Here is a 56,321-nt window from a genome sequence, read left to right as displayed (position 1 = left end):
TCAGCTTGATCTTGCCGTAATAGCTCTTTTGCAGCAGCTTGAGGACTTCGAGGTTGTCGCCCTCTATGATTACGTTCTTCGTCGTAACCCAATCGACCGATTCGCCGGGCATGGGTTCAAGAGTTGCAGTCGACTGTTTTTGCGCCAGGCGGATGGCGTCGCGTTTACCTGGCCAAGTCAGTCCATATCGTTCCTGCGAATCTTCAACTTGTTCGCCAAGAAGCAGCCGAAGCTTCTCAACGTCGATCCTGCCGTCCGTCATCGCCTCAGGGAACAGTTGGGCCAGTTCACTCACCCTGTCCGGCATGTGTTCCGCAGCGAGTTGATTGATCTTTAAGGCATGGTCGGACACAGTTGAAACCCCCGAAAACGTTACGGCGACGCACGTCACCCACAATGACATATATACATGTCATTAAGGGATATGGATGCCGCTTGAGTCAAATGGTGACCGCCCGACGCACCCTCCACCCCGACGCCGCCAGGGCCCTCGGCCGCCTCTTGTCCACCCAACGCGACAAACTCGGCAAGACACAACAAGAAATCGCCGACTTCATTGGTATCTCCAGAGGTCACTACCGCACACTCGAGCGCGGCTCGGATGATTTTGGCAGCCACCGTGTTTCCAATCCAACTATCGCGTTGGTCATCGATCTGGCCCAAGTGCTGCAACTCGACCCTGCAGTGCTGATTGAGATCGTGCTGGACAACCACGGAACCATGGAGAAGCGGGACACTATACCAGCTCCCACTGAACCGTCAGAACATCCTCCACGCTGAGCTCCGCCGCCAGCTTCTCCTCAACGCCTGAGAGGAGTTCGTCTCGCTTGGCATCTATGGCATCCTCCTGCTCTTCAAGTTCCCGACGTTTGGACTTGCGCTTGCGTTCCAGTGTCTGCTTTCCGCGTTCGGCGGCGAGCCTTTCGGCCAGGCCCATCCCGGCTGTCTGCCGCGCCAACTTCTGGGCTTCCTTGAGTTCCTTGTTGATTTCGACAATCTCAAGTTCCAAGCCGGCCTTCAGATCGTCAGCCCACCTGTCCAACTTGTCCGACTCTTGGGTAAATATCTCCTCGAGTCGCGCGTGCTGTTCAGCCTCGAATCGCCTGGTTTCCGCAGCCAGTGCATCGGCAAGCCGTGGAGCAGCCACGAAGGCCGCTGGCAGCGCCTTGGCCTGGGTCAGCGCAAACATCCTCCTGACCTGTTCGGGCTCCAGCGTGCCACCGTCGTCCATGGTGCCGGTCAACAGCAACTCGACCACACTGTCCGCAGAGTCAAAGCAAGCCCGCCGGATTCCGATAGTGCCGGACTTCCCTTTCAACCCCTCCAGGGCACCGACTGTCACTGGGCTTGAACTGTAGTCGAATTGCAGCCGGGAAGGCACCAGATGCCTGTTCCCGGCCTTATCTATCAGCGCGGCCGCCAGCGGCGTTCCGTGATTGTAAAATTCGGCGTTGTGCGACTGTGCCAAGCCCCATTCCAAGGCGTGGCTGCCATGGGCCGGCACGACAGTTTCCCCGACCAACAGTTGTTCCGAAACGTGGAATAGGAAGTCCTTGGTACTGAACTCAACTCCGTTGGTGTCAGAGAGCTCATGCAAGGTCAGGTGCCACAGTGCCGACTGAATGGCGTTCAGGGAACCCCTCCGCCCATCGAACTCGACCTTGAGCCGCTCCAGCACTTCGTCGTCAAACCCTTCCAGCAAGGCAACCCTGGTGGAGTCCATCTTTGCCTCGATCTCCGCTTCAAGATCCTTCCGAAGTGCTGCAAATTCGTGTTCGATCTGTTCCGTTGTGCGGCACCGTTGGTAAACGTCCCCGATCCGCTTTTCCAGGTCGAAACCAGAGGCGAGAGCGCCCAGCACCTCATCGCTGGCGCCGAATACGCCGCTGAACAACTTGAACTTCTCATCCAGCAGCTCGTATACACGCTGGTCCGCCGCGTTGGCGCTGTTCAGGAAGTTGAGGACCACCACGTCGTGCTTTTGGCCGTAGCGGTGGCAGCGGCCAATGCGCTGCTCAATGCGTTGCGGATTCCATGGCAAGTCAAAATTCACCACCAGGGAGCAGAATTGCAAGTTCAGGCCTTCGGCTGCTGCTTCAGTGGCGACAAGGATTGAATAGTCAGTCCGAAATGCTTCAACAATGGCCGACTTCGTGTCCGAGGCGCGGGTTCCAACCGTGTGCCCTTCAGCAAGCCGCCCGTCTCGCCATTTCGAATACAGTGCCTTGGACAGCGGCTCTGTGTTCACACCATTGATCGTCAGTACTTGTCCGGCGTAGCCGCCCGCTTCCAGCAACTGCACCAATTGGGCCTGTGTCTGGCGTGATTCGGTGAAGATGACCGCTTTGCGTTGGGCACCGTTCTCTTCTGACTTCCCGAACGCCTGTGGGAGTGCCTTGAGCAGTGCCGCCGACTTGGAATCATTGCGAATGCCCAAGGCAAGGTCGGAGAAATGTCGCAGCTCGTCCGCCTCAGCCTTACGCTCCTTCAGTTCGCTCGAGTGTGCCGGGTCTTGCCAGACTTGGCCCCGCCGAACGCCATCCGTCCCAGGCCCGGCGGTACTGCCGAAACCGCCCGACTCAAGTCCGCCGTCGTAATCTTCATCAATCTCCAGCTCCTGCGCGAGAGCGGGGGCACTGTCTTCCGGCGGGAGCCCGCCATCCAGCCTGTCCGCCATCCGGCCCAGCGTTATGCCAATGGCGTAGGGGGAAGACGCCATGATCTTTCGAAGGATCAAGGTCATCAGGGCGCGCTGGGCGGCGGGCAGCGCATAGGAATCTTCCCGAGCCAGGTATTCGCTGACCAGCTCATACAGCGCCTCCTCGTCCGGCGTGGGCGTGAAATCCTGTGTGATTGGTACGCGCGAGGTGAACTTCACATACTCCCGAACCTGCCGTCGCAGCGTCCGCTTGACCACGGGTTGAAGGCGCTCCTTCAATTCCATCATGGCCGCTGGCTGGATGCCGGCCCCGGAATACTTCGCCCGAAAGGACTTCTCGTCTCCAAACAAGTGCGGATCAATGACGGAAGCCAATCCGTAGAGCTCCATCAGCGAGTTCTGCAAGGGCGTGGCCGTCAAAAGCAGCGTTGGGGCATCTCGGGTTGCCTCTGCCAGTTGTTTGGCCCGAAGGTTGCCCTTCTTCCAGACATTCCTGAGCTGGTGCGCTTCGTCAAAGACCACCCGGTCCCATGTCACGGCACGGACGTCTGCCCGGTGTGCGGCAGCAAAATGATAAGAACAAATCAGGACATGCGACGGGTCCTCGAACGGGTTCCCGCCCAATGTGTATGCGTCCTTTTCCAATACCTTGGCGGGAAGTCCGAACTTCTCCTCCAGTTCGCTGGCCCACTGGCGGCGGAGGGTGGCCGGGGCGACGATGAGTTGACGGCGCTTGCGCCGTGACCACAGCTGCAGCAGGACCAGCCCCGCTTCGATGGTCTTTCCCAGACCCACCTCGTCAGCCAGGACCACACCTTGGCTCAAGGGCGAAGCCAGTGCAAATGCAGCCGCCTCCACTTGATGGGGGTTCAAGTCAACCTTCGCCTGCGCCATGGCGGTGGTGATGTCCCCCGTGGTGCCGTCCTGGGCCATCAGAATATGGGCCCAGTACTTGGCATGGAAATCGGTGGTCACAGCGCTCCCCTCAAAAGCATATATACATGCTTTCTACCATGCGGAGTACGCTTTCACCCTTTCAGGCGGGCCGCACGCTCACCGGCACCGGGCCACGACGGCGTCGATCTCCTGCTCGGTGACACCGTTCGCCAGCAGGAACGCACGCACGTCGAGGCCGCCGACAAAGCCTGCCAGCGCCTGCCTGCGGTCGGCAACGATCGGCGCCATCTCCTCCTCCGCCAGGTACCGTTCATAGGGGTGCTTGACGGGTGCCACCAAATGCCAGCTGTTGATCCCCCGGGACGCCAGCTCGTCCTGCCCTGCCGCCTGGTCCGCCTGCCCGGCGAGCGCCAGCAGCAGCGACGCCACCAGCCCCGTCCTGTCCCGCCCGGCCGAACAATGGATCACCACCTTGCCCCGCGCGGCCGCCAGCACCTTGAACACCGCGGCCACGCGCCCGGGAAACAGCCGCAGGATTTCCGCGTACAGCCGCGGGTGGTTCATATAGGGCTGGACCATCGCCTGGTATTCGGCGTTGTCCGGGTCCTCCGTGGGGGCATTGACGACGTCGAACCCGGCCAGTGCGCCGTCCCCCACTACCGGGTCGCTGGGCCGGCGCTTCCTCTCGCCGGGGTTCCGCAGGTCGATCACCGTGCGGACGCCGTCCTGGTATACCTGCTGCCATCCCCGCTCGGTGAGCCACTCGCTGCGGCCCATCCGGTAGATGTCGCCGATGAGCAGCCGGGCGTTGACGGCGCCCTCCCAGTGCGGCCCGGGCAGCATCAGCGGTTCTTGGCGATCCGCAGGTCCAGGCCGTTGCGGACCTGCGGCCATTCGTTGGCCAGGATCGAGAAGACCACGGTGTCGCGCAGGGAGCCGTCGGGCATGGCCCGGTGCGAGCGCAGCACGCCGTCCTGCTTGGCCCCGAGGCGGGCAATGGCCGCGCGGGACTGCATGTTCATCCAGTGCGTGTTGAATTCGACCGCAACACAGCCGAGCGTTTCAAAGGCGTGGCCCAGCAGCAGGCGCTTGCTGTCCGGGTTGGTGCCCGTGCCCTGGACGCTGGCCGCATTCCACGTATAGCCGATTTCCAGGCGCGGCAGCTCGGGAACAATGTTGCAATAGGTGGTCATGCCGATGACCTTGCCCGGTTCCCCCGTTGCGGGATCGTTCAGGCGCGTGGTGAACGGCACCATCATGCCGGATTCCTGCAGTGCCAGCCGGCGCCCGATCTCCGCCGCCATGGCCTCGGGTCGCGGGACGGAGGTGTACCAGAGGTTCCACAGCTCGCCGTCGGAGGCCGCAGCCACCAGCCCGTCGTGGTGGTCCGGGCTCAGCGGCTCGAGGGTCACGTACTTTCCGTGCAGGGTTACAGGGGCAATGGTCGTCATGGCAAAACACTATCGCGCCGGGGATGGGTTCAGCCCGGGTTGCGCCCCTGGTGCACCAGGGGCACAACCCGCCCCGGGTTCTACCCCGGCGGATGCTGGACGGCCCATCCGCGGCACGGCAGACTAATTGCATGGCCTATTCACTGCAGATCGTTGTCGACGCCCTCAGGCCCCACGACCTGGCCGATTGGTGGGCGGAAACCATGGGGTGGGACGTGGAGCCCTCCGATGAGGCCTTCATCCGCACCATGGTGCAACAGGGCTATGCCACTGCCGGGCAGACCATGGAGCACAACGGAGTCCTGGTCTGGAAGGACGGCCAGGCCATCACCGCCGGCCCGGCTGCCGGCAGCGGCCAGCCGCGGATCCTGTTCCAGTCCGGGGGCCGTGACAAGTCCGGCAAGAACCGCATCCACTGGGACGTGCGGCTCGGCGGCGGGGACAAGGCGGAGGTGCGGGCGCGCCTTGAGGCCCGCGGCGCCACCTTCCTGTGGGAGGCCAGCCAGGGCCCGCACTCCTGGATCACCATGGCCGACCCCGAAGGCAATGAATTCTGCATCAGCTGACCTCCGCCGGGCCGCTAAGATCGTGAGGGTGAGCGCAGACAATCTCCCCGAGCAGGTTTCCGACATCTTTGACCCCAGCCGCTGGCGCGTGGTGGAGGGCTTCAACTTCACCGACATGACCTACCACCGCCAGGTGGAACGGGACGCGGCAGGCGGCATCATCAGGGACCTGCCCACCGTCCGCATCGCCTTCAACCGCCCCGAGGTGCGCAACGCCTTCCGTCCCGGCACCGTGGACGAGCTCTACCGCGCCATGGACCACGCGCGCATGACGCCGGACGTGGCCACCGTGCTGCTCACCGGCAACGGCCCCTCCCCCAAGGACGGCGGGCACAGCTTCTGCTCCGGCGGCGACCAGCGCATCCGCGGCCGCGACGGCTACCGGTACGCCGACGGCGAGACGAAGGAAACCATCGACCCCGCCCGCGCCGGCCGCCTCCACATCCTGGAAGTCCAGCGGCTCATGCGCACCATGCCCAAGGTGGTCATCGCCGTCGTCAACGGCTGGGCCGCGGGCGGCGGGCACTCCCTGCATGTGGTCTCCGACCTCACCATCGCCTCCCGCCAGCACGGGAAATTCAAGCAGACCGACGCCACCGTGGGAAGTTTCGACGCCGGCTACGGCTCCGCGCTGCTGGCCCGCCAGGTCGGCCAAAAGGCGGCCCGGGAGATCTTCTTCCTGGCCCGTGAATACTCCGCCGAGGACATGGTCGGCATGGGCGCCGTCAACGAGGCCGTGGACCACGCAGACCTGGAAAACACCGCACTGGAGTACGCCGCGGACATTGCCCGCCAGTCCCCGCAGGCCATCCGCATGCTCAAGTTCGCCTTCAACCTGGCCGACGACGGCCTGGCCGGCCAGCAGGTCTTCGCCGGCGAGGCCACCCGGCTCGCCTACATGACCGACGAGGCCGTGGAGGGCAAGGAGGCCTTCCTGGAAAAGCGCGACCCCGACTGGTCCAACTTCCCCTACTACTTTTAGGCGGGGCCGCAACCATGGACATCGAGCCCCTGCTCAAGGCACTCGCCGCGGCCCTTTCCGGCGAGGGCCCCGCCGTGGAAATCGCCGCCGACGGCAGCTTCGCCCCCATCCCCCCGGGCGAGCTGGGACTGCCGGCCGGCAGCGAAACGGACATTGCCGCCGTCGTGCGCACCTCGGGAAGCACCGGCACGCCCAAGCGCACCATGCTCAGTGTGGACGCCCTCGCCGCGTCGTCGGTGGGCACGGCCATGGCGCTGCGCGGTGAAGGGCAGTGGCTGCTGGCCCTGCCCGTGCACTACGTGGCGGGCCTGCAGGTGCTGGTGCGCAGCCTCTTTGCCGGCACCCGCCCGTGGTCCATGGACCTCTCCGGCGGCTTCACGGCGGAGGCGTTCACGGCGGCGGCCCTGGAGCTGACCGACACGGTGCGCTACACCTCCCTGGTCCCCACCCAGCTCACGCGCCTGCTCAGCAACCCCTCCGCTGCGACGCTCACGGTGCTGCGCCGCTTCAACGCCATCCTGCTGGGCGGCGCCCCCGCCAGCCCCGTGCTGCTGGAAGCCGCGCGCGCCGCCGGCGTCAACGTGGTCACCACCTACGGCATGAGCGAAACCTGCGGCGGCTGCGTGTACGACGGCGTCCCGCTCGACGGCGTGGAGCTCGCCCTCCGCGACGGCCGGGTCCGGCTGGGCGGGCCGGTCCTGGCCACCGGGTACCTGGGCGACCCTGCGCTGACGGCGGCCGCCTTCACCGAGTCCGATGACGGCGTGCGCTGGTATGAAACCGGCGACCTCGGCGAGCTGGACGGCGCGGGACGCCTGCGCGTGCTGGGCCGCGTGGATGACGTCATCATCTCCGGCGGGCTGAAGATTTCCGCGGCGGCCGTGGCCGACGGGCTGCACCGGGTGCAGGGCGTCCGCGAGGCCTTTGTGGGGCCGGTGGACTCCGTGGAGTGGGGCCAGCAGGTGGCCGCCATGGTGGTTGGCGCCTGCTCCCGTGAGGAGCTGCGGGCCGGTGCGGCGGCGGTTTTGGAGCCGCACCTGGTGCCCAAGACTGTGGTGTTCGTCTCCGAGCTGCCCGTGCTGGCCACGGGAAAACCGGACAGGACCGCCATTTTGGCGCTTTTGGCGGACGCGGCGGCGGCCGGGAGCTGACACCCACCCGGCACAATGGAAGCTGACACGTTTTTGCCGCCCCGTGCATAAGGAGTAGCTGTGGCCACTGTTGGTCAATGGATTGAAGGCGCGCGCCTGCGGACGCTGCCGATGGCTGTTGCCCCCGTGATCATCGGCACCGCCGCCGCGTACGACCTGGGCGGCCTGCACTGGGGCCGGGCTCTGCTCGCCGCGCTTGTGTCCCTGCTGCTGCAGGTGGGCGTCAACTATGCCAACGACTATTCCGACGGCATCCGAGGCACCGACGAGGTGCGGGTGGGCCCGCTGCGCCTGGTCGGCTCCGGCGCCGCCGCGCCCCGGCAGGTGAAGATGGCCGCCTTTGGCGCCCTTGGCCTGGCCATGGTGGCCGGACTGGTCCTGGTGATCCTGTCCCAGGCGTGGTGGCTGCTGCTGGTGGGTGCCGGGGCCGTCATTGCCGCATGGGGCTACACCGGCGGCAAGAACCCCTACGGCTACATGGGCCTGGGCGACGTGTTCGTGTTCTTCTTCTTCGGCCCGGTGGCCACCCTCGGCACCACCTTCACCCAGGCCGGGGCCGTGAGCACGGCGGCGGTTCTCGGGTCCGTCGCAACCGGGCTCATCGCCGTCGCACTTTTGATGGCCAACAATGTCCGCGACATCCCCACGGACCGTGAGGTGGGCAAGCGCACGCTGGCCGTGCGGCTCGGGGACCGGCCTGCGCGGCTGAGCTACGTGGTGATGCTGGGGGTGTCGGTGGCCATCATGATGGTGCTGGTGCCGGCCAAGCCCTGGCTGCTGCTGGTGCTGCTGCTGGTGCCGTTCATGCTCATGCCCAGCTGGCTGATGCTCAAGGGCAAGAAGCGCAAGAGCCTGATCCCGGTGCTCAAACAGACCGGGCTGCTCAACCTGGGATTCAGTGTCCTGTTTGCCGTGGCGATGGTCCTGACGGGCCTGTAGCCCCAGGGCCGGGCGGCTACGTTTCCCGTGCCGACCATTCCAGGAACGCGTCCAGGGCCGCGCCGCTGCCCGTGACATCCACGTCCGCGGCGCGCTGGCGCCCGGAAATGTACAGCGCCACCTCCACCGGGTCACCGCTGACAAGGACCCTGCCGGAGCCTTTGTGCACGGGAACGGCGGGATGGTTCTTGGCGGCGATCGTGACGGCGGTGGGGCTGCGCCGGTAGGCCATCCTCGCCATCAGCGGCAGCCTGGCCCACAGCGCGTCGAGCTGTCCCGGCGGCAGGGACCGGGGCTGGTGGTTGCCGCCGCCGCGGCGGACGTCCTCGTGGTGGATCACGTATTCCACGAGCTGGACCGAATCGCCCAGCCAGGTCATGGGGTTGGCCGTCCCGGTGCCGGCCGCGAACCGGGCCAGGAGCCCGCCATAGCCGGCGGGGGTGAGGGCAGCCGCCGCGACGTCGCCGAGCCGCCTTTCACTGCCCGGCACCGGCCGGGACGCCGCGTCGAGCAGCTGCTTCAGTGGCGCATGCTCCCGCATCACCAGATGGGCCAGCAGGCGCCGGCCGTTCCACCCCTCGCACAGCGTCGGGGCCTCAGGATCGGCACCACGGAACGTTTCGACCATGGCCAGCCGCTCAGTCTCCATCCAGCGCATAGGCCTGTCCTTTCCACCATCGGTGCTGTGGGGTGCCGCCTGTTGCTGCCTGGCGGGTCAGCCCTCGGGCTGGGTGCGCGGCTTCCTGCCGGGCCGGTCCGCGTCGACCCAGACGTCCGGGTTGGCGTCCACGAGTGCGTCCTCGGCGTCGGCATCGGCCACGGCGGCTGCAGACTGGGTGGTGCCCGCCGTCGGTGCGAAGCGGTCGGCAATGACAGCCGTGGCGCCGTCGCGCTGCTTGCGCAGGAGGAAGAAGCTCACCACGAACGCACACAGGGCCGCCGCCAGGGCCGATGTCAACGGGCTCAGCTGCAGGGCAAGGTGCGCCACCAGGAAGAACGCCAGAAACAGCAGGCCGCGGATCAGGGAGTATTTGAAGAATGCCACGGGTGCAAGTTTAGCCGGTGATTCTGGACGATGGCCCGGAGCCCAATTTGCCTCTCGACGATAGAATGAAGCATGCGCTATATCCCAGTGATCTTTGGTGTGGTCCTCTTCATTTACGGGCTCATCGACTGCATCCGCAGCGAGTCCACAGATGTCCGGAGCCTGCCCAAGCCCGTCTGGATCCTGGTGATCGTGCTGCTGCCGCTGGTCGGCGTCATCCTGTGGCTTTTTCTGGGCCGCCCGCACTACGCTGCCGCCGGCGAACCCGCCACCCGCCGCCCCTTGCGTTCCGGGACCGCACGGTTCACGGCGCCGGACGACGATCCGGCCTTCCTCCGCAACCTTGAGGTGGCCCGGGCCCACAAGGCGGAGGCGGACCGCCTCCGCAAGCTTCGGGCCGAACTCGACGCCCGCGAGGCAAAGCTTCGCGAGCAGCACCCGAAAGACGAAACCCAGCACTGACGCATCGGGGCGGGCCCTATCCACAGATTCCGCGATCCCGCAGTAGAACCCACCTTTGGCGCAGCAGTTTCAGCGCTAATGGAGCCATGACAAATCCGGCTCCGCTCCCCCCTGGCCTAGCTGGACGCCCGTTCACCGTGGAGAAGGCGCGCCAGCTGGGGCCCCGTTCACGCACCCGTGCCGCGGACCTGTGGACGCCCAGCCGTGGCATTCGCGTCCACAAGGATGCACCGCTTGACTTGTTGGACGCGTGCCGGCCCTACACGGAAGGCACGGACGCCGGCGTGGCCAGCCATGTGACGGCCGCCAAAATCCACGGCCTGTACCTGCCCTGCCGGTGGATGGAAGACCAGCCCGTGCACCTGGCCCGGCCCACGGGTGCCGGCGTGCCCCGCCGGCGCCATGTGGCGGGGCACCGGCTGGAACTTGCGGATGGCGACGTCGTCGTGATTGGAGGGGTTCCCGTGACCTCGGTACAGCGCACCTTCGTGGACTTGGCGCCGCTGCTGTCGCTGGACGAACTGGTGGCCGTGGGGGACCAGGTGGTGTGCGAACACAGACGCCCCTTCGGGCCGCCCAAAACCGCCATGGTCATACTCGATCCCCTGAACGCCTACCTTGCCGGCCGCGGGGGCGCACGGCGCATTCTCCGTTTGCGCGAGGCCATGGAACTGGTCCGCGTTGGCGCGGACCCGCCCCCGGAGACCAGGCTGCGGCTGCTTTTCGCACGCTCGGGACTGCCACGGCTCGAGCCCAACATCGACCTCCTCGATGCGGACGGAAACACACTGGTCTCCCCTGACCTTTGCTGTGAGGAATACCGGACCTGTGCGGAGTACGAGGGCGGCCACAACTTCACGCCCGAACAACAGGGCAAGGACCACGACCGGAACTTCATCACGAAATCACTCGGCTGGCACCAGGTGCTGATCAACAAGGATGACATGCTGGCCGGCGGGCGGGCCGCCATCACCAAGACCACCCGGATGTTGGTCCAGGGAGGCTGGAACGACCCCGGGAACGTGGCCGGACAATCCCTGCGCGGCTTTTTGGCGACCAGCAAGGACATTGCCTGGGCAAAGTCCCATCGCGCGCTCCGCCGCAGTGTCCGGCTGTACAGAAATGGCGACCTGGCCGGTGTTCCCCGCCGTCGAAAGTACAGCTGTGGCGGGTCCCAACGGAGCAGACCCGCCACAGCTGTACACCCGGCCCGCGGGCGGGCCGGAAGCTGCCTAGCTGCTTCCCACGCCGGCGTAGGAGTGCAGGCCGGCGAAGTACACATTCACGATCGTGAAGTTGAAGACCACGCACAGGTAGCCCACGATGGACAGCCAGGCGGCGCGTGTGCCGGTCCAGCCGCGGGTGGCGCGGGCGTGCAGGTAGCCGGCGTAGGCCACCCAGATGACGAACGTCCACACTTCCTTCGGGTCCCAGCCCCAGAAGCGGCCCCATGCCTTCTCGGCCCAGATGGAACCGAACATCAGCGTCAGGGTCCAGCCCACAAAGGCGATGCCGTTGATGCGGTAGGACATGTTTTCCAGGCTCAGCGCGTTCGGTACCAGCCGCATGGCCGGGAACTTGTCCGGCTTCCCGGAAGAAATGGAGGCCTCGCGGCGGGACTGCAGCAGCTGCAGCACCGACATCGCGAAGGTCAAGGTGAACAGCGAGGAGGACATGACCGCGATGGAGACGTGGATGATCAGCCAGTAGCTCTGCAGCGCCGGCACCAGATGCCCGGCGGGCGTCCAGAAGGCGACCGAGGCGGCCGTGATCATCACCAGCACCAGGCCGATGACGAAGGTGCCCAGGAAGCGCAGGTCGCGGCGGGTCAGCACGAGCAGGAAGATCAGCGCCACGGTGAACCCGCCGGTGGTGCAGAATTCGTACATGTTGCCCCACGGCACCCGCCCGGCAGCCAGGCCGCGGAACAGCACCGCCAGGCCCTGGACGACGGCGGCCACGATGGTGATGGCCACGGCGACCCTCGCTGCGCGCCGCTTTTCCTTGCCGTAGCGCATGGAATCGCCGGCGGTGATGCCGTCCGAACCGGCGTGCGTCTTGCTGCTGGGGCGCACGCCGCGGTCCAGGGGCCCCGCGCCGAGGTCCTGGCCGATGCTTCCTGCGGCGCCAACGCCCACGAGCCGGTCGGCCTGGGCGGGCACGGAGCGGGCATTCCCGGCCTCGTCCGCCACGGCCAGGCCGCGGCGGACAGCCTTGCTGTAGGTCACCAGGTCCCAGGCGTAGGCACAAAACGCAACGGCGTAGGCCAGCCCGGCCATGAGCATGAACTGCTCACTGAGCAGGGCGAGGCCATCATTGATTGTTGGCATTAGTGGTCCTTACTTGACACGGTACTTGACACGGCGGCATCGGTTCCGGTGTCGCCTTGATGGCTGGACGGCTGTTTTCCATCTTCCCCCTGCGGGGCTTGTGGCACCACCCACTTCACGTGGAGTGCCTTGTGGATGGCCGCTGCTTCCCCGGCCAAACGGTGGTCCTCGCCGCGGGCCAGCAGGCCGAATTCCACCATGGTGCGTCCGTCCGGGTGGTTGCCGGTGCGGATCCACACGCGGCGGCGGTTGAGGAAGAGTGAGGCCATGAGCCCGGCCAGGGCCAGGACGGCAAACACCAGCACGTAGACCTGTCCCGGGTCGTGGCGGATGTCCAGCGCGGCGAAGCGCTTGATGCCGTCGAAACTGATGGTGCCGTTGCCCTCCGGCAGTTTGTAGCTCTGCCCGGGCGCCAGCACGATGCCACCGGCCTTCAGGTCGCGGCCGTTGATCTGCTTCATCTTGGACGTGTCCAGGGTGTAGACGTTGCGGGGCACGCCGTTGTCCAGGCCCAGGTCGCCGGTGTAGGCATTGAGGTTCAGCTGCGGGTTGAACGGGTCGGGGTCGGAGCCGTACGCCACACCCTTGCTGTCGATAAGGGCCGTGGGCAGGAAAAAGCCGACGAAGCCCAGTTCCTTGGGCTTGGCGTCAGGAACTTTAATGACCATCAATGAGGTGTAGGCGCCGTCCGTGGGGATGGTGACCACCGGCCCCTGGAAGGCGATGTTGCCCTTGCCGTCCTTGACGGTCACCACCGGGGCGTAGCCGTTGCCGACCAGGTAGATGTTGGTGCCGCCGATGGAGACGGGATCGTTGACCTTCAGGATCTGTTGCTTGGCGGGGGCGCCGGCGCCGTCCTTGGTGGTCAGCGAGGCCGTGAAGTCGATGGGCTGGCCGTAGTGGCCCGGCGATTCCCTGTCGTACTTGACCACGAGCTTGTCCAGTTTGACGGAGTAGGGGCTCAGGCGGTCGCTGTTGAAGTAGGCGCCGGGAGTGAAGGTGTCATAGCCCACCAGGGTGTTGACGAAGGTATCGCCTTCCACCACCACGCGCTGGCCGCTGTACCCTGCCAGCCCGCTGAAGCCCACGGATGCGAGGACGCCCAGAATGGAGATGTGGAAGACCAGGTTTCCCACTTCCTTCAGGAAGCCCACTTCCGCGCCCACGGACGGCCGGTCCGAGCCAAGGTCGCGCACGTCCACCCGGTAGCGCCGGGATTTCAGGACCGCTGCGGCATCCTTGATGGCCTGGTCTGCGTCAACGCCGCTGCCGGCCGGAATTTCCACGGTGCCGTATTCGGCCAGCCTGGACAGCCGCTTGGGCGTGCGCGGGGGCACCGAGCGCATGGCCTTCCAGTGGATCTTGGCCCGGGGCAGCACGCATCCCACGAGGGAGGTGAAGAGCAGCAGGTAAATGGCGGCAAACCACGGCGAGGAGTACACGTCGAAAAGCTTGAACCAGTCCATGATGGGCCCGGAAGTGGGGTGGTCCGACAAATATTGCGTGACCGTGGACGGGTTGGAGGCGCGCTGGGGGAAAATAGACCCCGGAACAGCCGCCACGGCGAGCAGAAGCAGCAGGAACAACGCGGTCCGCATGCTCGTCAGCTGCCGCCAGGCCCAGCGGAGCATGCCGAAGAAGCCCAGCCGGGGCAGCTCGACATCGTTCTTGGCCGGCTTCTTGCTTTGCACGTCTTGCACCGAATTTTCCCTCATCAGATTGGCAGTCTCACTTCTCCGGCAAACCAGAATTGCAGCTCGTTGATCCACGTGCCCCACAGGCCCGTCACCATCAGTCCGCCCAGCGCCACCAGCATCCCGCCGCCAAACCACTGCAGGCCGCGGCGGTGCTTGCGGAAGAACGCCAGGGCGCCCAGGCCGCGCCGGACACCCAGGGCGATCAGCAGGAACGGCACCCCGAGCCCCAGGCAGTACACAAACGTCAAGAACGCGCCCTTGGCCGCCGTGCTGCCGTCAAAGTAGGTCAGGGCCAGGACCGCGCTCAACGTGGGGCCGATGCACGGCGCCCAGCCCAGCCCGAAGGTGATGCCAAGCACGGGTGCGCCCCACAGGCCCGCCGGCGGCTTGGCATGGATCTTCACGTCCCGCTGGAACCACCCCAGTCCCCCGAGAAACACTACGCCCAACAGGATGACCACGGCGCCCAGGACCTGTGTCACCCAGGCGGCATCGGGCGTGCGCAGCCACGCACCCAGCTGGCCGAACATGGCGCCGATCAGCACGAAGACGGCGGAAAACCCCAGGACAAACAGCCCAATGCCCAGCAGCATGCGCCCCCTGCGCTGCTTTTGCAGGTCGGCCCCGGTCAGTCCGCTGACGTAGCCGAGGTAGCCGGGAACCAGCGGCAGAACGCAGGGCGACAGAAATGACACAATCCCGGCCAGCAAGGCAACCGGGATGGCCAGCAGCATGGAGCCGCTGCTAATGATTTCGGCAAATGGGTTGGTGGACACCGGCCCTACTTCTCGGCCAGTGCAGAGATGATCAGCGCCTTGAGCGTGCCCTTGTCCGCGGTGCCCAGGAGCCGGGCGGAGACACGCCCCTGCTTATCCAGCACCAAGGTGGTGGGCACGGCGGAGGGTTTGACCAGGTCGCGCTGGGAGAGCGCCAGCAGCACGCCGCCGTCCTTGTCCATGATGCTCGGGTACGTCAGCTTGAAGGTGCGCTCGAACGCCTCGGCGGTGGGCGCCTCGTCGCGGATGTTCACGCCGAGGAACTCCACGCCCTTGGGTTCGAACTCAACGTGCAGGGCCTGCAGGTCAGGCGCCTCCAGCCGGCACGGGGAACACGCCGCGTACCAAAAGTTCAGGACCGTGACCTTGCCGCGCAGCTGGGCGGCGCTGACGGTGCCGCCCTTGAAGAGCGTCCCGGAAAAGTCCACGGGTGCGCTGCGCTTGTTCGCGGCGTATTCGGTGACCGAACCGTCGCCGGCCACGAAGCCCTTGTTGTCCCCGGCCACGGCTTGTTTTGCCAGGGGGTCGTTGGCCGTGCACGCGGCGAGGCCAACGGCCAGCACGGCGCCGGTGGCGGCGAACAGTGAACGGCGGCTCATCGAGGAAGTCACTCTAGTTGTCTTTCATCTTGCGCTTTTCCAGTGCCGTGGCACGGCGGATTTTTCCATCGGAATTTCTACATTACGTCGAAAAGGTGGCTTTCGCCTAGCCCGGACGGCACATTCAGGCTCCGGGCGTGGTCGCTGCGCCGGGCAAAAGCACCGCTGCGGGTTCGCTGTACTGCACGCCAACGACGTCGTCGCCCTCAAAGATGAGGGAAGTCAGCGAGGCCAGCGTGCATTCGCGATGGCGCGGGTCGTGCCACAGCCGCTTGCCCTCGGCGCTGCGCCGAGTGGCCCAGATGGGCAGCTGGTGGCTGACCATGATGGCCTGCGCGCCTTCCCCGCCCAACTCGAAGGCACGACGCCGGGCGTCCCGTGCCGCTTCGAGCATGCGTTTCGCCTGGGCTGCGTAGGGCTCACCCCAGGACGGGCGCAGCGGGTTGGCAAAGTAGCGCCAGTGCCGCGGCTTCAGGAGCTCGGCCTTGTTGACCTTCATGCCTTCAAAGTGGTTTTCCGCCTCGATGATGCGCGGGTCCGTGACGATGTCCAGGCCCAGGGCGGCTGCCGTGGGCTGCGCTGTTTCCTGCGCACGGTCCAGCGGCGAGGCCACCAGGTGGACGGGGGCGGCGCCCCGCTCTGCCAGGTCCTTGAAGTGCCCGGCCACCATGTCCGCCATGGCACGGCCACGGTCGGAGAGGTGGAATTCGGGAAGCCTGCCGTACAGGACGCCGTCGGGGTTAAATACCTCGCCATGGCGCAGAAGGTGAACAGTGACTCGGGGCATGTGTCCAAGTTTCTCAAAGTTACGGGGATGGGGGTTAATCAGGGAATTCCCAGACTCGGGCGCCACAGTGGCAACGGGCCGGTTGAAAACTTTTTAAAAAAAATGTCCCGCCTGGGGAATATTAGATGCAAACGCATGCTTATACCCGGTGAAGGATTCGGCCCCCGGGTCCTGAACGCCGTATCCAACGTATTTCCCAAGTACATTCCCCAAGGAGAAACCATGACTGCAACAGCTGTTGAAACCGTAGGCCTGAGCCAGGGCACGTGGAACTTTGACGCCGCCCACAGCGCGGTGGGCTTCACCGTCCGCCACGCCGGCATCTCCAAGGTCCGCGGGAAGTTCACCGACGTGGCCGCCACCCTGACGCTGGGTGAAACCGTGGCCGACGCCAACGTCACCGCCACGATCCAGGCCGCCAGCTTCAACTCCGGCGACGAGAACCGCGACGGCCACGTCCGCAGCGCGGACTTCTTCGACGTCGAGCAGTTCCCCACCCTTTCATTCACCTCCACGAGCGTCTCCGGCGACGAAGGCGACTTTGAACTCACCGGTGAGCTGACCATCCGCGGCATCTCCAAGACCGTCACCTTCAAGGGCGAGTTCAACGGCGTGGCCGTGGACCCGTTCGGCGCCACCCGCGCAGGCTTTGAAGCCAAGACCGTCATCAGCCGCAAGGAATTCGGCCTGACCTGGAACGCTGCACTCGAGGCCGGCGGCGTCCTGGTCTCCGACAAGGTCACCATCACCTTGGACGTTGCCTTCGTGAAGGCTGCCTAGCCACACCCCTGCACCACGCGACGTGCCGGCCTGCCACCCATGGCGGGCCGGCACGTCGCTTTTTTACATCCCGGGGGCCCGTGCAGGGACCTGCCGGGTAGTTCCCCGGCACGCGGTCGCGTAGGGTTAAATACACACCCGGCGCGGCCGTTTTGCCTGCCGCCGGCCGCCACTGAAAGGGACCACTCCCATGACCACTCCTGACGAAACTCCTCAAGAGCGGCCCGCCTCCGGTCCCCGACCCGGGCACTACGGGGAGGTCTCCCCCGGTGTGCCGCGCTACGGCCAGTACGCCCCGGAAGGCTGGCAGCCGCCGTCGTCCACCGAAGCCAACCACGACGCCGGACCCTCCCGGGGCCTGCCGCCCGCCTCCGCCTATCCCGGCTACGGGGGGCCGGATTACCGGGGCTCCGGAAGCCAGGCCAACGGCGGCAAGCTGCCGCCCCGCGGCGCCGGCCCCGTCCCGCCGGGCCAGCACCTGGCCGCCCCGCGTCCGGTGGCGCTCGCCAGCCGGCTGATCATGGCCGCCGGCGCCCTGCAGGCGCTTTCCGCCGTGCTGCTGCTGTTTGTGCTGTTCCTGCCGGCGGCCCGGAGCACCCTCATTGACGCGTTGACGTCGGCGCTGCCCAGCGATCCGGCCTACAGCTCCCTGCTGGCGGACCAGTCCGCGATCACCGGCCTCCTGGTGGCCGCCACGGTCCTGAGCCTGATTGCCGCAGTGGCCTATTTTTGGCTCGCGGTAAAAATCCGCCGCGGCGCCGGCTGGGCACGGACCACGGGGCTGGTGCTGGCCATCGTGTCCCTGGCGGCGCTGACACAGCCGAATATTTTCACGATCGTCCAGGTGGGGCTGGGGGTCGTGGGCATCATCATCCTCTTCCGCTCCCCCGCCAAGGAATACTTCGCCAAGCGCGTCCCTGGCAACGGCCCGCACGGGTACTGAACGGACAGGTACTGGGCGGACAGGTACTGGGCGGACGGGCCTTGCCCGGGTGCACTCAGGCGCCGGGCCGGTCCTGCTCCAGCCGCGGGTCGGCCAGCCGCTGGGCGTGGTAGGCGAGGATCTGCAGTTCCGTGGCCATGTCCACCTTGCGCAGGTTGACGAAGGCGGGCACCGTAAGGGCGACGGGCGCAAAGCTGAGGATGCTGTGGATGCCGGCGGCCACCACACGGTCGCACACCGCCTGGGCCACGGCGGCAGGGAGCGCCAGGACCACCATGTTGGCCCGGGTCTTCTCCAGCGTGTGTTCCAGCTCGGCCACGTCCGTGACGCGCAGCCAGCCGATTTCCGTGCCCACCAGCATTTGGTCGGCGTCGAACAAGGCCACCACGTCAAAGCCGCGTGATTCAAAGCCGGCGTACCTAGCCAGTGCCCGGCCCAGGTTGCCGGCCCCGACGATGGCCACCCGCCATTCGTGGGTCAGGCCCAGCGCCTGGGCGATCTTGCGGCTCAGGTGCCCCACCTCGTAGCCGACCCCGCGGGTGCCGTAGGAGCCCAGGTAGGAAAGGTCCTTGCGGACATTGGCGGAGCCGACGCCGGCCGACTCGGCCAGGGCTTCCGAGGACACCCGTTCCGTGCCTTCGGCAAGGAGCGCATTGAGCATGCGCAGGTACAGTGTCAGCCGTGACACCGTGGCAGGGGGCAGTTGCCGGGCCGATTCTGCAGCCGGTTCCTCCGGGGTCTGCGCTGGGGACAAGGTGACACTCCAAATTCTTTTGCAAGGCCACACCCGGGCGGGAAACAAATGTCCCCACGGTCCGCCGTCGGCCATTATCAACTGTAGGACCGGGGCCCGGGTTAGCCAAAGCGGGGTTGCCCCGCGGCCTCCGGCGGCCCGTCCGCCCCCATCAGGCCCACGAGCACGGTGCGCAGGCGCACCGGGTCGATGTGCCAGAAGTCGCGCGGCACCCCGTCCACCAGGACCACCGGGACTTCCTCGCCGTACCGCCCGGTGAGCGCCGGATCGCCGTCGATCCGGCGCTCGCTCCATGCCAGGCCCAGGGGTGCGGCCACCGCGGCCACCACCGCCCGGGCGTCCTCACACAGGTGGCATTCGGCCTTGGTGATCAATTCAAGGGTCGGCGTTGCGCCGGAAACTGGCTCCATCTGTTAACCGTACGCACACTTCGCCCCCGGCCACTATTAACCGCGCCGTATCCGGTGCAGCGGGCAAGGCGGGTCTGGAATGGCTAGACTCGTTGCATGCCCGATGTGACCACCGATAGCGCCGAGGCTGCCTCGACCGCTGCGAAACTCCAGGGCGAAGCCGCATTCTTTGACGTGGACAACACGCTCATGAAGGGCGCCAGCCTGTTCCACGTGGCGCGCAAAATGTACCAGAAGAAGACCTTCACGCTGCGTGACGCCGCCGGATTCGCGTGGAAGCAGGCGAAGTTCATCCTGCGCGGGGAAAACATGTCCGACGTCCATTCCATCCAGGACTCGGCGCAAAAACTGGCCGCCGGCATCAGCGCCGACCTTGTCCGCCACCTGGGCGAGGAAGTCTATGACGAGATGATCGTCTCGAAAATCTGGCCCGGCACCCTGGCCCTGACCCAGGAACACCTCAAATCCGGCCGGCAGGTGTGGCTCGTGACGGCGACACCCGTGGAGGTGGCCGGCGTCATTGCCCAGCGGCTCAAGCTGACCGGCGCCCTGGGCACGGTGGCCGAGGTCGACGGCGGCTTCTACACCGGACGCATTGTGGGCGAGATCCTCCATGGCGCCGCCAAGGGCCGGGCCGTGCGCGAGCTGGCGGAAATGCAGGGGCTGGACCTGGCCCGGTGCTGGGCCTACAGCGACTCGTACAACGACATTCCGCTCCTGACCACGGTGGGCAACCCCGTGGCAATCAACCCCGATGCCAGGCTGCGCCGCCACGCCCGTGAACACAACTGGCCCATTTACGACTACCGTTCGGGCCGCCGGGCCGCCACCCTGGGCCTGCAGGCCGCCACGGGCGCCGGCGTGGTGTACGGGCTGTGGCGGGGCATTTCCTCCATGCGCCGCAAGTAGGGCGCCGCAAGTAAGGCGCCGCACCGTGCCGTGCCGGCCAGTGACGGGCGTCCTTAAGCGAAAACACCCGCCCACGGATGTGGACGGGTGCCTTGTGCAGAAGCGTACTTACTTCTTGTTGCGGCGCTGGTGGCGGGTCTTGCGAAGCAACTTGCGGTGCTTCTTCTTGGCCATCCGCTTGCGGCGCTTCTTGATAACTGAACCCATGGATTCCTCACAAACTACATAGTTGGCCCCAAAAGAAGCCGTGAACGATTAGGTCGACCGATCGCAGGAATCGGTCAAAGCCGAAAATGGATCTTTCCTAGGGTACCGCCTCTAGCCGGTATGCGCCGAACCGGCGGCCCCGTCCCGCCGCCTGCCCTGGCCCCGTTCTTCCACCACCGGCGATTTCAGGATGGCCTCCACGGCGTTCTGCGGCACCCGGTAGGACCGGCCGAAGCGGACGGCGGGCAGCTCTCCGGCATGCACCATGCGGTAAACGGTCATCTTCGACACGCGCATGAGCTCCGCAACTTCCTGGACCGTCAGGAAGTTCACATCGGAGAAGTTTTGCTCCTGCACCTTGGCCCCATGCTTCGCTATTGTCGAGTGGAATGACCCCGGGAAAACTGCAGCCCGGACTACTATACGCCTTACTCTAGATGCTGGCGGGTCCAAAGTGAAAGCTGTTATCGGAAACTTGGGCCGGCCGGGACCGGGCGCTGTTCCTGTGCCCGGGTGCGCCGTGCGTGCGAGGCCCCGGCCAGCTTCGCCAGCACATCCGCCGTCACGTCCCACTCCATGCAGGCGTCCGTGACGCTCTGGCCGTAGCTCAGCCGGGCCGTGCCCGCAGCAACCTCCCCGGTGTCCAGCTTCTGTGCCCCTCCCACCAGGAAGCTTTCGAGCATGACGCCGGCAATGGCCTGCGAGGAGGGGCCGCCGCCTTCGAGCTGGGCGCCGATCTCCAGGGCCACCTCGGCCTGCCGATGGTGGCTTTTGCCGGAGTTGGCGTGGCTGGCATCCACCACCAGGCGGGGGTTGATCCCGGCGCCTGCCGCCTGGGCCGCGGCGGCCTCGACGTCGGACGCGGCGTAGTTGGGGCCCTTGCGGCCGCCGCGCAGGATCACGTGCGTGTCCGGGTTGCCGGAGGTGCCCACGAGGGCGGCGCGGCCGTCGCCGTCGACCCCCAGGAAGGACTGCGCGGCACTCGCGGCCTGGCAGGCGTCAAGGGCCACCTGGAGGTCGCCGTCGGTGCCGTTCTTGAAGCCCACCGGCATGGACAGCCCGGATGAGAGCTGGCGGTGGATCTGGCTTTCGGCGGTGCGCGCCCCGATGGCGCCCCAGGCGATGAGGTCGGCCGTGTACTGGGGGCTGATGGGTTCGAGGAATTCGGTGCCGGCGGGCAGGCCGAGGCGGGCCACGCCGAGAAGGAATTCCCGGGCCATCCGCAGGCCCGTGGCGACGTCGTGGCTGCCGTCCAGGAGCGGATCGTTGATCAGGCCCTTCCAGCCCACCGTGGTGCGCGGCTTTTCGAAGTAGGCGCGCATCACCACGAGCAGGCCCTCCTCGTGCTCCCTGGCTGCCGCTGCCAGCCGGTGCGCGTACTCGAGGCCGGCGGCGGGATCGTGGATGGAGCACGGGCCCACAATCACCAACAGGCGGTCGTCGACCCCGTCCAGGACCGCCCGGACCTGGTCGCGGCCGCGTTCGACGACGTTGGCCGCCTGGGCGTCCAACGGCAGCTCGGCCTGGAGTTCGGCCGGCGACGGGAGTGCGGTGAACTGGCTGACACGCAGGTTTGCGGTGCTGGTGGTTTCTGCTGCTGTGGTGGTCACGGGGCGGTTCCTTATGTCAGGTGGCAGCGGGCCCCTGTTCAGAAACCCGCCTGGAAATGGCGAAGGACAGGGAATGTTCCCTGTCCTGTTGGCTCTGAAGGTGTGTTGGATGCGTGTCAGTTCGACGCGGGCCCCTCCAGAGCCAACGAAAAATACGCATACCAACGGTTTGTCATGGCTTTACTGTAGGCCGCCCTGTGACGCCGCGCCAAATTGTGACCGTTTGTGTTGCGGGCTCAGCGCAGCGGGTTGAAGTGGCGCATGATGGCCGGCGGCGTGGTGCCGGTGAGCCCGGCGGCCACCATCTTGCCGGTCAGCGGGCCCAGCGCGATGCCCCACATGCCGTGGCCTCCGGCCACGTGCACGCGCGGCGACCGTGAGGCGCCGACCAGCGGGAAGCCGTCCGTGGTGCAGGGCCGTGCGCCCACCCATTCCTCGGCACGGTCCTCCCAGTCGATACCCGTGAACATGGGCGCCGCGGCGGCCACGATGGCCTGGATCCGCCGCGGGTCCAGGGGTGCACCGGCGTCGCGGAACTCCATCATGCCGGCCACCCGGACCCTGTCGCCCAGCGGGGTGCAAGCCACCCGCTGGGCAGGGAAATAAATGGGACGGCCGGGCATGGCCCCGGGCACCACGGTGAAGCTGTAGCCGCGGCCGGCCTGGACCACCCGCCTGACGCCGAACCTGCGGGCCAGGGCCCCCAGCCACGCGCCCGTGGCGAGGACAACGGCGTCGGCCGCAAGGGCACGCCCCTCGGAGCCAATGATTTCCACGCCGGTGCCGGTGTCACGGACGTCCAGGACGTTGAAGGCACCCGTGATGGTGCCGCCACGGGCGGTGACGGACCGGGCCAGTGAATCCATGAACCTCGGCGGGTTGAGGTAGCGCTGGCCGCGGATCCCGATGCCTGCCACCACGCCGGCGCCCAAGGCGGGCTCGAGGCCGCGGATTTCCCCGCCGGACATGAGCGAGTAGTCGACGCTGCCGCCGGTCTCGCGGATCACGCGGAATTCCTTCACCAGTGCATCGCGGTCCGCCACGGAAGCAAAGGCCGCCAGGAAGGGATCGGCCGGGCGGGTGGGCTCGGCGCCGGGTCCGGCGGCCTGTGCAATCTCGTCAAAGGCGTCCAGGCCGGTGTGGCCCACCTCGGCAAAGACGCCCATGGCGGCCCGCCACCTGCCGGGCGTGCAGTTCCGGGCAAAGCCGGCCAGGAATTTCAGCAACTGCGGGTCCGCGGAGAACGGGACATACAGCGGCGAGGCAGGATCCAGCATCGCCTTCAGGCCGTAGGCCAGGACGGAGGGTTCGCTGAGCGGAAGCGTGAGGGCCGGGGTCAGCCAGCCGGCATTGCCCCACGAGGAACCGCTGGCAACCCCGCCGCGGTCCACCACGGTGACGCCGATGCCGCGCTCCTGCAGATACCAGGCGGTGGAGAGCCCGATGATCCCCGCACCAACAACCGCCACATGCCCAGGCGCCTTTGCACTGACCACGGTTCACCCTCCCCAAGGACGTGGCCGGCGTCCGTGGCGCCGGTCCCGCTTCCAGCGTAGCCGCAGCTGCGCCGGTCCCGCACCGTACCTGCGGCCAGGACACTTTTGGCGCGTCCCCCGGATGGGGGACGCGCCGAAGGTGCGTGGTAGTGCTGTCCGGAAGACCGGCCCCTAGATCAGGCCCTGGGCCAGCATGGCGTCGGCCACCTTGACGAAGCCGGCAATGTTGGCGCCAACCACGTAGTTGCCCGGGGATCCGTAGGTCTCGGCGGTCTCGGCGCAACGGTCATGGATGCCGACCATGATCTGCGTGAGGCGCTGCTCGGTGTGTTCGAAGGACCAGGCGTCACGGCTGGCGTTCTGCTGCATTTCCAGTGCGGAGGTTGCAACGCCGCCGGCGTTGGCCGCCTTGCCGGGCCCGAAGAGGACGCCCGCTTCCTGGAAGACGGCAACGGCGCCGGACGTGGAAGGCATGTTGGCGCCTTCGGCGACGGCGATGAGGCCGTTCTTCACCAGGCGTGTTGCCGCCTCGGTGCTGAGTTCGTTTTGTGTGGCACAGGGAAGGGCCACAGCGGTGTCCACGTCCCAGACGGAGCCGCCCTCGACGTAGCTGACCGAGGCGCCGCGGCGGACCGCGTATTCCTTGAGGCGGCCACGTTCCTTTTCCTTGATCTGGCGCAGCAGGGGAACGTCGATGCCGTTCTCATCCACAACGTAGCCGGAGGAGTCCGAGCAGGCCACGACCTTGGCACCAAACTGCTGGGCCTTGGCGATGGCGAAGGTTGCCACGTTGCCGGATCCGGAGACCACCACACGCTGGCCGTCGAAGGAGGTCCCGCGCGTCTTGAGCATTTCCTGGGCAAACAGCACCGTGCCGTAGCCGGTGGCCTCGGGGCGCACCAGGGAACCGCCCCAGCCGATGCCCTTGCCTGTCAGCACGCCGGACTCGTAGCGGTTGGTGATGCGCTTGTACTGGCCGAACAGGTAGCCGATCTCGCGCCCGCCCACGCCGATGTCGCCGGCGGGGACGTCGGTGTACTCGCCGATGTGGCGGTAGAGCTCGGTCATGAACGACTGGCAGAAACGCATGACTTCGCCGTCGGACTTGCCGCGGGGGTCAAAGTCGGAGCCGCCCTTGCCGCCGCCGATCGGCATCCCGGTCAGGGCGTTCTTGAAGATCTGCTCGAAGCCTAGGAACTTCACAATGCCCAGGTACACCGAGGGGTGGAAGCGCAGCCCTCCCTTGTACGGGCCGAGGGCCGAGTTGAATTCAACGCGGAAGCCGCGGTTGATCTGCACGCGGCCCGCATCGTCGACCCACGGCACCCGGAAGATGATCTGGCGCTCGGGCTCGCACAACCGCTGCAGCACGGCCGCATCAACGAATTCTGGATGTTTATCCAGTACCGGGCCCAGGCTCTCGAACACTTCGATGACTGCCTGGTGGAATTCCTTTTCCCCGGGGTTGCGGGCCAATACCTGGTCCCGGACGGCTTCGAGCCTGGTGTCCATGAGTCTCCCTACAATGACGGGCCCCGCGACGGGGCGAATAAATATGCTTGATTGCAATGTTCCAATCACCCGGCCGCTAACGCCAATTTTTCTTGCCATTTGAGACCACATGCATGATCTTGCAAGTATCGAACGGTTACGGGGGCGTGGCGGCAGCTGCCCGTCCGGTTTTTGGCGTGTTCAGTCCTTGCGGCGGCGAAAGGACGGCAGGTTGGCCAGCAGGTCCGCGGCCTTGTTGGCCGCACGCCCCACACTGCGGGTGATCTGCTGCTGCACGGAGGGATCGTGCGCCCCGTCCTGGACGACGCCGGACGGCACCGGCAGGCCTGCCGGCTCGAGTTGGGCTGCAGCGGCGGCCGGCACGACGACGGCCAGTGTGGCCGGAACTGTCCAGGGGGCTGGGGCTGCTGAGGCAGCCGGGGTGGGAGCAGCCGGGGCTGCCGGGGTGGGAGCGGCCGGGGCTGCGGGAGCGGGCGCGGCCACCCGTGCGGGCGCCACAGGCCGCGGCGTTGCGGCCACCCCGGCGCCCAGCCCGTCCAGCCATTCGGACACGAGGGTGAGCGGTTCGGTGTTGATGCTGTAGAAGCGCTTCTGGCCCTGGGCGCGCATGGTCACCACGCCGGCCTCACGCAGCACGCGCAGGTGCTTGGACACGGTGGGCTGGGACACCCCCAGTTCCTCCACGAGCTGGCCCACAGCCTTGTGCCCGGTGGCCAGTGCCTCCAGGATGTCCCTGCGCGTGACCTCGGCAATGACTGCGAATACTGCTTCAACGACCATCACACCACCCTAGCGACATATGCCCGCCACGGCATCTTCAATCGAACCACGGGTCCAGCCCGTAGAGCGGAAACACCGCCTTGCGCGTGGCCATGATGGTGCGGTCCACGGCGTCGGAGGGGTTGTAGCCCACTTCCCAGGACCTCCACCAGGTGTCCGCATCCTCCCCCATGAGCAGCGGCGCCACCCGGCCGTAGCGTTCCAGGACATGCTTGCGCCACGCTTCAGGGACGGGGGTGCGCAGCGGGACGGGGCAGCCGGCGGCTATCGCCATCAGGTGCGACCACACCCGCGGGACCACGCTGATGATGTTATACCCGCCGCCGCCGGTCGCCAGCCAGCGGCCGCCGCACACCTTGCCGGCCAGGGCCGCAATGGACAGGGCAGCCTCCCGCTGGGCGTCGACGCTGGTGTTCAAATGGGTCAGATCGTCGTCCCGGTGCGAGTCGCAGCCATGCTGGCTGACGATGACGTCCGGGCCGAAGGCCTCCACCAGCTGCGGCACCACGGCGTGGAAGGCACGCAGCCAGCCGCCGTCGGACGTGCCGGCCGGCAGGGCGACATTCACGGCCGAGCCCTGCGCCTGCGGCCCGCCGATCTCGTTCGCGAAGCCCGTGCCGGGAAAAAGGGTCAGCCCGGATTCATGCAGGGAAATGGTCAGGACCCGGGGGTCGTCCCAAAAGATGCCCTGGGTGCCGTCGCCGTGGTGGGCGTCGATGTCCACGTAGGCAATCCTGGACGCGCCGGCGTCCAGGAGGCGCTGCACGGCCATGGCGGCGTCGTTGTAAATGCAGAATCCGCTGGCCTTCTCCCGGCTGGCGTGGTGCATGCCGCCGCCAAAGTTGACGGCGTGCACGGCGGCCCCGGAGATGAGGGCGTCGGCGGCGTTCAAGGAGGCGCCGGCCAGGCGGGCACTGGCCTCGTGCATGCCGGCGAAGGCCGGGTCGTCCTCGGTGCCCAGCCCGTGGTCCGGATCGGGGCGGCCGGGGTCCTCCCCCACGCGCTTGACGGCGGCGATGTAGGCGGGGCTGTGCACGGTGGCAAGCTCATCGTCGGAGGCCACGCGGGCCGCTGCAACGGCCACCTGCGGCAGGTCCAGGATGCCCAGCTCGCGGGCCAGCCGGGAGGTCAGCTCCAGCCGCTTTGGCGACATGGGGTGGCAGGGGCCAAAATTGTACGCAGCCATGGCCGCATCGCAGACTATGCTTGTCGGGACGGCCGATGGCCCGGTGCTGGCAATGGATGACATCCATCACAGGCTACCGAACTCCCCGCCGCTTTGCCGTATCGGCGGCAGCAGGGAGGGAACAGGAAGGCTTACAACGGGCAGGAAGGGTCGGCATACACCTTGGCCACTAAATCCACCCAGGCCCCGACGGCCAACCGCTGGCCCCTCGCGGTTGTGGTCACCGTCCGCGACTTTGTGGACCGCGTCGCCAACAGCTCCCCGGCACGGCTGGCGCTGATCGTCTTTGCCCTCGTCATCCTGGCCTTCACGCTGGTGCTGTCCCTGCCCGCGGCGGCCCGCGACGGCCACGCCACAGCCTTCCACGACGCGTTGTTCACGGCCGTCTCCGCCGTCTGCGTGACCGGGCTGACCACCGTCTCCACCGCCCTGCACTGGTCGTTTTTTGGCCAGCTGGTGATCCTGATCGGCATCTTTGTCGGCGGCCTGGGCATCCTGACCCTGGCCTCGCTGATGTCGCTGATGGTCAGCAAGCGCCTGGGCGTGCGCGGCAAGCTCATCGCCCAGGAAGCCATGAACGCCGGGCGGCTGGGCGAAGTGGGCACGCTGCTGCGGATCGTCATCAGCACCTCCGTGGCCATTGAGGCGGCGCTGGCACTCATCTTGGCCCCGCGGTTCCTGGTCCTGGGCGAAACCCTGCCCCAGGCCATCTGGCATGCCGCGTTTTACTCGATCTCGGCCTTCAACAATGCCGGGTTCACCCCCCATTCCGACGGCGTGGTCCCCTACGAGGCGGACCTGTGGATCCTGGTGCCGCTGATGGTGGGCGGCTTCATCGGCAGCCTGGGCTTCCCCGTCCTGATGGTGCTGCTGGCCAGCGGCTTCCGCTTCAGGAAGTGGACGCTGCACGCCAAGCTCACCATCCAGGTCTCGCTGATACTGCTGGTGGCCGGCGCCGTGCTGTGGGGCGCGATGGAATGGACCAACCCGGCCACCATCGGCAACATGAGCCTGGGCGACAAGATCACGCACTCGATCTTTGCCTCCATCATGACCAGGTCCCTGGGCTTCAACCTGGTGGACATGAACTCCATGCATTCCTCCACCATGCTGCTCACCGACGCCCTCATGTTTGTGGGCGGCGGTTCGGCGTCGACGGCTGGCGGCATCAAGGTCACCACCCTGGCCGTGATGTTCCTGGCCATCGTGGCCGAGGCGCGCGGCGACAACGACGTGAAAATCTACGGCCGCACCATCCCGCAGGGGACCATGCGCGTGGCCATCTCCGTGATCATGATGGGCGCCACGTTCGTCATGATCGCCTGCGGGCTGCTGCTCGCCATCTCGGGACAGGGCCTGGACCGGGTCCTGTTTGAAACGATCTCTGCCTTCGCCACCGTGGGCCTGAGCACGGGGCTCAGCGCCCAGCTGCCGCCGTCGGGCGTGTATGTGCTCTGCGCCCTGATGTTCTTTGGCCGTGTCGGCTCCATCACGCTCGCTGCCGCCCTGGCCCTGCGCCAGCGCCGCCAGCTGTACCACTACCCGGAAGAGAGGCCCATCATTGGCTGACAAGGTAAATTCCAGCAACCGCCCGCCGCACAATGCGCCGGTCCTGGTCATTGGGCTGGGGCGCTTTGGTGCGTCCACGGCCCACCAGCTGGTCAAGCAGGGCCGGGAGGTGCTCGCGATCGAGCGCGACCCCGCCCTGGTCCAGAAGTGGGCCGGCGTCCTCACGCACGTGGTCGAGGCCGACGCCACCAACATCGACGCGCTCCGCCAGCTCGGCGCTCAGGACTTCAGCTCCGCCGTCGTCGGGGTGGGCACCTCCATCGAATCCAGCGTCCTCATCACCGTGAACCTGGTGGACCTGGGCATCGCGCACCTGTGGGTCAAGGCCATCACGCAGTCGCACGGGAAGATCCTCACGCGCATCGGCGCCAACCACGTCATCTACCCCGAGGCCGACGCCGGCGTCCGGGCCGCGCACCTGGTGGGCGGGCGCATGCTGGACTTCATCGAGTTCGACGACGACTTCGCGATCGTGAAAATGTACCCGCCGAAGGAGACCCAGGGCTTCACCCTCGAGGAGTCCAAGGTCCGTTCCAAGTACGGGGTGACCATTGTCGGGGTGAAGTCGCCCGGCGAGGACTTCACCTATGCCCAGCCCCACACGCGCGTGTCCGGGCGCGACATGCTCATTGTCTCCGGCTACGTCGACCTGCTCGAACGCTTCGCCGCCCGGCCCTGAAACCCGCAGCTGCCGCTCCTCACGTTTTCGGGGCGGCGGGCGTCTACAGGGCATGGAGGAAAAACATGAACACCTACACCGTTTTTGACTCGCCCATCGGCCCGCTGACCGCCGTGGCGAACGACGCCGGGCTGGCGGCCGTGTACATGGCCGAACACCGGCGCCGGCCGGGTTGGGAGGCGTTCGGGGAGCGGGTCGACACCTCGGCCTCTCCCGTCCTTGCGGCGACGGCACGGCAGCTGGGCGAATACTTCGCCGGCAGCCGACGGGAGTTTTCCCTGCGGCTGGCACCCGCCGGGAACCCGTTCCAGCACCGCGTCTGGGACGCCCTGGGCCAGATCCCGTACGGCGAACTGCGCACCTATGGCGACATTGCCGAACTGCTGGGCGACCGTTCCCTGGCGCAGGCCGTGGGCTCGGCCAACGGCCGCAACCCCATCAGCATCATCGTCCCGTGCCACCGCGTGGTGGGCGCCGACGGCTCCCTGGTGGGCTACGCCGGCGGGCTCGGGCGGAAACAGTTCCTGCTGGAGCTGGAAAACCCGTCACGGACCCACACCGAAGCGTTGTTTTGAGCCGTGCCGCAGCCCCGCGGGCGCCGTTCGAGGCCCTCGTGGAAGCCCACGGCACCGCCGTCCTGCGGGTGTGCCGGGCGCTGGTCGGGGTCCAGGACGCCGACGACGTCTGGCAGGAAACGTTCCTGGCGGCCCTGCGCGCCTACCCGTCCACCGAGCCCCTCAACGCCGAGGCGTGGCTGGTGACGATTGCCCGGAACAAGGCAGCCGACCACCACCGGAAGGCCGGCCGGCTGCCGGTGCCGGCCAGCCGCCCGGGCGGGACGGAGGCGGCCACCCTCCCTGGCGGGACGGACGCGGGCGGAGGGGACGCCGTCGTCCATGCCGTGGAGGCCGGCGAGGACGCGGCCGCCGTGTGGGCGGCAATTGGCGCTCTGCCGAAAAGGCAGCGCGAGGCGGTGGTCTACCACCATCTGGCCGGGCTCAGGCATGCCGAGGTGGCGGCCCTGTTGGGGAATTCGGAGGCGGCGGCGCGGCGGGCCTCGGCCGACGGGATGAAGGCACTGCGGGCGCGCCTGGCCGGGCCGGCCGGGTTGTCCGGGACGGAAGGGAGAGGGCTATGAGCATGAACCATGGATTGCCGGTGGACCTTGCCGCAGTGGCGGCGGGCGAGGCCCCGGCGATGGCACGGCTGCGGGCGTCGCTGCTGGCTGCGGCGTCGGCGGACGGCCTGATCGATGTGGCGTACAGGGTGGTGGAGTCCCCCGTGGGGCCGCTGCTGCTGGCCGGCACCGAGGCGGGGCTGGTGCGGGTGGCGTTTGCGCGGGAGGGGCACGACGCCGTGCTGGCCGCGCTGGCGTCGACGGTCAGCCCGCGCATCCTCAGGGCCCCGGCACGGCTGGACGAGGCTGCCCGCGAACTGGACGAGTACTTTGCGGGGCGGCGGCGACGGTTCGAGCTGCCGCTGGACTTCCGCCTGGCCGGCGGCTTCCGGCGCGAGGTGCTGGCGCACCTGCCCGAGATCGGCTACGGGCACACGGCCAGCTACGCCGCCGTGGCTGCGCTGACGTCCAGCCCGCGCGCCGTGCGGGCCGTAGGGACTGCCTGCGCCCGCAACCCGCTGCCGCTGGTGGTGCCGTGCCACCGTGTGGTCCGCTCCGACGGCAGCCGGGGCGCGTACGTGGGCGGGACGGAAGCCAAGGCCCTGCTGCTGGACCTTGAGGCCGCCCCGCCCCGGTGAAGCCTCGAGGCCGCCGGGCCGGCTGCGGCTGGGCTACTTTCCGGCGAGCTCTTCGGTGATCTGGGCTGCGCGTGCCGCGGCGGCCTTCGCCCCGGCGCTGACGATGCCCGGCAGGCCCAGCTTGTCGAAGGTGGCGATGGCCTGCTCGGTGGTGCCGTTCGGGCTGGTCACGGCACGGCGCAGCACGGCCGCGTCGGCACCGGGCTCGGCAAGCATGAGCCCGGCCCCCGCCACCGTCTCCCGGGCCAAAACCTGGGCGATCGACTCCGGGAGCCCGAACTCCCGGCCGGCGGCCGCCATGGCCTCGGCCAGGTAAAAGGCGTAGGCGGGGCCGGAACCGCTGATGGCGGACACGGCGTCCTGCTGGTCCTCCGGAACGTCCAGCACCACCCCGGCGCCGTCAAAGACTTCGTGCGCCGCGGCCAGGTGGTGTTCGTCGGCGGCGGTTCCGGCGGAAAGGGCCACGACGCCGCGGCCCACCTTCAGCGGGGTGTTCGGCATGGAACGCACCACAGGCTGGCCGGGCCGCAGCGCCGCTTCCAGCTGTTCCAGGGAAACGGCGGCCGCTACGCTGATGACCACGGCGCCGGGTTCCAGGGCCCCTGCGACCTCCCGGCACAACGCCGCAATGCCCACAGGCTTGACGCCGAGGATCACGACGTCGGCCCCGGCCACGGCCTCGACGTTGGCGTTCCCTTCCTCGTTCGAGGCCAGCGCGGTGACCCCGTGGGCCTGTGCCAGTTCTTCAGCCCGTTCGGGCCGGCGAACGGTCACGGTGACGGACTGTGGCGTGGTCCCGGCAGCCAGCAGTCCGGTCAAAATTGCCTCACCCATGGATCCGCAGCCTAGAAATACGATCTTTTTACTCATCCCCCCATCTTTCTGCCCCGGCGCCCCGCATGCAACAAAGCGCCGTTTCGCGCCGTCACGGGACGGGCGGACCTGACACTGCCAGCCTTTTCCCAGCCCCGTGGCGGTCTTTGCCCAGAAAGGCCCATTACTGTCATAACCACCTCATAAAGGTGCGAGTGATGACGGACCGGCAGTTGTTTTCAGCAGCCGGTCCGGAGCGCCGGAAGCGGCTAGGTTTCCCCCAAGGCCTGGCATTGCTTCCGGCGTTTCTCGTTAACCGGGTTATTTGGGTTAACAGGTCGGTTTTTGGTGACTCTTGGTGACGTGTAGCCACCGGCCCGACTTAACGGCAAATGCACAGTCTCTGCCCGGACTATTCACAAGCACGCTCCCTATTGTTTTAAGTACCTCATAAGGGTGCGAGTGATGATCGGGCTGGTCCTGTCCTGAAGACCAGTCAAATCGCCGGAGAACTCGCCAGTGTTTCCCCCCATCCACTGGCCACATGTTCTCCGGCGATTTCGCGTTAAGCCCCAGGCCGTTAAGCCCCAGGCCCTGGTCCACCAAGCCCCGGTCCCATGCCCCAGGCCCCGGCCCAGGCAGCAACCAACAAACGCTCCCGCGCAACCGGGGGTGTTTTTCCCCACGCTCCCGCGCCGGGTGCGGAAGCGTTGCCCCAAACACCCCCGATTGCAACCGAGCGTTGTTAAGGCGTGGGGTCCGGTTGGCCGGCTCCGGGCTGTCAGGCGATGGTCTGGCCCAGGTGCACGCGGGCGAATTCGAGGGTTTCGGCCAGCCATTCCTCGCGCTGGCCGGCGCCCTTGGCCTTCCGGGTGGAAATCTCGGCCACCACGGCGCCGTCAAAGCCGTTGCCGGCAATGTGCTGGAGCACCTCCATGCACTCCTGCGTGCCGTGGCCGGGGATCAGGTGCTGGTCCTTGGTCGAGGGCGAGATGCCGTCCGTCAGGTGGATGTGCCGCAGCCGGGATCCCAGTGCCTTCGCGGCGTCCAGGCTGGAGGCCCCGGCGGAGGCGGCGTGGGAGAAGTCCCAGGTGACGTCCCGGTAGTCCAGCGGCACCGGGTCCCAGTGCGGCAGGTAGGCCAGGGCCTCCCGGCCGCGGACCCGCCACGGGTACATGTTTTCCACGGCGATGCGCACCCCGAACGCATCGGCAATGTCCCGCACGCCGTGCGCGAACGTCTCCGCGTAGTCGTTCTGCCAGCGGAACGGCGGGTGCACCACCACGACGTCGGCGCCAACGTCCACGGCCATCTGGGCGGAGCGCTGGACCTTGTTCCAGGCGCTGCCCCACACCTGCTGGGTCAGCAGCAGCGTGGGTGCGTGGATGGCCAGGATTGGCTGGTCATAGCGTTCGGCCAGGGTGGACAGGGCGCGGGCGTCCTGGCTGTCGCCGTTGTGGGTCACGAGCACCTCGACGCCGTCGTAGCCCAGGTCCGCGGCCACGGCGAAACCGTCGTGCACGCTCAGCGGGTACACCGACGCCGTGGACAGCGCCACCGGGATGGGGCGCCGGGGCACCTGGCCGCCTGCCGCCGCCGTGCCGGCCGGCGGCGCCGTGCCGTCCGAGGGGGTGGAATCCGTCCGTGGTGTGTTCATGACCGCCTAAAGGGTTGCCGAATTGGTCAGCCTACCCACATGCGCGGGCGGATCCAACGGGCCGTCAAAGACCAGCTGGTCCAGGCGCCGCAGGATCAACCCCTCGCGCAACGCCCACGGGCTGATCTGCAGGGACTGGGTCTTGAACAGTTCCAGGGCCGTTTGCGCCACGAGCGCCCCGGCCAGCACCTGCCTGGCCCGCGCCACGGACACGCCGGGCAGGTGCAGCCGGTCCGCCGAGGACATCGCGGACAGCCGCTGGCTCCACAGCCCCAGGTCGGTCAGGTGCAGCTCGCGCTTCACGTAGGGCCCCATGGCCGACGGAGCCGCCCCGGTAATGCGGGCCAGCGCCCGGAACGTCTTGGAGGAGCCCGTGACGATGTTGGGCGCGCCAAGTGCCTGCGTGGCGGCGACGGGCCCCTTCAGGGTCGCCTTGATGTGCTTGCGCAGCTCCTTGACGCTCTTGGCCGTGGGCGGGTCCTCGGTAAGCCAGTCGCGCGTAAGCCGGCCGGCGCCCAGCGGCACCGAATGGGCCAGGTCGGGCAGCTCGTTGGACCCCTGGGCGATTTCAAGGGAGCCTCCGCCAATGTCCAGGTTCAGGATGGTCCCGGCGCCCCAGCCGTGCCAGCGGCGCACGGCAAAGAACGTCATGGCGGATTCCTCGTCGCCGGTGAGCTCCGTCAGCGCGATCGTGGTTTCATGCTGCACGCGGGCCAGCACGGCCGCGCCGTTGGTCGACTCGCGGATCGCGGAGGTGCAAAAGGCCAGCAGGTCCTTGGCCCGGTGCTTGGCCGCGAACTCCCACGCCTCCAGGATGAATTCGATTAGCTCGGTCTGGCCCTCATCGTTGATGTTGCCGTCGCCGTCCAGGTACTGCACCAGGCTCAGGGCACGCTTGTGCGAAGCATACGGCACGGGGTTGGCCCCCGGGCGGGCGTCAACAAGCAGCAGGTGGACCGTGTTGGAACCGATGTCGAGCACGCCTAATCTCATGTGCCCATTATTGCGCGTTCCAGTCCCGAACACGGTCCGGCCCGGCTACTTTCGCGCCGGGGCTTTCCGCTTGGCCGGCGCCTTGGCGGTCCGCTTGACCGGGCCGCGCTCGCGCTTGTCCGCCAGCAGCCCGACGGCGGCCTCGTGCGTGAGTTCCGCCACATCCGTCCCGCGCGGCACGGTGATGTTCGTGACGCCGTCGGTGATGTACGGGCCAAAGCGGCCTTCCTTCACCACGATCTTCTTCCCGGAGACCGGGTCGTCGCCAAACTCCGCCAGCGGGGGAACCGCGGCACGGGCGCCGCGCTGCTTCGGCTGGGAGTAGATCTCCAGGGCCGCCTCGAGCGTGATGGTGAAGATTTCCTCCTCCGAGCCGATGGAGCGGGAGTCGGAGCCCTTTTTCAGGTACGGGCCGAACCGGCCGTTCTGCACCGTGATCTCGGCGCCTTCGGCGTCGGTGCCCAGCACGCGGGGCAGGCTCATGATGGCCAGCGCCTCCTCCAGCGTGACGGTGTCCACGGTCATCGACTTGAACAGCGACCCGGTGCGCGGCTTGGCCTTGACGGGCTTCTTCGGCGGCTTCGGCTTGCCGTTCTTGTAGTACTCGACCGGCTGGTTGGCGATTTCCTCCTCGGTCAGTTCCGGAATGACCTCGGTGACGTACGGGCCGTAGCGGCCGTTCTTGGCCACGATGGTCCGGCCGGTGGCCTCCTCGACGCCGAGCACCCGCTCCTCGGGGGCGGCCGTCTCCATGAGTTCCTGCGCCTTGGCCGGGGTGAGCTCGTCCGGGGCCAGGTCCTCGGGGACGTTGGCGCGTGCGGCCTCGATGATTTCCCCGGTCTTGGGGTCCAGGGTGGGCACGGTGCTTTCCAGGTACGGGCCGAACTTGCCGACCCGCAGGACCAGGTTGTCGCCGATCTTGATCGAGTTGATGTCCCGGGCGTCAATCTCGCCCAGGTTGTTCACGATCGCGAGCAGGCCGGCGTCGGAGTCGTCGCCAAAGTAAAAGTGGCTGAGCCAGTCCGAGCCCTTGTCCTCGCCGTTGGCGATCCTGTCCAGGCCGGTCTCCATGCCGGCGGTGAACTTGTAGTCGACGTAGGAGGTGAAGTGCTGCTCCAGCAGGCGGATCACAGAGAAGGCGATCCAGGTGGGGATCAGCGCCGAACCCTGCTTGCGCACGTAGCCGCGGTCCATGATGGTGGACAGCGTGGAGGCGTAGGTGGACGGGCGGCCAATGTCCCGCTCTTCCATTTCCTTCGTCAGCGACGCTTCCGTGAAGCGCGGCGGCGGGGAGGTTTCGTGGCCGCTGGCCGTGACGTCGGCGGCCTTGAGCACGTCCCCTTCCTTGACGTTGGGCAGGCGGCGGTCCGACTCGTCGGCGGCGTTGCGGGATTCGTCGCGGCCTTCCTCGTAGGCGGCCAGGAAGCCGCGGAAGGTGATCACGGTGCCGGAGGCGGAGAACTCGGCGTCCTGCCCGGCGGCTGCCCCGGCCACCGTTGCGGCACCCAGCTTGATGGTCGCCGTCGAGCCCTTGGCGTCGGCCATCTGGGAGGCGACGGTGCGCTTCCAGATCAGCTCGTAGAGCCTGAATTCGTCGCCGCGCAGGGCGCCGGCCACCTGGGCCGGGGTGCGGAAGGAGTCGCCGGCGGGGCGGATGGCCTCGTGGGCCTCCTGCGCGTTGGAGCTCTTGTTCGCATAGACGCGCTTGGCGGCGGGCACAAATTCGGGGCCGTACAGTTCCGAGGCCTGGCGGCGGGCGGCGTTGACGGCCTCGTCGCTCAGCGCGGAGGAGTCCGTACGCATGTAGGTGATGTAGCCGTTTTCATACAGCCGCTGGGCGGTCTGCATGGTCGACTTGGAGGAGAAGCGCAGCTTCCGCCCGGCCTCCTGCTGGAGGGTCGAGGTCGTAAACGGCGCGGCGGGCCGGCGGGTGTAGGGCTTGTGCTCCATGGAGCGGACGGCGAAGTCCGCGTCCTGCAGGCCGGCGGCAAGCGCCGTGGCGGCTGCCTCGTCCAAATGGGCGACGTTCTTGCCGGTCAGCTCGCCCTTGTCGTTGAAGTCGCGGCCGGAGGCGACACGTTTGCCGTCCACGGCGGTCAGCTTGGCGCTGAACGGCTCGCCGGCGGAGGCGTCCGGGGCGAAAGTGCCCAGCAGGTCCCAGTAGCCGGCGGACCGGAACGCCATGCGCTCGCGTTCGCGCTCCACCACCATGCGGGTCACCACGGACTGCACACGCCCGGCTGACAGGCCGCGGGAGACCTTGCGCCAGAGCACGGGGGAAATTTCATAGCCGTACAGCCGGTCCAGGACGCGGCGGGTTTCCTGCGCATCCACTAGGTCGGTGTCCAGCTCGCGCAGGTTGCCCAAGGCGCGCTGCAGCGACTCCTTGGTGATTTCCGCAAACGTCATGCGGTGCACCGGGACCTTGGGCTTGAGCACCTCGAGCAGGTGCCACGCGATGGCTTCGCCTTCGCGGTCCCCATCGGTGGCGAGGTACAGTTCGTCGGCGTCCTTGAGCTGCGCCTTGAGCTCCGCCACCTTCTTTTTCTTGTCCGGGGAGATGACGTAGTACGGCTTGAAGCCGTTTTCCAGGTCCACGGCAAACTTGCCGATGGGGGACTTTTTCAACTCTGCGGGCAGGTCCGAAGGCTGCGGCAAGTCGCGGATGTGGCCAATGGAAGCTTCGACGACGAACCCCTCGCCCAGGTACTTGGCGATGGTCTTGCTTTTGGCAGGGGACTCGACGATGACGAGCTTCTTGCCGGTCTTTGGCTTGTTGGCTGCCTTGCTTGGCACGGTACTCCTACAGGGAATGAAAGGGTGGGCGGGAGGCGCCCCCCATGAGCCTAGTTCACCATATTTTTACCGCGAACACGTATTGGAGGCGAATCCGGGCCGCTTTGGGCAGGCGCGCGCCTACTCGATTTCGTCGTCGAACGTCACGGCGGCAATCGTGGGCAGGCGGGCCAGTTCCGAGAGCAGGCCGCCCTTCTCCCCGAGCCCCTCAATTTCCAGCTCGACCTCCACCAGGCGGACCGATTCCGGCAGCGCTTCGGTGTTCAGCAGCCGCCCCACGGTGCTCTCCCCGCCCTCGGGAACGGAGCGGGTGTTGAAGCCGAGGATCTGGAAGCCCTGTTGCGTGCAGGCCTGCAGGATCTCCCGCAGCGCACCCGTGCCGTCGACATACTGCACCTGCAGCACGTGGTACCTGCGGCCAAACAGCCGCCCGCGTTCGAGGACCTTCGAGTAGGCCAGCACAATCAGGAAGTACGCGGCCGTGGTGAATGCCGCATACAGCACCAGCCCGGCACCGGCTGCCGCGCCCACCGCCGCCGTGAGCCAGATGGACGACGCCGTGGTCAGTCCACGGACCTTGTTGCGGCGCACGAACACCAGCCCGGCGCCGATGAAGCCGATCCCGGTCACGATCTGGGCGGCCACCCGGGACGGGTCCAGCCGGACCAGGTTGGTTTCCAGGACGTCGGAAAAGCCGTACTTGCTGACCACCACGAACAACGCCGCACCCAGGCCCACCAAGGCGTGCGTGCGCATCCCGGCCGACTTGTTGTTGACCTGGCGTTCCAGGCCGATCAACGTGGGCAGGACGACGGCGGCCACCAGGCACAGCAGGATGGCCCACCACGGCGCGTTGGCGGCAAGGATCATGGCGCCGTCCCGGCGGTTCCGTCGGGGGCGCTGTCGGCAGGGACGTCGGCGGGCGGTTCGGCAGTGAGGTCTGCCGGCACCAGGAAGCCGTCGCGGACCAGGTTGCGCACCTCGCCGTACAGGCTGTCGGCGAAGCCCGCATCGGGCCGCTCCAGCAGCCCTGCGAGCGCGCCGATCAGCTGGCCCACGGTGAGGTCGCCGTCGCTGGCGGAGACAAAGCCGGCCAGTTCGGTGCTGAGCAGGTTGGTGCGGCGCAGCCCCGCCCCCTGGCGCAGCAGGATGACGCCGGGGTGTTCGGCGCCGGGTTTTTGGTGCCGTTCCTCCGTGACGTCCCCGGCCACCACCAGGTACTCGCCCAGGATGGACTTCCGGGCGTCCAGCCAGGCCTCCCGGTCCAGGACCGCCGCCAGGTGAGGGCCCACGGGCTGCTCCACGGGGTACAGGATTTCCTCAAAGCGTGCGGAGGTGTGGAACGGTGCATCGCCGCCGGGTGAGGCCGGTCCCGGTGCGGCCCCGTCTTGGACGGCATCCGGTTTGCGCAGCAGGATGTAGCCAAAGCCGATTCCGGCCACGTTGCGGGTGGCGAAGTCGTGGAGGTAGTCCGCGTAGGCGTCGGCGTAGGCCTGCCTGTCCCGCCCCTGGGAGGCGTCCTGCAGCCAGGTTTCGGCATAGGCACCGGGGCTGAGCTGCTCTCGCTGGATGAACCAGGCCTGCACCCCGTCCGGAACCCACTGCCCGGGACGGGCGGCCCACCCGGGCCCGGCACCGGCGTCGTCCGCCCCCACTTCCCAGTTGCCGAGCATCTGCGCGATGCCGCCGGGTGCCAGGATGCCGGGCAGTTCCCGCACCAGGGTTTCGACGATGGCGTCGCCGGCCAGGCCGCCGTCGCGGTAGGTGAATTGTTCGCCGGTGTCCTCGCCGCGGTGCCGGGGCGTGATGACGAACGGCGGGTTGGAGACGACCAGGTCGAAGGATTCGCCGGCCACCGGATCCAGGAGGCTGCCCAGCCGCAGCGACACGCGCGCGTCCCGGTTGGCGGGGTCAAGGTCGGCTGCGGACAGGCGCAGCGAGGGTGCGTTGAGCAGCAGGTTGAAGCGGGTGAAGGCCAGCGCGCGGACCGAGATGTCGGTGGCGACCACCGTGCCGGCGTGGTGGAGCAGGTGGAACAGCTGGATGCCGCAGCCCGTGCCCAGGTCGAGGGCGCGGCCCACCACGCGCCGGATGGTGCCCTGCGCCAGGGTCAGCGACGCCTGGCCGATGCCAAGCACGTGGTCGTGGCGCAGCACGCCGGGCCGCTGGTGGGCACCGAGGTCGCTGGCCACCCAGAGGTCGGTGCCGGCACCGTCCGGCGTTTCGGCCGGCCAGCCGTAGGGGCGCAGGTCGACGGCGGCGCGCAGCTGGTGTGTCCCGGCGGCCTCCACCAGGCCCAGGGCTTCGAGCACCCGTGGACCGGTGCCGGGCAGGGCGTTGGCGAGCGCGGCACGGTCGACGGGCTCGGCCAGCAGCCACAGCCGGACCACCGTGGCCAGCGGTTCGGTCCGTCCGCGCAGCGCGAGCAGCGCCGGGACCACCTGGTCCCGGCCCAGCGCCTGGTGGGCTTCGGCACCAAGGAGCGCTGCCACGCCGTCGACCGTGTAGTCCAGGGCGGCCAGGCCTGCCGCGAGGGACGCCAGCAGGGCGGGGTCGTCGCTGCGCGGGGCATCCGGGACGGTGGCGAAATCGGTCATTCTCCCAGCCTAACGAGTTTGGTGGATTCAGGGGCCCCTCGGGTGGATCGGGAGGGCCCCGCAGCAAGCTCGCCCCGCGAGCGAGCAGTGGGAGGGCCTGGGGAGTACGATGGCAGCATGCACCTTGTCCAGCGATTTACCTGCCCTCGGCCGCCTCTGGCCGCATGGGCTGCTTCGCTGACGCGCTGAGTCCATCCGGCAGCGGCTGAGGGGTTCGTGCCCACCGCCTCCCGGACTTCAAAGGATTCACCCATGCATGCCTGTCTTTCCCCCGCTGAGCTCAGCGCCGCCCTGGCCATCCCCGACCTGAGCGACCCCGCCTCCGGCCATGCCCTCGCGCAGCTCTCGGCTGTCGTTTCCGGCGCCCTTGCCGCGCACTGGGAGGTGCCGCTTGAGGTGCACAGGCCCGGCCCGCTGGTCTCCACCCGCGACAACTACGACCGCCTGGGCTTCAGCAGCGGCGACGTCACCTGCGATGCACGCTATTCCCGCCACGTCAGCCCCACCGTCATGCTGCGCAGCCACACCTCCGCGGGCATGCCCGCCGTCCTCGATTCACTGCGCCCCGAACTGGGCCGCCACGACACCCTGCACGTGCTGCCGGGCCTCGTGTACCGGCCCGACGCCGTGGACCGCACCCATGTGGGCACCCCGCACCAGCTTGAGCTGTGGCGCCTGCGCTCGCGCGGGCTGCTTGGCGTGCCGGACCTCACGGACATGCTGGGCAGCGTGGTCGACGCCGTCCTGCCCGGCACGCGCTGGCGTGCCGTCCCGAGCGTGCACCCGTACACCACCGCCGGCGTCCAGCTGGACGTCCAGGTGGACGGCGGGTGGCTGGAGCTGGCCGAGGCCGGGCTGGTGGCCGCCACCGTTTTGCGCGCGGCCGGGCTGGATTCGCGGCGCTGGTGCGGGCTGGCGCTGGGCATGGGCCTGGACAGGGCGCTCATGCTGCGAAAGGGCATCGACGACATCCGCCTGCTCCGCTCCAGCGATCCCCGCGTCGCCGCCCAAATGGCGGACCTGCTGCCGTACCGCCCCGTGTCCGCCATGCCGCCGGTGCGCCGCGACCTGTCCCTGCTCTGCGCCGACGACGTCGACGCCGAGGTTTTGGGGGATGCCGCCCGTACCGCGCTGGGGCCGGATGCCGATGTGCTGGCAGGGCTGGACGTGCTGGCGGTAACCCCGGTGTCCGTGCTGCCCGCGGCGGCGCTGTCGAGGTTGGGCGTGGCACGAGAGGCCGGCCCGGCCGGCCCTGGATCCGGGCAGGCAAACGTGCTGGTGCGCCTGACGCTGCAATCGCTGGAGCGGACCCTCACCGCCCGGGAGGCAAACCGGCTGCGCAACCGCGTCTACCTGGCCCTGCACGAGGGACCGGTGCAGGAGCTGATTGCCGGGTAGGGCGGCTGCCGCAGCGCAGGGTGCCGCGGGGCACCCGGGCGGGTGTCCGGCGTCGTGCGTGGTTGCGGGAAGGCGTCAGGTGGTGCAGCCCTGGGGGCACTGCAGCGTTTCCGGGGCGGAGGAGCAGTCCGCGCAGTACAGGTTCAGGTTGCGGCAGGCGGGGTTGGAGCAGTTTTCAAACTTGTTGGTGGGGCGCTCGCAGCGGATGCAGCGGCCGATGGTCTTCGCCTCGTCGCTGAATTCGAGGTGCATGCGCTTGTCAAAGACGTAGAGCGAGCCTTCCCACAGGCCCTTGTCCTTGAACGTTTCGCCGTAGCGGACGATCCCGCCGTCGAGCTGGTAGACCTCCGTGAAGCCGCGATTCACCATGAGCGAGCTGAGCACTTCACAGCGGATCCCGCCCGTGCAGTAGGTGACGACGGGCTTGTCCTTGAGGCTGTCGTACTTGCCGGAGTCCAGTTCGGCGATGAAGTCGTGCGTCGTGGCGACGTCGGGAACGACCGCGTTTTTGAACTTGCCTATCTGGGCCTCGAAGGCGTTGCGCCCGTCGAAGAACACCACCTCGCCGCCGCCGGCTTCCTTGGCGGCAACGAGTTCGTGGAGTTCCTCCGGCTTGAGGTGTTTGCCGCCGCCCACCACACCGTTTTCATCCACCTTGAGTTCGCCCGGCGCCCCGAAGCTGACGATCTCCTCGCGGGCCTTGACGCTCAGCCGGGGGAAGTCGTCGCCGGTGCCGTCGGACCACTTGACGTCGATGTCCCTGAAGGCGGCATACCCGCGCGTGGTTTTCAGGTACTGCTTCAGGTCCCTGATGTCCCCGCCGACGGTGGCGTTGATGCCGTCCTTGGAGACGATGATGCGCCCCTTGAGGTTCAGTTTTTCGCACAAGGCCCGCTGCCACAGCCGCACCGCCTCCGGGTCGAGGACCGGGGCAAAGCCATAAAAGAGCACAATTTTGTTAAAAGCCACGTATTTAAGCGTACGGTGCGCAGACAAACCGGGCATGGCGTGGCTTGTTGGGCGGGCCTCGACATAGTCTGGTGGAATGACATCTGGTTCCACGGAACTTGGGGAACTGCTGGACGCCTGGTTTGCCGGGTGGACGGCGCTCCGCAGCTACCGGACCTCCTTCGAGACCGGCTATCACGCCGCCCTGCGCCTGGACCGCAGCGGCGACTGGGAATACTTCATCAGCGACCCGGAGCCTGCGGATTTTGCCGTGCTGGCCGCCAAGGTGGCCCAGGCCGAAAACCGGGCGGTGAGCGTCCTGGGACCGGACATCCACCGCTACGTGGCGCAGGGCCATGCCGCCGGGCTGGGCATGCTGTCCGCGTCGGAGCAGATGATGGTGGCCCGGATGGAAATCCAGGACAACCAGGACCCCTTCCTGGGCGACCCCGAGCTGACACTGAAGGTGGACCGGATGGGCGGGCGCCGTGCGGCGTCAACCTGCCAGGCCCGGTTTTCCGGCACCATCTCCCGTGGCGGGCTGGTCCTGGCCAGCGGCAAGGTGGCCGTTTATGGCGACTATGCCGTTTTTGACCAAATCGAAACCCATGCGGACCACCGCCGCCGGGGCTACGGGCGGCTGCTGATGCAGTCGCTGGCGGCCAGTGCCAAGGAATACCCCGTCACCACCGGCCTGTTGCTGGCCAGCACCGACGGGCAGCGGCTGTACGCGAAGATGGGCTGGCGCAACGTCAGCGCCGTGACCGTGCTGGTGCCGCGGGCCCGGCTCGAACGGGACATGGCAGCGGGCTGATTGGGGGCCAGCTGGGGACGGTGGCAGGCGCCGCGCTGCGGCGGCACAACGGCGGGGTGGCACAATGATGGGGTGCCCTCCAACGACCCCCTGATCCCGCTCCTTGGAGGGGGTGAAAGCCCCGCCCAGCTCCAGCACGTCCGCCACATTCCGGCGCGCCAGGCAGTGACTGTCCCCTGGCCGCAGTGGGTGCACCCGGACATCGTCCGGGCGTACGGGCTCCTGGGCGTCGATTGCCCGTGGCTGCACCAGGCTGCCGGGGCCGGCGCCGCCCACAACGGCGAACACGTGGTCGTGGCCACCGGCACCGCCTCGGGCAAGTCACTGGTGTACCAGCTCCCGGCGGTGGATGCCGTGCACCGGGCCGAACTGAAGGTGCTCGAGCACCCCGGCAAGCTGGAGCACGACGGGGCCGTGGCCCTTTACCTCTCCCCCACCAAGGCGTTGGCCGCGGACCAGCTGGCGGCCCTGGCATCCCTCCACCTGCCCACCTTGCGCCCCGCAACCTACGACGGCGACACAGCCCCGGCCGACCGCCGCTGGATCCGCGACCACGCCAACTTTGTCCTGGCCAACCCCGACATGCTGCACTTTGGTGTGCTGCCCAACCACACCTGGTGGGCCCGGTTCTTCCGTCGCCTGAAGTACGTGGTCATCGACGAGGCCCACAGTTACCGCGGCGTTTTCGGCTCGCACGTGGCGGTGCTCATGCGCCGCTTGCGCCGCATCTGCGCCCACTACGGGGCCGCCCCGGTGTTCATCGGCGCCTCCGCAACCTCCTCGGACCCGGGGCTGTCCTTTTCCCGGCTGATCGGGGCACCCGTCACCACCGTCGCCGAGGACTCCTCGCCGCACGGCGCCACGACGGTGGCCTTCTGGGAACCCGAGCTCACCGAATTCAAGGGTGAGAACGGTGCCCAGACGCGCCGCACCGCCATCGCCGAAACCTCGGGCCTGCTGGCCAACCTGGTTGCCGCCCGTGTGCGCACCATCGCCTTCATCAAGTCCCGCCGCGGCGCCGAAACCATCGCCAGCGTGGCCCGGCGCCTGTTGGATGAGGTGGATCCAAGCCTGCCCGGGCGGGTGGCCGCCTACCGGTCCGGCTACCTCCCGGAGGAGCGGCGCGCCCTGGAACGGGCCCTGCGATCCGGGGAACTGCTGGGCGTCTCCAGCACGTCCGCCCTGGAGCTGGGCATCGACATTTCAGGCCTGGACGCCGTCCTGGTGGCTGGCTGGCCCGGAACCCGGGCGTCCCTGTTCCAGCAAATCGGCCGCGCCGGCCGGGCGGGCCAGGACGCGCTGGCCGCGTTTGTGGCCAGCGACGACCCCCTGGACACGTATCTGGTGCACCACCCCGAGGCCATCTTCGACGTGCCGGTGGAAGCCACGGTGTTCGACCCCTCCAACCCCTATGTCCTGGGCCCCCACCTGTGCGCAGCCGCCGCCGAACTGCCCCTGACCCATGCGGACCTGCCCCTGTTTCCCGACAATGCGGCCAAGCTGCTAGAGCAGCTCGTGGCTGACGGCTACCTGCGCCGGCGCCCCGCCGGCTGGTTCTGGACCCATCCGCAGAGCGCCGCGGGCATGGTCAACCTGCGCGCCGATGGCGGCGGGCCCATCAACATCATCGACGCCGACACCGGCGCGCTCCTTGGCACCATGGACTCCCCGCAATCGCATTACCAGGCGCACCAGGGGGCCGTATACGTGCATCAGGGCGAACCCTATGTGGTGCTCGAGCTCAATGAACAGGACCATTGCGCCCTGGTCCGCCGCGGCAACCCCGACTACTACACGACGGCCCGCGACGTCACCCAGATTGCCGTGCTGGAATCGGAGCGGCATGAGACGTGGGGGCCGGTTGAAATGCATTTTGGCGAGGTGCAGGTGACCACCCAGGTGGTGTCCTTCCAGCGCAAGGCATTCATCTCCAACGAGGTCCTGGGCGAGGAACCGCTCGAACTCGGTGCGAGGGACTTGTTCACCAAGGCGGTGTGGTTCACGATGGACAACCGAACGCTCCTGGACGGCGGCCTGGTGGAACCACAGTTTCCGGGCGCGCTCCACGCCGCCGAACACGCCGCGATCGGCCTCCTTCCCTTGGTGGCATCCAGCGACCGGTGGGACGTGGGCGGCGTCTCGACCGCGATCCACGCCGACACCGGCCAGCCGACCATCTTTGTCTACGACGGCCACCCGGGCGGTGCCGGCTTCGCTGAACGAGGCTTTGGCATGGCCCGGGTGTGGCTCGCGGCCACCCGCGATGCGATCAGCGCCTGCGAATGCGGTTCCGGCTGCCCGTCCTGCGTGCAGTCCCCCAAATGCGGCAATAAGAACAACCCGCTTGACAAGGCGGGGGCCGTCTCGCTCCTGAACGTCCTGCTCAAGCACGCCGGCTGACCGTCACGGTCCCGGCGGGGGTCCCGGCGGGGGTCCCGCCCTTGCCAGACCGTGGGCGGGCCACGGCAGCGAGGTACGGACCGACACTTCCAACTGCACCGTGTCCGCCCACGGGCCGAGAACCTGGCACGCGGTCAGCGTGGCGCCGTGGCGGGCTGCGAGGCGGGCCGCAACCTGGCAGGGATCGCCGTCCGCCAGGCCGCGCGCTGCGTCTGCGGCGGCGAGCGCAGCAAGGTCGGCTGCCGTGGCGGCCCGCGACGCGGCGGCAGCCGCCTGAACCAGCCCCAGCAGGCCCGCCAACAAAATCAGCAGGGCCATGGCCAGCCCGGCAGCCACCACCGTTCCGGAGCCACGCTCAGGCTCAGCTGCCCGCCAGTGCTTCCGCACGTGCTCACACATGGTTTGCCCCGCCCGCGCACGCGGCCGGCAGGGGCCCGCAGCCCCAACCCCGTGGAACGGGCCGACAGGCCGCCGGCCCATCTCCCACTCGCACCATGCCCGGCAGGCCCGCCACGGCGTTGGGGGCATGGACCCACCGCCACAGGGCTGTTTTCCGCGGCGGCACGGCCCAGGCGCGAGCCGGCACCGTCCGGGCACGGGACGGCACCGCAGCGACGGCTACCGCCTGGGTGACCGCCTGAGTGTCCGCCTGCGTGACCGTTCCGGTCCTTGCCGGCGCAGCCGCGCCCGAAGCTGCCGTGCAGGGCAGCCACGTGCCTGCGCGGCGTGCTGCGGACCCGTCACTTTCCATCCGTGCCGAGGCCGTCGCGCTTTGCTGCCACGGCATCATCGAGGCCAGCGGTCCGGACATCCTGCCGGTAAGGGTCACGGTGGCGTAGCCGCCGTTCCGGCCCACCGAGACGGTGCCCGCACCCCCGGTCGCCCGGCTGGCAATGTCCACCGCCTGGGCGGAGGATTCGCCCCTGGCGAGTGCGCGGGCTCCGGCCCGGGCTCCTTCCTCAAGCCTCAGTTGCAGGATGCCGGCGCCGGCCCCGAGCAGCAGCAACGCCAACAGCAGCGTCACTGCCGGCAGGACGACGGCGAATTCGGCTGTCACGGAACCGCGCCGGGCAGCGTCCTGTTTCCTCGGCCCGCCCTTTCGCATCCGCCGCCGCTTCATCGCCGCCACCACCTCCCGACTTCCGGCCGTCCTTGCCCCACGACTTGCCCCGCCAGCTCAGAAACTCAGGGCCGTGCGGATGATGTTCAACAAAAACCCGCGCACTTCGTCGCTTTTGAGGATGACCACCAGCAACCCGGCAAACCCCACGGCGGCCAACGTCGCTATCGCGTATTCGGCGGTCGCCATGCCTGCCTGCGAACCCAGCCGGTGCAGCCGGCCCACGGGACCCATCCAGGCAACCGGCCCCCGGCCTTGGACCGGCGGCCTGCTGCTGGCCCCCGGGAAGATCTCGCTGACGTTGCTGTGTCCGTCTGCGGGTGCACTTGACGGTGCCGCCGCCGCGTGAAAATCGGTGCTGTACATCTTGACTCCTCGTTGTGTTTTGAGTGGGCTGATCCGGCAGTCGCCGGCATCCGCCGGGCCGCCGGGGCGGCACCTGTTTCCCACTTTTCCCCGCCCGCTGGCGGGAGGAAAGCCCCCTTGTGCCGATCGTGGACCCGGGGCACCGCAGCCTCCCCTGTGGAGGGACGAACCGGAGCAATTCGTGGTGCATGGTGTGGTCCGGCCGCTACATTGCCGGGACCATGGCGACCACCACCGGCACGATGCCCAGGCAGATGAACGCGGGCAGCGAGCACAGTCCGAGCGGCACCACAAGCTTCACGCCCAGTGCTGCGGCCCGCTTCTCGGCATCCCGTTGGGCCTGCCGCCGCCGCTGGGCGGCCTCGGCGTAGAGCAGCGGCGCCGCCGGCGCGCCCGTCAAGGCGGCAAAGCTCAGGGCGGCATGCAGTTGACCCACCGCGCCCCTGTCCCGCACACCCTCCCAGGAATGCTCCCACGAGGCCCCGATCTGAAGCCCGGCCACCACTTGGGACAGGCCCGTCCGGATCTGTGCGGTGGAGACCCCGGCGACCAGTTCCAGCGCCCAGGGAATGGCCAGCCCTGCGTCCAGGGCCGCACCCAACAATTCGAGGAGAAGCGGCACGTCACCGATTCCGCCGCCCGCCGCACCGCGCCCGTTCCCTGCATGCCCCATTCCTGCACCGGCTGCCACGGGGTCCCCTGCATGCCCACCCCCTGCACCGGAATGGCCGGGCCCGGCAGGATTTGCCGTCCGGACGTCCCACCGGCGCCCGGCATCGGTCCCCAGCAGGCAGCCTGCCGCCAGGGCAAGCAGCGCAAAAAATCCCAGGGCCGCCACTACCGTCGCCCGTCAGCGAGGCCACCGGCGGCTTGTCCAGCCGCCCGGCGGAGACGTGATGGGACCGTGGCAGGACCGGCCCGGCTGCCCCGCCGCGACGGCGTGCGCGCGGCCGCGGAAATCAGGCGATGTGACCACCACCTCCCGGCCACCACAAGCACCAGGCCCGCGGCAAGGCAGGCCCAACCGACGGGGCCTCCCAGCAGGACGCCAAGCGGGTCCACTCCCATGGCCGTGCCAAGACCCAGCCCGATGAACGGCAGCCAGGTGAGCAGGCGGACAGTCGCCCGGGGGCCGGCCAGTGCGGTTTCCCTCAGCTCCGCCGTGTCCTGCTCAGTTTCCAGGCGGTCCGCCAGCCGAGACAACACGGCAGCCACCGGCGCACCGCTGGCTTCGCACACCTCAAAACACGCGGCAAGTTCAAGCCAAACGGCCGCCCGCCCGGCCGTACCGGCGGCCGTGGAGAGTCGCCGACCCGGGCCGTGCGCAGCACTGCCGCCGTGGCGCACGGCGGACCGTATGGCGTCGGCCGTGGGCAGGCCCAGGGCACTCGCACGCTCCACGGCCCGGATGACGGCCAGGGCCGGCGGCTCGCCCGGCGGCGCCGCCCCCTGGGGAGCCGGGCGGCGCGGCAGCTGACCGGCGGCACCACTGCTTGGCCCCGGGCTCCGGCCCGGGGCATCGCTGAAACGGTTGGCGCGGGGCCGCTGGCGGGAGGCCGACTGCTCGGTGGCCAGGACTCCGGCGAGCGCCGCCCACAAGACCGGACCGTTCCGTCCCGAGGCCAGCAGTGCGGCCAGCTGCCTCACCAACCGCGGCATCGAAATGCCACCGTCCCGGCCAGGCGGCCGCCATGGCACCCAAGCACCTGCGAACGGACCACGGGCCCGCCGGGCACCGGCGCCCACGGCGGGACCGGGCCAGCGCCGGCGTCGTGCCGAACAAAGCAGGCAGGCGGCGGCCGCCAGCACGAACACCGTCACCGCGGCCATGGTGCTCTCCCCTCGGGGAACCCGGGGTCGAGACCCAGCCGGTCCGCCAGCTCCGGCCAGGCCGGTCCCATGGACACCTGCCCTCCTGCCGGCGACGGACCGTCCGGTGCGGAGGGCGGGGCCGGGCCCACGGCCAGGGCCGTCACCACGGCCAGCCGGCCGTCGCGCAGTCCCACCACCCCGATCCCGGACACCCGCCGCCCGCCGGCGTCGCGGTCGACATGGATCACCACGTCAAGTGCACTGGACGCCTGAAGGGCAACCGCCTCGATGCTCATCCCCGCCAGCACGCCCAACGCGGCCAACCGGGCGGGCACGTCCGCGGCACTGTTGGCGTGAATCGTCCCACCGCCACCGCTGTGCCCCGTGTTCAGGGCCATGAGCAGCTCCCGGACTTCCAGTCCGCGGCATTCGCCGACGATCAGCCGCCCGGGGCTCATGCGCAACGCCTGACGGACCAGTTCCTGCAGGTCAATGCTGCCCGCACCCTCCGCGTTGGCATGCCTGGCTTCCAAGGTCAGGACGTGGGGATGGTTGGGTTCCAGCTCCGCCGCGTCCTCAATGAGGACAAGCCGCTCGCAGGGTTGGCACAGGCCCAGCAGCGTGGCGAGCAGCGTCGTCTTTCCGGCCCCCGTGGCACCGCTGACCAAAAACCCGAGACGGGTGTCGATGATGCGGCGCAGCACGACGGCCACGGCCGGATGCACACAGCCATCGGACTGCAGTTCCCCCAGCGTGAACGAGCGGCGCCGCCCGATCCTGATCGACAGCAGCGTCCCGCTCGAGGAAACGGGCGGCAGGACGGCGTGGATGCGGTAGCCCGGTGCGATCTTCACGTCGACGCACGGGGAGCTGTCATCCAGCCGCCGGCCGCCGGCGGCGATCAGCCGCACGGCGAGGGCGCGCAGTGCGGCTTCCCCGTCGAAAGACACTTCGACCGGTTCGGGGCCTGCGCCACGGTCCAGCCACACTGAATCCGGCGCGTTGACAAAAATGTCGGTCACGCTCGGGTCCAGTGCCAGCGGCTGCAGCGGCCCCAAGCCGTTGAGTTCGGCATTGATCCTGTCCATGGCGGCCAGCGAGCCCGCCGCACCCAGCAGCCGGCCGCTCTCGCGCACCGCTGACGCCACCCGCAGCTCGGTCACCGGCCCCGCTTCGGCCAGCACCGATCGCCGGACCACTTCGAGCAGACCCGGATCCACAGCTGCCGGGCCGGGCCGTCCGGGGTGGGCACTGGCCGGTCCGGCCGGCCGGGCCGCGTCGAACGGGGCCCGGGCCGCATGGCGGGTCATCGTCCGCGTCTCCCGCGTCCGGCAGGCATGGGCTCCGGTGAGGCATCCCCGGCGAGCCAGCCGAGGACTCCGCCGGCCAGGCGTCGCACCTGCCGGTGCCGGGCCAGGTCGGGGAGGCGCCCGGCGTCGAGCGCTTCCTCCATCCCCTTGATCCGCGGCAGGTGCCCGACCAGCGGCACGCCAACGGCGTCGGAAACCATGTGGGCGTCGACGCCGTTGCGCAGCGGCCCCGCCACGACCAGTCCGACGGGTGCCGCGGGGAGTGCCTGGAGCACGCGTTGGGCCGCGGCCGCCGCGCGCAGGCGTGCCGGGACCAGCATGACAAAACCGTCGCAGTGCATGCCCAGCCCGTCCGCCGGCCCCGCCGACCTGCCGACGTCCACCACCACCAGCCCATACGCGTCGCGGGCTGCGCGCATGACCTCCGCTTCCGCGGCGGCGCGGTCACCGCCACCGGCCTCCGCGCCCCCACCCCACGAGAGCAGTGACATGCCGGCCAGCTGCGGCAGTGAGGCGGCAAGCTGTTCCGGGTTGATGGCCCCCGAGGCGTGCAGCAGATCCGGCCACCGCAGGCCGGGGAGGGCGTCCGCGGCCACGGCAGCATCCAGGTTCCCGCCCCACGGGTCGCCGTCCACCAGCAGCACCCGGATCCCCCGCGACGCCGCCTGCCCGGCCACGAGGGCGGCCAGGGTTGATGCCCCGGCCCCGCCGCAGCCTCCGACGATGCCCACAATCCCCGGCCCGGCGGCGGGCTCCCGCAACCGGGTGAAATAGTTTGCCAGCCATTGTGCGGAATCCGGAAGCACGGCCACCCGGTCCGCACCCAGCCGCGAGGCCTGCAGCCACATCCGCCCCGCGTCCCCGGCCGGCCCCACCACCACGGTGGGCCCGCGCCACCCGGGCAGCCCGCCCGGCACGTCGCTGCCAATGAGGACCGCCGCCATGTCCGCCCACCGTCCTCCGCTTTGATCGACGGTTTCAGCAATGACCAGTTCGACGGCGGCTGCCGCACAGACGCGCCCCACCTCGCCGTGGAGCGCGGGCGACCCGGAGACCACCATGACGGTCGTTCCGGGGCCCGGCAGCCACGCCGGCGGGACATCATGCGGTGCAGCCGCCGTGGCGGCATGCGGTCCGGCATCCGGCCCGTGGCGGGCGTTCATTCGTGTCATCATGGATCCACTGTCCATCCGGCACGGGCGGCCGTTCCAGTGGCCGGCCGCCGAATGTGGACAAGGCGGAGGGCCGGGGCGGCTGTGGAGGCGGCAGCCGCGGCGGACCATCCCAGCTCCGGAGGGGGTCCCCGCCCGAGGCCCCCGTGCAAATGTTCGAAAGGACCGCCAGGCAAGGGAGAATGGAGGAATGTACGCGCTACTGGCCACCGCAGCCGAGCCCGCCGCCGTCGAGCTCCAGCTATGGGACGACGGCGGCAGCCCGGCATCCGACGTCCGGAAAGTCGCCGCCGCCTCCCTGGCCGGGGCCGTGCGGGCCACGGAACGTGAGCACCGGCCGCGGTGGGTGTGGGACCGCGCGCAACACTGGTATCCGGGGCTGCTGGCCGCGGGCACGCGTGTGGAGCGGTGCCACGACCTGGCGTTGTGCCAGGCAATCCTGCTGCATTCCCAATTCACGGCGGGGACCGGCTACCGGCAGCGCGCCCGGGCGCTGCCGCCCGAGGACTTGCCGCCGGCGGCCGGCCCCGACACGGCCCAGGGCAGCCTCTTTGACCAGCCCGCCAGGAACGCCGGCTGGGGCCTGGACGCGGTGGCGGCGGAACTTGCGGCCCAAAAAACCGCCATTGCCTCCTCCACACACCCCGCCAGGCTGTCACTTCTCACCACTGCGGAATCCGCCGGCGCCTTGGTGGCCGCCGAGATGCAAAATGAAGGCATCCCCTGGCGCACCGACCTGCATAGGAGGCTGTTGGATGAACTGTTGGGCACCGAGCCGCCGGACCACGCCCGGCCGCCAAAACTGGAGGCCCTGGCCGTGGAACTGCGGGCCGCCCTGGACGCACCGGCCCTGAACCCGGACTCCCCGCAAGACCTCATGAGGGCCCTCCACCGGGCCGGGATAGACGCCAAGTCCACCCGGTCCTGGGAGTTGCAGGAATACCAGCATCGCGCCATTGGGCCGCTGCTGGCCTACCGCAAACTGAGCCGGCTGTTCACCACGAACGGATGGGCCTGGCTGGACCAGTGGGTGCGTGCGGGCCGTTTCCACCCCGAGTACTTGGTGGGCGGGGTGGTCTCCGGCCGGTGGGCGTCCCGCGGTGGCGGGGCCATGCAGATTCCCAAGCAAATCCGCGGGGCTGCGGTGGCGGACCCCGGGTTCAAGCTGGTTGTGGCCGATGCCGCCCAGCTGGAGCCGCGGGTCCTGGCCGCCCTGGCCCAGGATTCGGCGATGGCTGCCGCCGGCCGCGACAAGGACCTGTATGCCGGCATCGCCGCCCAGGGCTTTGGCGGCGAACGGGCCATGGCCAAGGTGGCGCTGCTGGGCGCCATTTATGGGTCGACGTCGGGCGAATCGGGCAGGCTGATGCCGCAGCTGACGCGCATGTACCCGCGGGCCGTGGGATTCGTGGAAGAGGCGGCCCGGGCCGGCGAACGTGGCGAACAGGTCTCCACCCACCTGGGGCGCAGCACACCCCCGGTCTCGGAGCAATGGAGGGCCGGGCAGCGCAGCAGCACCGCCGACGAACAGCGCCGGGCTGAATCCGCGGCACGCTCGCGGGGCCGCTTCACCCGCAACTTCGTGGTCCAGGGAACGGCGGCGGAGTGGGCGTGCTGCTGGCTGGCCGAACTGCGGCGCCGGCTGCGCGCCCTCGCGCCCGAACCTGCCCTGCTGCCCGACCGTGCCCTTGCGCCCGCCGGCGGTGCTCCCGCCGGCACGGCAATAACAACCCGCCCTGAGCTGGTGTTTTTCCTGCACGACGAAGTCATGGTCCACTGTCCGGACGCCCTGGTGGGCGCCGTGACGGAAATTGTGCATGAGTCGTCGCGGGTGGCCACCCGGTTGTTGTTTGGCCGGATTCCGCTGGAGTTCCCCGTCAACGTGACAGTGGTGGATTCGTACGCGGACGCGAAGTGACCTGCCGGTCCCGCCGGAACCGATCCGCCGGCGCCGTTCCTGACGGCCCCTACAGCGGCGCCGGGATCTTCCGGGAAGCGTCCCAGGGCACAGACCAGCCCAGTTCGTCCAGGACATGGGTGAGGATTCCCGCAGTCAGGCCCCACACCACCACGCCGTTCACGGTGAACGCCGGGCCGCAGTACGTCCGCCCGTTTCGGGTCAGCGTTGCCGTGACGCGGTTGTCGGGGTCCAGGAGGTCGCGCACCGGGACGCGAAACACCTGGGCCGATTCGCCATAGTCCACCACGTCGACGGGGGTCTGCCGCGCCCACCAGCCCAGCACGGGCGTGACGATGAAGTTGCTGACCGGGACCGGGACTTCCGGCAGCGAACCGAGGATTTCAACCCCTGCCGGGTCCAGTCCGGTTTCCTCCTCGGCTTCCCGCAGGGCCGCCGCCTGCACGGATTCGTCCCCGGGGTCGACACCGCCGCCGGGGAAGGCCACCTGCCCGGGATGGTTGGACAGGGTCGCGGCCCGTTGGATGAGCAGCACGTCCAGCTCGGCCGCGGCGAGGGGCTTGGAGGACGCCGCCGGAACGTCGTCCAGCGCCCCGAAAAGCATGAGCACGGCCGCAGGGCGCGCCTTGCTGCGGTCCATGGGTGAATTCCAGAGCGCGGCGCGGGCAGCGTGGAACCCGCCGGAACGGGCCCGCCCCGCCAGCGCCTTGAGGTCCGCGTAGGCGCTCATTCCGCGGCCGCGGCGGCAGGCGTTGCAGCCGGAGCTGGCGTCCCGGCGACGCCCGCCCGGGCAGCGCGCTGGGATGCCTGCCGGTATTCGGCGGCCCTGCCCACGTCGGCCAGCATCCGGGCCAGCAGCGCCTCCTGGCCGGGCGCCAGCTCATATTTCAACAGCTTGGCGGCCTTGGCCGGGTCCACCTCGCCTTCACCGTAGGCGGGGCAGAGGTGGGCGATGGGGCACGCCCCGCAGGCCGGATTGCGGGCGTGGCAGATGCGCCGGCCGTGGAAGACCACCCGGTGCGAGACCATGGTCCAGTCCCTGCGTTCAAACAGGGCGGCAACGTCGGCCTCGATCCGCACGGGGTCCGCCGATTCGGTCCAGCCAAAGCGGCGCGCCAACCGGATGAAGTGCGTGTCAACGGTGATGCCCGGCACCCCAAAGGCGTTCCCCAGCACCACATTGGCGGTTTTCCGCCCCACGCCCGGCAGGGTGGTGAGGGCTTTCAGGGAACCGGGCACCTCGCCGTCGTACTGGTCAACAATGCGCGTGGCCAGGGCGATCAGGTTGGCTGCCTTCGCCCGGAAGAACCCGGTCGGCTTGATCAGCGTCTCCAGCTCCACCGAGGCCGCTTCCGAGAGGGCCAGCGCGTTGGGGTACCGGGCAAAGAGCGCCGGGGTGACCGCGTTGACGCGCACATCCGTGGTCTGTGCCGAGAGCACGGTGGCCACCAGCAGCTCAAAGGCGTTGCGAAAATCCAGTTCCGCGTGCGCATAGGGGTACAGCTCCGCGAGTTCGCGGTTGATCCGCCGCGCCCGGCGCTTGAGCGCCAGCGGAGACTCGTTCTCGACCGGTTTCAAGGCCTACTGGACCTCCGGTGCCCGTTCAACTCCCACGAGGTCCAGCAACAGCCCCGTCTTGCCATGGCTGTCCTGCACCAGGAAGCTGTTTCCGCGGTCCTCCAGCGCCAGGATCCAGGAACCCGGCATCAGCTTGAACACGAACTGGCGGGTGTGCTCATCCACCACATTCTGCGGGCGGTCCACGGCGAACCAGAACGGATCGGCCGCGACGGGCTGGGCCTGCGGGTGGACCGTTGCGCCGATGCTCTCCGTGGGGGCGGGGCCGGAGCCGACAACCTTCGGATTGAGCGTGGTGGCCGGCGCGCTTTCCGCTGCAGGTACGACGCCGGAATCCTGCACCGGGGCCGGCGCCCCCTGGGCTTCTCCCGTGGTGGGGGACGACGTGGCGGACACGGCATCCTGCGCGCCGTCGTGGACTGCATTGTCCGTGGAACTGCCCGTCCCGGCCGTGGCAGGTGCGGCCGCGCTTGAATCGGCCGTCCCGGCCGTGGCCGATCCGGAAGTTCCGAAATCCGCCGCAGGGGCCGCGGCAGCGGCAGTCGCCGAGGCAGCAGTCTCCTCGGCCGCGGCCGCCCGGGAGGGGGCACCTGAAGCACCAGCCGTACCCGAAGTGGCCGAACCCGAAGCTGCGGCACCGGTGGCCGCCGGGGCGGATGCGCCGGCGGGCGTGAAGATTTGTCCGGCGGGGGTGTGGCCCGCAATCGGGGACCCGGCGTTCCAGCTCCGGCCCTGCTGCACCGGTTCCGGCTGGCTGGCGGATCCACCTGCGGACGGTCCGGCCGGGAGCGCCAGCGCCGGCTTCGGGGCGCCCGGGCGGCGGGTGGCGGGCACGGCGTCGCGTGCGGCCGGGTGGGAGGGGGATTCGGCGCGGTCGGCGAAGTCGGCGGCAAAGACCGGAATCCAGGGGACCAAGACGGTCGCGGCCAGCAGCACCAGTGCGCCGATCAGGGCCACCACGTAGGCCGCGCGGAATTCGGTGACGGTGGCCAGAAAGAAGTACAAGGTGGCGAAGCCGGCCACCACGGAGGCGAACTGGTCCACCGAAAGCGAGCCGACGCGCGGCTTCACTTCGGGGCTCAGCCGGCGGATGACGAAGAGTGCGCCGACCACCAGGGGCAGGACCACGCCGATCACCAGGAAGAACAGGGGGCTGAGGTTCCAGAAGTTCCCGGCATATCCGGCGCCCATGACCAGCGGCAGCAAGGAGGCTACGAAAATTACCAAAACTCCAACAAGTGCGGCGACATCACGGACGGTCAACGGCCCGAGCAGGGCCCTGCTCCGGGCCTGGCCCTTGCGTTCCGACGCCACCGCGGTGGTTGACGCTTTTTGCTGTGTCATGGGGTCACTCCTCAAAGTCACGGTTCTGTTACAGCCTAGTGAACGCGGATGGCCAACACTAGCGGGCCACGGGCATAAGGCCCCCATGTCGGGCGAAAAGTGGCCAACAACGGGCTTCGGCACGGCCGGCGGGATGTGCTCCCCGGCGGGCTTGCCGCCAGCCTGCGCCTGCGCAAACCGCAGTCAGGCGCATAACCACCCCCTCCCGTCCCCTTGGCCTGTGACGGCAAACACGGTGTGGCGTCCAACACGCTACAGTGAAACTTGAAAAAGCTGGGAAAAGGACACGGTGCCGGCCCCGCTTTCCAGGCGCCCGCGGGGGCCCGGATTCGGGGTGCACGGCATCCGTGGAGC

General features: G+C 68.5%; 56 protein-coding genes (1 of these 56 running past the window's edge). 18 read left to right on the top strand and 38 right to left on the bottom strand.

Annotation, left to right across the window (positions count from 1 at the left end; all coding sequences use genetic code 11):
• On the bottom strand, positions 1–352 hold part of the coding region annotated (locus G6035_RS14165) for a site-specific DNA-methyltransferase (protein ID WP_176617746.1) (this coding region is incomplete at its 3' end). Its footprint begins 735 nt before the window's first position; 352 of 1,087 annotated nt are visible.
• A 92-nt stretch (positions 353–444) separates the two neighbouring features.
• Between G6035_RS14165 and G6035_RS14160 the strand changes: the two genes are divergently transcribed.
• On the top strand, positions 445–780 hold the full coding sequence (locus G6035_RS14160) for a helix-turn-helix domain-containing protein (RefSeq protein WP_256127997.1): 336 nt from the start codon (positions 445–447) through the stop codon (positions 778–780).
• Here G6035_RS14160 and G6035_RS14155 read toward each other — a convergent pair.
• The 3 genes from G6035_RS14155 to G6035_RS14145 all read right to left on the bottom strand — a co-directional run bounded on the left by G6035_RS14155 (position 737) and on the right by G6035_RS14145 (position 5,007).
• Positions 737–3,634, bottom strand: coding sequence for an SNF2-related protein (locus tag G6035_RS14155; RefSeq protein WP_176617744.1), 2,898 nt, complete (start codon positions 3,632–3,634; stop codon positions 737–739). The two genes, G6035_RS14160 and G6035_RS14155, sit on opposite strands and share 44 nt — an antisense overlap.
• 78 nt (positions 3,635–3,712) lie before the next feature.
• Entirely contained in the window at positions 3,713–4,399 is a 687-nt protein-coding gene (locus tag G6035_RS14150; RefSeq protein ID WP_176617743.1) for a tyrosine-protein phosphatase, read from the bottom strand.
• On the bottom strand, positions 4,399–5,007 hold the full coding sequence (locus G6035_RS14145) for a GNAT family N-acetyltransferase (protein WP_176617742.1): 609 nt from the start codon (positions 5,005–5,007) through the stop codon (positions 4,399–4,401). Before G6035_RS14145 ends, G6035_RS14150 begins: the two co-directional genes overlap by 1 nt.
• 131 nt (positions 5,008–5,138) lie before the next feature.
• On the opposite strand from G6035_RS14145, the gene G6035_RS14140 reads away from it, so the two are divergent.
• The 4 genes from G6035_RS14140 to G6035_RS14125 are packed head-to-tail and all read left to right on the top strand — an operon-like array spanning position 5,139 to position 8,645.
• Positions 5,139–5,573 (top strand): VOC family protein, encoded by a 435-nt coding sequence (locus G6035_RS14140; RefSeq protein WP_176617741.1) that lies wholly within the window; start codon positions 5,139–5,141, stop codon positions 5,571–5,573.
• On the top strand, positions 5,554–6,555 hold the full coding sequence (locus G6035_RS14135) for a 1,4-dihydroxy-2-naphthoyl-CoA synthase (protein ID WP_176617740.1): 1,002 nt from the start codon (positions 5,554–5,556) through the stop codon (positions 6,553–6,555). The genes G6035_RS14140 and G6035_RS14135 overlap by 20 nt, the downstream gene beginning before the upstream one ends.
• A gap of 14 nt (positions 6,556–6,569) precedes the next feature.
• The gene (locus tag G6035_RS14130) at positions 6,570–7,706 is read left to right on the top strand and encodes an AMP-binding protein (protein ID WP_176617739.1); all 1,137 of its coding nucleotides are present in this window, start codon (positions 6,570–6,572) and stop codon (positions 7,704–7,706) included.
• A gap of 60 nt (positions 7,707–7,766) precedes the next feature.
• Complete coding sequence (locus G6035_RS14125; protein WP_176617738.1) at positions 7,767–8,645, top strand: 1,4-dihydroxy-2-naphthoate polyprenyltransferase; 879 nt, start codon at positions 7,767–7,769, stop codon at positions 8,643–8,645.
• A 16-nt stretch (positions 8,646–8,661) separates the two neighbouring features.
• Here G6035_RS14125 and G6035_RS14120 read toward each other — a convergent pair whose 3' ends face one another.
• A complete protein-coding gene (locus tag G6035_RS14120; protein ID WP_176617737.1) occupies positions 8,662–9,303 on the bottom strand; it encodes a TIGR03085 family metal-binding protein in 642 nt (213 codons plus the stop codon).
• 57 nt (positions 9,304–9,360) lie between these two features.
• Positions 9,361–9,690 carry a DUF4229 domain-containing protein gene (locus G6035_RS14115; RefSeq protein WP_176617736.1) on the bottom strand — a complete coding sequence of 110 codons (330 nt, stop codon included), beginning with the start codon at positions 9,688–9,690 and terminating at the stop codon, positions 9,361–9,363.
• A 72-nt stretch (positions 9,691–9,762) separates the two neighbouring features.
• Here G6035_RS14115 and G6035_RS14110 point away from each other — a divergent pair, with 72 nt between their 5' ends.
• Positions 9,763–10,152: a PLD nuclease N-terminal domain-containing protein gene (locus G6035_RS14110; protein ID WP_176617735.1), complete on the top strand. Its 390-nt coding sequence runs from the start codon at positions 9,763–9,765 to the stop codon at positions 10,150–10,152.
• A gap of 167 nt (positions 10,153–10,319) precedes the next feature.
• Here G6035_RS14110 and G6035_RS14105 read toward each other — a convergent pair whose 3' ends face one another.
• The 6 genes from G6035_RS14105 to G6035_RS14080 form a co-directional block, all read right to left on the bottom strand.
• Entirely contained in the window at positions 10,320–10,709 is a 390-nt protein-coding gene (locus G6035_RS14105) for a hypothetical protein (RefSeq protein ID WP_176617734.1), read from the bottom strand.
• A gap of 675 nt (positions 10,710–11,384) precedes the next feature.
• On the bottom strand, positions 11,385–12,482 hold the full coding sequence (ccsB, locus tag G6035_RS14100) for a c-type cytochrome biogenesis protein CcsB (RefSeq protein ID WP_176617733.1): 1,098 nt from the start codon (positions 12,480–12,482) through the stop codon (positions 11,385–11,387).
• Positions 12,482–14,197 carry a cytochrome c biogenesis protein ResB gene (locus G6035_RS14095; protein ID WP_176617732.1) on the bottom strand — a complete coding sequence of 572 codons (1,716 nt, stop codon included), beginning with the start codon at positions 14,195–14,197 and terminating at the stop codon, positions 12,482–12,484. The genes ccsB and G6035_RS14095 overlap by 1 nt, the downstream gene beginning before the upstream one ends.
• The gene (locus G6035_RS14090; RefSeq protein WP_176617749.1) at positions 14,197–14,913 is read right to left on the bottom strand and encodes a cytochrome c biogenesis CcdA family protein; all 717 of its coding nucleotides are present in this window, start codon (positions 14,911–14,913) and stop codon (positions 14,197–14,199) included. Before G6035_RS14090 ends, G6035_RS14095 begins: the two co-directional genes overlap by 1 nt.
• A 47-nt stretch (positions 14,914–14,960) precedes the next feature.
• A complete protein-coding gene (locus G6035_RS14085) occupies positions 14,961–15,554 on the bottom strand; it encodes a TlpA disulfide reductase family protein (RefSeq protein ID WP_176617731.1) in 594 nt (197 codons plus the stop codon).
• Between the two features lie 124 nt (positions 15,555–15,678).
• Complete coding sequence (locus tag G6035_RS14080; RefSeq protein WP_176617730.1) at positions 15,679–16,341, bottom strand: histidine phosphatase family protein; 663 nt, start codon at positions 16,339–16,341, stop codon at positions 15,679–15,681.
• 222 nt (positions 16,342–16,563) lie between these two features.
• Between G6035_RS14080 and G6035_RS14075 the strand changes: the two genes are divergently transcribed.
• Entirely contained in the window at positions 16,564–17,121 is a 558-nt protein-coding gene (locus G6035_RS14075) for a YceI family protein (RefSeq protein ID WP_176617729.1), read from the top strand.
• 190 nt (positions 17,122–17,311) lie between these two features.
• Positions 17,312–18,064, top strand: a complete 753-nt coding sequence (locus G6035_RS14070) for a hypothetical protein (RefSeq protein WP_176617728.1) — start codon at positions 17,312–17,314, stop codon at positions 18,062–18,064.
• 55 nt (positions 18,065–18,119) lie between these two features.
• Here the strand turns inward: G6035_RS14070 and G6035_RS14065 are convergent, their stop codons facing one another.
• Positions 18,120–18,818, bottom strand: a complete 699-nt coding sequence (locus G6035_RS14065) for a redox-sensing transcriptional repressor Rex (protein WP_256127994.1) — start codon at positions 18,816–18,818, stop codon at positions 18,120–18,122.
• Positions 18,819–18,919: 101 nt separating this feature from the next.
• Positions 18,920–19,228 carry a glutaredoxin family protein gene (locus G6035_RS14060; protein ID WP_176617726.1) on the bottom strand — a complete coding sequence of 103 codons (309 nt, stop codon included), beginning with the start codon at positions 19,226–19,228 and terminating at the stop codon, positions 18,920–18,922.
• Positions 19,229–19,324: 96 nt separating this feature from the next.
• Here G6035_RS14060 and G6035_RS14055 point away from each other — a divergent pair, with 96 nt between their 5' ends.
• A complete protein-coding gene (locus G6035_RS14055; RefSeq protein ID WP_176617725.1) occupies positions 19,325–20,137 on the top strand; it encodes an HAD family phosphatase in 813 nt (270 codons plus the stop codon).
• A gap of 108 nt (positions 20,138–20,245) precedes the next feature.
• On the opposite strand, the gene G6035_RS14050 is transcribed toward G6035_RS14055, so the two are convergent.
• From G6035_RS14050 to G6035_RS14020, 7 genes are all read right to left on the bottom strand, one after another.
• A complete protein-coding gene (locus G6035_RS14050; RefSeq protein ID WP_003792170.1) occupies positions 20,246–20,344 on the bottom strand; it encodes a 30S ribosomal protein bS22 in 99 nt (32 codons plus the stop codon).
• A 111-nt stretch (positions 20,345–20,455) separates the two neighbouring features.
• Entirely contained in the window at positions 20,456–20,701 is a 246-nt protein-coding gene (locus G6035_RS14045; RefSeq protein WP_176617724.1) for a helix-turn-helix domain-containing protein, read from the bottom strand.
• A gap of 107 nt (positions 20,702–20,808) precedes the next feature.
• Positions 20,809–21,954 carry a 3-deoxy-7-phosphoheptulonate synthase gene (locus G6035_RS14040; RefSeq protein WP_176617723.1) on the bottom strand — a complete coding sequence of 382 codons (1,146 nt, stop codon included), beginning with the start codon at positions 21,952–21,954 and terminating at the stop codon, positions 20,809–20,811.
• 236 nt (positions 21,955–22,190) lie between these two features.
• Entirely contained in the window at positions 22,191–23,423 is a 1,233-nt protein-coding gene (locus G6035_RS14035; RefSeq protein ID WP_371131019.1) for an NAD(P)/FAD-dependent oxidoreductase, read from the bottom strand.
• Positions 23,424–23,621: 198 nt separating this feature from the next.
• Complete coding sequence (gene gdhA / locus G6035_RS14030; protein WP_176617721.1) at positions 23,622–24,962, bottom strand: NADP-specific glutamate dehydrogenase; 1,341 nt, start codon at positions 24,960–24,962, stop codon at positions 23,622–23,624.
• Between the two features lie 180 nt (positions 24,963–25,142).
• Positions 25,143–25,742 (bottom strand): helix-turn-helix transcriptional regulator, encoded by a 600-nt coding sequence (locus tag G6035_RS14025; protein WP_176617720.1) that lies wholly within the window; start codon positions 25,740–25,742, stop codon positions 25,143–25,145.
• Between the two features lie 37 nt (positions 25,743–25,779).
• Positions 25,780–26,928 (bottom strand): acetoin utilization protein AcuC, encoded by a 1,149-nt coding sequence (locus G6035_RS14020; RefSeq protein WP_176617719.1) that lies wholly within the window; start codon positions 26,926–26,928, stop codon positions 25,780–25,782.
• A 216-nt stretch (positions 26,929–27,144) separates the two neighbouring features.
• Here G6035_RS14020 and G6035_RS14015 point away from each other — a divergent pair, with 216 nt between their 5' ends.
• The 5 genes from G6035_RS14015 (at position 27,145) to G6035_RS13995 (ending at position 30,931) form a co-directional block, all read left to right on the top strand.
• The gene (locus G6035_RS14015) at positions 27,145–28,497 is read left to right on the top strand and encodes a potassium transporter TrkG (protein WP_256883896.1); all 1,353 of its coding nucleotides are present in this window, start codon (positions 27,145–27,147) and stop codon (positions 28,495–28,497) included.
• Positions 28,490–29,176: a TrkA family potassium uptake protein gene (locus tag G6035_RS14010; RefSeq protein WP_176617717.1), complete on the top strand. Its 687-nt coding sequence runs from the start codon at positions 28,490–28,492 to the stop codon at positions 29,174–29,176. The genes G6035_RS14015 and G6035_RS14010 overlap by 8 nt, the downstream gene beginning before the upstream one ends.
• A 65-nt stretch (positions 29,177–29,241) precedes the next feature.
• A complete protein-coding gene (locus G6035_RS14005; RefSeq protein ID WP_176617716.1) occupies positions 29,242–29,751 on the top strand; it encodes a methylated-DNA--[protein]-cysteine S-methyltransferase in 510 nt (169 codons plus the stop codon).
• On the top strand, positions 29,748–30,314 hold the full coding sequence (locus G6035_RS14000) for an RNA polymerase sigma factor (protein WP_176617715.1): 567 nt from the start codon (positions 29,748–29,750) through the stop codon (positions 30,312–30,314). Before G6035_RS14005 ends, G6035_RS14000 begins: the two co-directional genes overlap by 4 nt.
• A gap of 2 nt (positions 30,315–30,316) precedes the next feature.
• Positions 30,317–30,931 carry a methylated-DNA--[protein]-cysteine S-methyltransferase gene (locus G6035_RS13995; protein WP_176617748.1) on the top strand — a complete coding sequence of 205 codons (615 nt, stop codon included), beginning with the start codon at positions 30,317–30,319 and terminating at the stop codon, positions 30,929–30,931.
• A 33-nt stretch (positions 30,932–30,964) separates the two neighbouring features.
• Here G6035_RS13995 and proC read toward each other — a convergent pair whose 3' ends face one another.
• The 6 genes from proC to G6035_RS13965 all read right to left on the bottom strand — a co-directional run bounded on the left by proC (position 30,965) and on the right by G6035_RS13965 (position 39,787).
• Positions 30,965–31,801 (bottom strand): pyrroline-5-carboxylate reductase, encoded by an 837-nt coding sequence (gene proC, locus G6035_RS13990; RefSeq protein WP_176617714.1) that lies wholly within the window; start codon positions 31,799–31,801, stop codon positions 30,965–30,967.
• A gap of 724 nt (positions 31,802–32,525) precedes the next feature.
• On the bottom strand, positions 32,526–33,401 hold the full coding sequence (locus G6035_RS13985) for a sugar phosphate isomerase/epimerase (protein ID WP_176617713.1): 876 nt from the start codon (positions 33,399–33,401) through the stop codon (positions 32,526–32,528).
• A 6-nt stretch (positions 33,402–33,407) separates the two neighbouring features.
• A complete protein-coding gene (locus G6035_RS13980) occupies positions 33,408–34,394 on the bottom strand; it encodes a Ppx/GppA family phosphatase (protein ID WP_176617712.1) in 987 nt (328 codons plus the stop codon).
• A gap of 45 nt (positions 34,395–34,439) precedes the next feature.
• Positions 34,440–37,190, bottom strand: a complete 2,751-nt coding sequence (gene topA / locus G6035_RS13975) for a type I DNA topoisomerase (RefSeq protein WP_176617711.1) — start codon at positions 37,188–37,190, stop codon at positions 34,440–34,442.
• 120 nt (positions 37,191–37,310) lie between these two features.
• Positions 37,311–38,060, bottom strand: a complete 750-nt coding sequence (locus tag G6035_RS13970) for an MgtC/SapB family protein (protein WP_176617710.1) — start codon at positions 38,058–38,060, stop codon at positions 37,311–37,313.
• The gene (locus tag G6035_RS13965; RefSeq protein ID WP_176617709.1) at positions 38,057–39,787 is read right to left on the bottom strand and encodes a methyltransferase; all 1,731 of its coding nucleotides are present in this window, start codon (positions 39,785–39,787) and stop codon (positions 38,057–38,059) included. The genes G6035_RS13970 and G6035_RS13965 overlap by 4 nt, the downstream gene beginning before the upstream one ends.
• A 252-nt stretch (positions 39,788–40,039) precedes the next feature.
• Between G6035_RS13965 and G6035_RS13960 the strand changes: the two genes are divergently transcribed.
• Positions 40,040–41,185, top strand: coding sequence for a hypothetical protein (locus G6035_RS13960; RefSeq protein ID WP_176617708.1), 1,146 nt, complete (start codon positions 40,040–40,042; stop codon positions 41,183–41,185).
• 75 nt (positions 41,186–41,260) lie between these two features.
• On the opposite strand, the gene G6035_RS13955 is transcribed toward G6035_RS13960, so the two are convergent.
• A complete protein-coding gene (locus G6035_RS13955; protein WP_176617707.1) occupies positions 41,261–42,154 on the bottom strand; it encodes a rhodanese-related sulfurtransferase in 894 nt (297 codons plus the stop codon).
• 76 nt (positions 42,155–42,230) lie between these two features.
• Here G6035_RS13955 and G6035_RS13950 point away from each other — a divergent pair, with 76 nt between their 5' ends.
• Positions 42,231–42,947 (top strand): GNAT family N-acetyltransferase, encoded by a 717-nt coding sequence (locus tag G6035_RS13950; protein WP_176617706.1) that lies wholly within the window; start codon positions 42,231–42,233, stop codon positions 42,945–42,947.
• A gap of 72 nt (positions 42,948–43,019) precedes the next feature.
• On the top strand, positions 43,020–45,347 hold the full coding sequence (locus tag G6035_RS13945; protein ID WP_176617705.1) for a DEAD/DEAH box helicase: 2,328 nt from the start codon (positions 43,020–43,022) through the stop codon (positions 45,345–45,347).
• A gap of 3 nt (positions 45,348–45,350) precedes the next feature.
• On the opposite strand, the gene G6035_RS13940 is transcribed toward G6035_RS13945, so the two are convergent.
• From G6035_RS13940 to ssd, 7 genes are all read right to left on the bottom strand, one after another.
• On the bottom strand, positions 45,351–45,746 hold the full coding sequence (locus G6035_RS13940; RefSeq protein WP_176617704.1) for an Rv3654c family TadE-like protein: 396 nt from the start codon (positions 45,744–45,746) through the stop codon (positions 45,351–45,353).
• Positions 45,739–46,404 (bottom strand): TadE family type IV pilus minor pilin, encoded by a 666-nt coding sequence (locus G6035_RS20645; protein WP_309145232.1) that lies wholly within the window; start codon positions 46,402–46,404, stop codon positions 45,739–45,741. The genes G6035_RS13940 and G6035_RS20645 overlap by 8 nt, the downstream gene beginning before the upstream one ends.
• A 120-nt stretch (positions 46,405–46,524) precedes the next feature.
• Positions 46,525–46,833, bottom strand: coding sequence for a DUF4244 domain-containing protein (locus G6035_RS13930; protein ID WP_176617703.1), 309 nt, complete (start codon positions 46,831–46,833; stop codon positions 46,525–46,527).
• A gap of 205 nt (positions 46,834–47,038) precedes the next feature.
• On the bottom strand, positions 47,039–47,455 hold the full coding sequence (locus G6035_RS13925) for a type II secretion system F family protein (protein WP_256883891.1): 417 nt from the start codon (positions 47,453–47,455) through the stop codon (positions 47,039–47,041).
• 215 nt (positions 47,456–47,670) lie between these two features.
• Entirely contained in the window at positions 47,671–48,492 is an 822-nt protein-coding gene (locus G6035_RS13920; RefSeq protein ID WP_176617702.1) for a type II secretion system F family protein, read from the bottom strand.
• 158 nt (positions 48,493–48,650) lie between these two features.
• Positions 48,651–49,955, bottom strand: coding sequence for a TadA family conjugal transfer-associated ATPase (locus G6035_RS13915; RefSeq protein WP_176617701.1), 1,305 nt, complete (start codon positions 49,953–49,955; stop codon positions 48,651–48,653).
• Positions 49,952–51,130, bottom strand: a complete 1,179-nt coding sequence (gene ssd / locus G6035_RS13910; protein ID WP_176617700.1) for a septum site-determining protein Ssd — start codon at positions 51,128–51,130, stop codon at positions 49,952–49,954. Before ssd ends, G6035_RS13915 begins: the two co-directional genes overlap by 4 nt.
• A 187-nt stretch (positions 51,131–51,317) precedes the next feature.
• Between ssd and G6035_RS13905 the strand changes: the two genes are divergently transcribed.
• Positions 51,318–53,045, top strand: coding sequence for a bifunctional 3'-5' exonuclease/DNA polymerase (locus G6035_RS13905; protein ID WP_176617699.1), 1,728 nt, complete (start codon positions 51,318–51,320; stop codon positions 53,043–53,045).
• A gap of 49 nt (positions 53,046–53,094) precedes the next feature.
• Here the strand turns inward: G6035_RS13905 and G6035_RS13900 are convergent, their stop codons facing one another.
• The 3 genes from G6035_RS13900 to G6035_RS13890 are packed head-to-tail and all read right to left on the bottom strand — an operon-like array spanning position 53,095 to position 55,967.
• A complete protein-coding gene (locus G6035_RS13900) occupies positions 53,095–53,775 on the bottom strand; it encodes a CoA pyrophosphatase (protein WP_176617698.1) in 681 nt (226 codons plus the stop codon).
• Positions 53,772–54,623 (bottom strand): endonuclease III, encoded by an 852-nt coding sequence (gene nth, locus G6035_RS13895; protein ID WP_176617697.1) that lies wholly within the window; start codon positions 54,621–54,623, stop codon positions 53,772–53,774. The genes G6035_RS13900 and nth overlap by 4 nt, the downstream gene beginning before the upstream one ends.
• A 3-nt stretch (positions 54,624–54,626) precedes the next feature.
• Positions 54,627–55,967 (bottom strand): hypothetical protein, encoded by a 1,341-nt coding sequence (locus G6035_RS13890; RefSeq protein WP_176617696.1) that lies wholly within the window; start codon positions 55,965–55,967, stop codon positions 54,627–54,629.
• Positions 55,968–56,321: the final 354 nt, after the last annotated feature.

Origin of the sequence: Arthrobacter sp. SDTb3-6, assembly GCF_013376095.1 — a bacterium.
Lineage (GTDB): Bacteria > Actinomycetota > Actinomycetes > Actinomycetales > Micrococcaceae > Specibacter.
This window is presented reverse-complemented; position numbering and strand designations above follow the sequence as displayed.

Bases quoted from the DNA above. Each gene is read 5' to 3' on its own strand.
- G6035_RS14085 (WP_176617731.1), bottom strand. From the start codon at position 15,554: ATGAGCCGCCGTTCACTGTTCGCCGCCACCGGCGCCGTGCTGGCCGTT.
- G6035_RS14050 (WP_003792170.1), bottom strand. From the start codon at position 20,344: ATGGGTTCAGTTATCAAGAAGCGCCGCAAGCGGATGGCCAAGAAGAAG.
- G6035_RS13890 (WP_176617696.1), bottom strand. From the start codon at position 55,967: ATGACACAGCAAAAAGCGTCAACCACCGCGGTGGCGTCGGAACGCAAG.
- G6035_RS13950 (WP_176617706.1), top strand. From the start codon at position 42,231: ATGACATCTGGTTCCACGGAACTTGGGGAACTGCTGGACGCCTGGTTT.
- G6035_RS14120 (WP_176617737.1), bottom strand. From the start codon at position 9,303: ATGCGCTGGATGGAGACTGAGCGGCTGGCCATGGTCGAAACGTTCCGT.
- G6035_RS14070 (WP_176617728.1), top strand. From the start codon at position 17,312: ATGACCACTCCTGACGAAACTCCTCAAGAGCGGCCCGCCTCCGGTCCC.
- G6035_RS13965 (WP_176617709.1), bottom strand. From the start codon at position 39,787: ATGACCGATTTCGCCACCGTCCCGGATGCCCCGCGCAGCGACGACCCC.
- G6035_RS14140 (WP_176617741.1), top strand. From the start codon at position 5,139: ATGGCCTATTCACTGCAGATCGTTGTCGACGCCCTCAGGCCCCACGAC.
- G6035_RS13905 (WP_176617699.1), top strand. From the start codon at position 51,318: ATGTACGCGCTACTGGCCACCGCAGCCGAGCCCGCCGCCGTCGAGCTC.
- G6035_RS13930 (WP_176617703.1), bottom strand. From the start codon at position 46,833: ATGTACAGCACCGATTTTCACGCGGCGGCGGCACCGTCAAGTGCACCC.
- G6035_RS14080 (WP_176617730.1), bottom strand. From the start codon at position 16,341: ATGCCCCGAGTCACTGTTCACCTTCTGCGCCATGGCGAGGTATTTAAC.
- G6035_RS14055 (WP_176617725.1), top strand. From the start codon at position 19,325: ATGCCCGATGTGACCACCGATAGCGCCGAGGCTGCCTCGACCGCTGCG.
- G6035_RS13940 (WP_176617704.1), bottom strand. From the start codon at position 45,746: ATGTGTGAGCACGTGCGGAAGCACTGGCGGGCAGCTGAGCCTGAGCGT.
- proC (WP_176617714.1), bottom strand. From the start codon at position 31,801: ATGAGTAAAAAGATCGTATTTCTAGGCTGCGGATCCATGGGTGAGGCA.
- G6035_RS14075 (WP_176617729.1), top strand. From the start codon at position 16,564: ATGACTGCAACAGCTGTTGAAACCGTAGGCCTGAGCCAGGGCACGTGG.
- G6035_RS14160 (WP_256127997.1), top strand. From the start codon at position 445: ATGGTGACCGCCCGACGCACCCTCCACCCCGACGCCGCCAGGGCCCTC.
- G6035_RS13980 (WP_176617712.1), bottom strand. From the start codon at position 34,394: ATGAGATTAGGCGTGCTCGACATCGGTTCCAACACGGTCCACCTGCTG.
- G6035_RS14060 (WP_176617726.1), bottom strand. From the start codon at position 19,228: ATGGAGCCAGTTTCCGGCGCAACGCCGACCCTTGAATTGATCACCAAG.
- G6035_RS13995 (WP_176617748.1), top strand. From the start codon at position 30,317: ATGAACCATGGATTGCCGGTGGACCTTGCCGCAGTGGCGGCGGGCGAG.
- G6035_RS14020 (WP_176617719.1), bottom strand. From the start codon at position 26,928: ATGGCTGCGTACAATTTTGGCCCCTGCCACCCCATGTCGCCAAAGCGG.
- G6035_RS13920 (WP_176617702.1), bottom strand. From the start codon at position 48,492: ATGCCGCGGTTGGTGAGGCAGCTGGCCGCACTGCTGGCCTCGGGACGG.
- G6035_RS13900 (WP_176617698.1), bottom strand. From the start codon at position 53,775: ATGAGCGCCTACGCGGACCTCAAGGCGCTGGCGGGGCGGGCCCGTTCC.
- gdhA (WP_176617721.1), bottom strand. From the start codon at position 24,962: ATGGACACCAGGCTCGAAGCCGTCCGGGACCAGGTATTGGCCCGCAAC.
- G6035_RS13960 (WP_176617708.1), top strand. From the start codon at position 40,040: ATGCATGCCTGTCTTTCCCCCGCTGAGCTCAGCGCCGCCCTGGCCATC.
- G6035_RS14110 (WP_176617735.1), top strand. From the start codon at position 9,763: ATGCGCTATATCCCAGTGATCTTTGGTGTGGTCCTCTTCATTTACGGG.
- G6035_RS13970 (WP_176617710.1), bottom strand. From the start codon at position 38,060: ATGATCCTTGCCGCCAACGCGCCGTGGTGGGCCATCCTGCTGTGCCTG.
- G6035_RS14090 (WP_176617749.1), bottom strand. From the start codon at position 14,913: ATGCTGCTGGCCATCCCGGTTGCCTTGCTGGCCGGGATTGTGTCATTT.
- G6035_RS13985 (WP_176617713.1), bottom strand. From the start codon at position 33,401: ATGAACACACCACGGACGGATTCCACCCCCTCGGACGGCACGGCGCCG.
- G6035_RS14135 (WP_176617740.1), top strand. From the start codon at position 5,554: ATGAATTCTGCATCAGCTGACCTCCGCCGGGCCGCTAAGATCGTGAGG.
- G6035_RS14025 (WP_176617720.1), bottom strand. From the start codon at position 25,742: ATGGTCGTTGAAGCAGTATTCGCAGTCATTGCCGAGGTCACGCGCAGG.
- ssd (WP_176617700.1), bottom strand. From the start codon at position 51,130: ATGATGACACGAATGAACGCCCGCCACGGGCCGGATGCCGGACCGCAT.
- G6035_RS14095 (WP_176617732.1), bottom strand. From the start codon at position 14,197: ATGAGGGAAAATTCGGTGCAAGACGTGCAAAGCAAGAAGCCGGCCAAG.
- G6035_RS14145 (WP_176617742.1), bottom strand. From the start codon at position 5,007: ATGACGACCATTGCCCCTGTAACCCTGCACGGAAAGTACGTGACCCTC.
- ccsB (WP_176617733.1), bottom strand. From the start codon at position 12,482: ATGCCAACAATCAATGATGGCCTCGCCCTGCTCAGTGAGCAGTTCATG.
- G6035_RS14005 (WP_176617716.1), top strand. From the start codon at position 29,242: ATGAACACCTACACCGTTTTTGACTCGCCCATCGGCCCGCTGACCGCC.
- G6035_RS14150 (WP_176617743.1), bottom strand. From the start codon at position 4,399: ATGCTGCCCGGGCCGCACTGGGAGGGCGCCGTCAACGCCCGGCTGCTC.
- G6035_RS13915 (WP_176617701.1), bottom strand. From the start codon at position 49,955: ATGACCCGCCATGCGGCCCGGGCCCCGTTCGACGCGGCCCGGCCGGCC.
- G6035_RS14130 (WP_176617739.1), top strand. From the start codon at position 6,570: ATGGACATCGAGCCCCTGCTCAAGGCACTCGCCGCGGCCCTTTCCGGC.